Source organism: Halalkalicoccus sp. CG83, assembly GCF_037081715.1.
Taxonomy (GTDB): Archaea; Halobacteriota; Halobacteria; order Halobacteriales; family Halalkalicoccaceae; genus Halalkalicoccus; species Halalkalicoccus ordinarius.
In genome coordinates this window covers 1,104,548-1,160,712 of record NZ_JAZDDH010000001.1, presented here as the reverse complement: position 1 = coordinate 1,160,712, position 56,165 = coordinate 1,104,548, and the positions used below count along the sequence as shown (strand labels likewise).

General features: G+C 66.8%; 52 protein-coding genes (2 of these 52 running past the window's edge). 21 read left to right on the top strand and 31 right to left on the bottom strand.

Annotation, left to right across the window (positions count from 1 at the left end; genetic code table 11):
* On the top strand, positions 1-436 hold the 3' portion of the coding sequence (locus V0Z78_RS06010; protein WP_336345164.1) for a Nif3-like dinuclear metal center hexameric protein. It extends 329 nt beyond the left edge of the window; only the last 436 of its 765 coding nucleotides appear in the window; its start codon lies off the left edge, out of view; the stop codon is at positions 434-436.
* Positions 437-788: 352 nt separating this feature from the next.
* Positions 789-1,796 (top strand): deoxyhypusine synthase, encoded by a 1,008-nt coding sequence (locus tag V0Z78_RS06005; protein ID WP_336343721.1) that lies wholly within the window; start codon positions 789-791, stop codon positions 1,794-1,796.
* Here V0Z78_RS06005 and V0Z78_RS06000 read toward each other — a convergent pair.
* Complete coding sequence (locus V0Z78_RS06000) at positions 1,790-2,461, bottom strand: glycosyltransferase (RefSeq protein ID WP_336343720.1); 672 nt, start codon at positions 2,459-2,461, stop codon at positions 1,790-1,792. The two genes, V0Z78_RS06005 and V0Z78_RS06000, sit on opposite strands and share 7 nt — an antisense overlap.
* A gap of 377 nt (positions 2,462-2,838) precedes the next feature.
* A complete protein-coding gene (locus V0Z78_RS05995; RefSeq protein WP_336343719.1) occupies positions 2,839-3,498 on the bottom strand; it encodes a helix-turn-helix domain-containing protein in 660 nt (219 codons plus the stop codon).
* 504 nt (positions 3,499-4,002) lie between these two features.
* Between V0Z78_RS05995 and V0Z78_RS05990 the strand changes: the two genes are divergently transcribed.
* The gene (locus tag V0Z78_RS05990) at positions 4,003-4,353 is read left to right on the top strand and encodes a hypothetical protein (protein WP_336343718.1); all 351 of its coding nucleotides are present in this window, start codon (positions 4,003-4,005) and stop codon (positions 4,351-4,353) included.
* A 263-nt stretch (positions 4,354-4,616) separates the two neighbouring features.
* Positions 4,617-4,814, top strand: a complete 198-nt coding sequence (locus tag V0Z78_RS05985) for a DUF5786 family protein (protein ID WP_336343717.1) — start codon at positions 4,617-4,619, stop codon at positions 4,812-4,814.
* Between the two features lie 63 nt (positions 4,815-4,877).
* Here the strand turns inward: V0Z78_RS05985 and V0Z78_RS05980 are convergent, their stop codons facing one another.
* Positions 4,878-5,018: a hypothetical protein gene (locus tag V0Z78_RS05980; protein ID WP_336343716.1), complete on the bottom strand. Its 141-nt coding sequence runs from the start codon at positions 5,016-5,018 to the stop codon at positions 4,878-4,880.
* Between the two features lie 231 nt (positions 5,019-5,249).
* On the bottom strand, positions 5,250-6,026 hold the full coding sequence (locus V0Z78_RS05975; RefSeq protein WP_336343715.1) for an NAD(P)H-hydrate dehydratase: 777 nt from the start codon (positions 6,024-6,026) through the stop codon (positions 5,250-5,252).
* A gap of 362 nt (positions 6,027-6,388) precedes the next feature.
* Between V0Z78_RS05975 and V0Z78_RS05970 the strand changes: the two genes are divergently transcribed.
* Together V0Z78_RS05970 and V0Z78_RS05965 are read left to right on the top strand one after the other, a co-directional pair.
* A complete protein-coding gene (locus tag V0Z78_RS05970) occupies positions 6,389-6,574 on the top strand; it encodes a hypothetical protein (RefSeq protein ID WP_336343714.1) in 186 nt (61 codons plus the stop codon).
* A 95-nt stretch (positions 6,575-6,669) separates the two neighbouring features.
* On the top strand, positions 6,670-7,668 hold the full coding sequence (locus V0Z78_RS05965) for a patatin-like phospholipase family protein (RefSeq protein ID WP_336343713.1): 999 nt from the start codon (positions 6,670-6,672) through the stop codon (positions 7,666-7,668).
* A gap of 93 nt (positions 7,669-7,761) precedes the next feature.
* Here V0Z78_RS05965 and V0Z78_RS05960 read toward each other — a convergent pair whose 3' ends face one another.
* Together V0Z78_RS05960 and V0Z78_RS05955 are read right to left on the bottom strand one after the other, a co-directional pair.
* Positions 7,762-8,430 (bottom strand): metallophosphoesterase family protein, encoded by a 669-nt coding sequence (locus tag V0Z78_RS05960; RefSeq protein WP_336343712.1) that lies wholly within the window; start codon positions 8,428-8,430, stop codon positions 7,762-7,764.
* A 56-nt stretch (positions 8,431-8,486) separates the two neighbouring features.
* Positions 8,487-8,873 (bottom strand): pyridoxamine 5'-phosphate oxidase family protein, encoded by a 387-nt coding sequence (locus tag V0Z78_RS05955; RefSeq protein ID WP_336343711.1) that lies wholly within the window; start codon positions 8,871-8,873, stop codon positions 8,487-8,489.
* Between the two features lie 180 nt (positions 8,874-9,053).
* Between V0Z78_RS05955 and V0Z78_RS05950 the strand changes: the two genes are divergently transcribed.
* Entirely contained in the window at positions 9,054-9,797 is a 744-nt protein-coding gene (locus tag V0Z78_RS05950; protein ID WP_336343710.1) for an ATP-grasp domain-containing protein, read from the top strand.
* A gap of 58 nt (positions 9,798-9,855) precedes the next feature.
* Here the strand turns inward: V0Z78_RS05950 and V0Z78_RS05945 are convergent, their stop codons facing one another.
* Genes V0Z78_RS05945 through V0Z78_RS05935 form a run of 3 tightly spaced genes read right to left on the bottom strand, consistent with a single transcriptional unit; the run spans position 9,856 to position 11,326 of the window.
* A complete protein-coding gene (locus V0Z78_RS05945; RefSeq protein WP_336343709.1) occupies positions 9,856-10,512 on the bottom strand; it encodes a hypothetical protein in 657 nt (218 codons plus the stop codon).
* Between the two features lie 57 nt (positions 10,513-10,569).
* Positions 10,570-11,061, bottom strand: a complete 492-nt coding sequence (locus tag V0Z78_RS05940; protein ID WP_336343708.1) for a CBS domain-containing protein — start codon at positions 11,059-11,061, stop codon at positions 10,570-10,572.
* Between the two features lie 55 nt (positions 11,062-11,116).
* A complete protein-coding gene (locus tag V0Z78_RS05935) occupies positions 11,117-11,326 on the bottom strand; it encodes a hypothetical protein (protein WP_336343707.1) in 210 nt (69 codons plus the stop codon).
* Positions 11,327-11,440: 114 nt separating this feature from the next.
* On the opposite strand from V0Z78_RS05935, the gene V0Z78_RS05930 reads away from it, so the two are divergent.
* Both V0Z78_RS05930 and V0Z78_RS05925 read left to right on the top strand, forming a co-directional pair.
* A complete protein-coding gene (locus V0Z78_RS05930; protein ID WP_336343706.1) occupies positions 11,441-12,091 on the top strand; it encodes an ERCC4 domain-containing protein in 651 nt (216 codons plus the stop codon).
* Positions 12,092-12,149: 58 nt separating this feature from the next.
* On the top strand, positions 12,150-13,754 hold the full coding sequence (locus tag V0Z78_RS05925) for a hypothetical protein (RefSeq protein WP_336343705.1): 1,605 nt from the start codon (positions 12,150-12,152) through the stop codon (positions 13,752-13,754).
* Between the two features lie 12 nt (positions 13,755-13,766).
* On the opposite strand, the gene V0Z78_RS05920 is transcribed toward V0Z78_RS05925, so the two are convergent.
* Positions 13,767-14,246 carry a universal stress protein gene (locus tag V0Z78_RS05920; RefSeq protein ID WP_336343704.1) on the bottom strand — a complete coding sequence of 160 codons (480 nt, stop codon included), beginning with the start codon at positions 14,244-14,246 and terminating at the stop codon, positions 13,767-13,769.
* A 709-nt stretch (positions 14,247-14,955) separates the two neighbouring features.
* Between V0Z78_RS05920 and V0Z78_RS05915 the strand changes: the two genes are divergently transcribed.
* Positions 14,956-15,474: a gamma carbonic anhydrase family protein gene (locus tag V0Z78_RS05915; protein WP_336343703.1), complete on the top strand. Its 519-nt coding sequence runs from the start codon at positions 14,956-14,958 to the stop codon at positions 15,472-15,474.
* 46 nt (positions 15,475-15,520) lie between these two features.
* Here the strand turns inward: V0Z78_RS05915 and V0Z78_RS05910 are convergent, their stop codons facing one another.
* Positions 15,521-16,711, bottom strand: coding sequence for a redox-regulated ATPase YchF (locus tag V0Z78_RS05910; RefSeq protein WP_336343702.1), 1,191 nt, complete (start codon positions 16,709-16,711; stop codon positions 15,521-15,523).
* A 214-nt stretch (positions 16,712-16,925) separates the two neighbouring features.
* On the opposite strand from V0Z78_RS05910, the gene V0Z78_RS05905 reads away from it, so the two are divergent.
* On the top strand, positions 16,926-17,762 hold the full coding sequence (locus V0Z78_RS05905) for an alpha/beta fold hydrolase (RefSeq protein ID WP_336343701.1): 837 nt from the start codon (positions 16,926-16,928) through the stop codon (positions 17,760-17,762).
* A 340-nt stretch (positions 17,763-18,102) separates the two neighbouring features.
* On the opposite strand, the gene V0Z78_RS05900 is transcribed toward V0Z78_RS05905, so the two are convergent.
* The 3 genes from V0Z78_RS05900 to V0Z78_RS05890 are packed head-to-tail and all read right to left on the bottom strand — an operon-like array spanning position 18,103 to position 20,238.
* On the bottom strand, positions 18,103-18,816 hold the full coding sequence (locus V0Z78_RS05900; protein ID WP_336343700.1) for a fumarylacetoacetate hydrolase family protein: 714 nt from the start codon (positions 18,814-18,816) through the stop codon (positions 18,103-18,105).
* Positions 18,817-18,836: 20 nt separating this feature from the next.
* Positions 18,837-19,532, bottom strand: coding sequence for an HAD family hydrolase (locus V0Z78_RS05895; protein ID WP_336343699.1), 696 nt, complete (start codon positions 19,530-19,532; stop codon positions 18,837-18,839).
* Positions 19,525-20,238 carry an SOS response-associated peptidase gene (locus V0Z78_RS05890; protein WP_336343698.1) on the bottom strand — a complete coding sequence of 238 codons (714 nt, stop codon included), beginning with the start codon at positions 20,236-20,238 and terminating at the stop codon, positions 19,525-19,527. Before V0Z78_RS05890 ends, V0Z78_RS05895 begins: the two co-directional genes overlap by 8 nt.
* A gap of 606 nt (positions 20,239-20,844) precedes the next feature.
* On the opposite strand from V0Z78_RS05890, the gene V0Z78_RS05885 reads away from it, so the two are divergent.
* Positions 20,845-21,666, top strand: a complete 822-nt coding sequence (locus V0Z78_RS05885; RefSeq protein WP_336343697.1) for an MBL fold metallo-hydrolase — start codon at positions 20,845-20,847, stop codon at positions 21,664-21,666.
* 284 nt (positions 21,667-21,950) lie between these two features.
* On the opposite strand, the gene V0Z78_RS05880 is transcribed toward V0Z78_RS05885, so the two are convergent.
* Together V0Z78_RS05880 and V0Z78_RS05875 are read right to left on the bottom strand one after the other, a co-directional pair.
* Positions 21,951-22,145, bottom strand: coding sequence for a hypothetical protein (locus V0Z78_RS05880; RefSeq protein WP_336343696.1), 195 nt, complete (start codon positions 22,143-22,145; stop codon positions 21,951-21,953).
* Between the two features lie 244 nt (positions 22,146-22,389).
* A complete protein-coding gene (locus tag V0Z78_RS05875; RefSeq protein ID WP_336343695.1) occupies positions 22,390-23,022 on the bottom strand; it encodes a helix-turn-helix domain-containing protein in 633 nt (210 codons plus the stop codon).
* 583 nt (positions 23,023-23,605) lie between these two features.
* On the opposite strand from V0Z78_RS05875, the gene V0Z78_RS05870 reads away from it, so the two are divergent.
* The 4 genes from V0Z78_RS05870 (at position 23,606) to V0Z78_RS05855 (ending at position 27,473) form a co-directional block, all read left to right on the top strand.
* Complete coding sequence (locus V0Z78_RS05870) at positions 23,606-24,889, top strand: ornithine cyclodeaminase, nickel-pincer nucleotide-dependent (RefSeq protein ID WP_336343694.1); 1,284 nt, start codon at positions 23,606-23,608, stop codon at positions 24,887-24,889.
* A 340-nt stretch (positions 24,890-25,229) separates the two neighbouring features.
* Positions 25,230-25,376: a hypothetical protein gene (locus tag V0Z78_RS05865; protein ID WP_336343693.1), complete on the top strand. Its 147-nt coding sequence runs from the start codon at positions 25,230-25,232 to the stop codon at positions 25,374-25,376.
* Positions 25,373-26,431 (top strand): isocitrate lyase, encoded by a 1,059-nt coding sequence (gene aceA / locus V0Z78_RS05860; RefSeq protein WP_336343692.1) that lies wholly within the window; start codon positions 25,373-25,375, stop codon positions 26,429-26,431. Before V0Z78_RS05865 ends, aceA begins: the two co-directional genes overlap by 4 nt.
* A 91-nt stretch (positions 26,432-26,522) precedes the next feature.
* A complete protein-coding gene (locus V0Z78_RS05855) occupies positions 26,523-27,473 on the top strand; it encodes a phytoene/squalene synthase family protein (RefSeq protein WP_336343691.1) in 951 nt (316 codons plus the stop codon).
* Between the two features lie 13 nt (positions 27,474-27,486).
* Here V0Z78_RS05855 and cruF read toward each other — a convergent pair whose 3' ends face one another.
* Positions 27,487-28,314, bottom strand: coding sequence for a bisanhydrobacterioruberin hydratase (cruF, locus tag V0Z78_RS05850; RefSeq protein WP_336343690.1), 828 nt, complete (start codon positions 28,312-28,314; stop codon positions 27,487-27,489).
* Positions 28,315-28,568: 254 nt separating this feature from the next.
* Here cruF and V0Z78_RS05845 point away from each other — a divergent pair, with 254 nt between their 5' ends.
* Positions 28,569-29,405 (top strand): alpha/beta fold hydrolase, encoded by an 837-nt coding sequence (locus V0Z78_RS05845; RefSeq protein WP_336343689.1) that lies wholly within the window; start codon positions 28,569-28,571, stop codon positions 29,403-29,405.
* 98 nt (positions 29,406-29,503) lie between these two features.
* On the opposite strand, the gene V0Z78_RS05840 is transcribed toward V0Z78_RS05845, so the two are convergent.
* From V0Z78_RS05840 to V0Z78_RS05825, 4 genes are all read right to left on the bottom strand, one after another.
* Positions 29,504-30,337, bottom strand: a complete 834-nt coding sequence (locus tag V0Z78_RS05840; protein WP_336343688.1) for a prenyltransferase — start codon at positions 30,335-30,337, stop codon at positions 29,504-29,506.
* Positions 30,334-31,872, bottom strand: a complete 1,539-nt coding sequence (locus tag V0Z78_RS05835; RefSeq protein ID WP_336343687.1) for a phytoene desaturase family protein — start codon at positions 31,870-31,872, stop codon at positions 30,334-30,336. The genes V0Z78_RS05840 and V0Z78_RS05835 overlap by 4 nt, the downstream gene beginning before the upstream one ends.
* Before the next feature lie 429 nt (positions 31,873-32,301).
* Positions 32,302-32,799 (bottom strand): YkgJ family cysteine cluster protein, encoded by a 498-nt coding sequence (locus V0Z78_RS05830; protein WP_336343686.1) that lies wholly within the window; start codon positions 32,797-32,799, stop codon positions 32,302-32,304.
* 161 nt (positions 32,800-32,960) lie between these two features.
* Positions 32,961-36,842, bottom strand: coding sequence for a multicopper oxidase domain-containing protein (locus V0Z78_RS05825; protein ID WP_336343685.1), 3,882 nt, complete (start codon positions 36,840-36,842; stop codon positions 32,961-32,963).
* A 338-nt stretch (positions 36,843-37,180) separates the two neighbouring features.
* Here V0Z78_RS05825 and V0Z78_RS05820 point away from each other — a divergent pair, with 338 nt between their 5' ends.
* The gene (locus V0Z78_RS05820; RefSeq protein ID WP_336343684.1) at positions 37,181-37,894 is read left to right on the top strand and encodes a hypothetical protein; all 714 of its coding nucleotides are present in this window, start codon (positions 37,181-37,183) and stop codon (positions 37,892-37,894) included.
* Positions 37,895-38,055: 161 nt separating this feature from the next.
* Here V0Z78_RS05820 and ppc read toward each other — a convergent pair whose 3' ends face one another.
* Positions 38,056-40,761: a phosphoenolpyruvate carboxylase gene (gene ppc, locus V0Z78_RS05815; RefSeq protein ID WP_336343683.1), complete on the bottom strand. Its 2,706-nt coding sequence runs from the start codon at positions 40,759-40,761 to the stop codon at positions 38,056-38,058.
* Positions 40,762-41,048: 287 nt separating this feature from the next.
* On the opposite strand from ppc, the gene V0Z78_RS05810 reads away from it, so the two are divergent.
* Complete coding sequence (locus V0Z78_RS05810; protein WP_336343682.1) at positions 41,049-41,684, top strand: DedA family protein; 636 nt, start codon at positions 41,049-41,051, stop codon at positions 41,682-41,684.
* A 75-nt stretch (positions 41,685-41,759) separates the two neighbouring features.
* Here V0Z78_RS05810 and V0Z78_RS05805 read toward each other — a convergent pair whose 3' ends face one another.
* The 4 genes from V0Z78_RS05805 to V0Z78_RS05790 form a co-directional block, all read right to left on the bottom strand.
* Positions 41,760-42,338, bottom strand: coding sequence for an LURP-one-related/scramblase family protein (locus V0Z78_RS05805; protein WP_336343681.1), 579 nt, complete (start codon positions 42,336-42,338; stop codon positions 41,760-41,762).
* 92 nt (positions 42,339-42,430) lie between these two features.
* The gene (locus V0Z78_RS05800) at positions 42,431-42,754 is read right to left on the bottom strand and encodes a transcription factor S (protein WP_336343680.1); all 324 of its coding nucleotides are present in this window, start codon (positions 42,752-42,754) and stop codon (positions 42,431-42,433) included.
* 477 nt (positions 42,755-43,231) lie between these two features.
* Positions 43,232-44,206 (bottom strand): beta-ribofuranosylaminobenzene 5'-phosphate synthase family protein, encoded by a 975-nt coding sequence (locus tag V0Z78_RS05795; RefSeq protein ID WP_336343679.1) that lies wholly within the window; start codon positions 44,204-44,206, stop codon positions 43,232-43,234.
* A gap of 55 nt (positions 44,207-44,261) precedes the next feature.
* Positions 44,262-44,720 (bottom strand): universal stress protein, encoded by a 459-nt coding sequence (locus V0Z78_RS05790; protein WP_336343678.1) that lies wholly within the window; start codon positions 44,718-44,720, stop codon positions 44,262-44,264.
* Between the two features lie 113 nt (positions 44,721-44,833).
* Here V0Z78_RS05790 and V0Z78_RS05785 point away from each other — a divergent pair, with 113 nt between their 5' ends.
* Positions 44,834-46,213 carry a GntP family permease gene (locus V0Z78_RS05785; protein WP_336343677.1) on the top strand — a complete coding sequence of 460 codons (1,380 nt, stop codon included), beginning with the start codon at positions 44,834-44,836 and terminating at the stop codon, positions 46,211-46,213.
* On the opposite strand, the gene V0Z78_RS05780 is transcribed toward V0Z78_RS05785, so the two are convergent.
* From V0Z78_RS05780 to V0Z78_RS05760, 5 genes are all read right to left on the bottom strand, one after another.
* Positions 46,210-47,097: a dihydrodipicolinate synthase family protein gene (locus V0Z78_RS05780; protein WP_336343676.1), complete on the bottom strand. Its 888-nt coding sequence runs from the start codon at positions 47,095-47,097 to the stop codon at positions 46,210-46,212. The genes V0Z78_RS05785 and V0Z78_RS05780 overlap by 4 nt on opposite strands.
* Positions 47,098-47,150: 53 nt before the next feature.
* Positions 47,151-48,455, bottom strand: a complete 1,305-nt coding sequence (locus tag V0Z78_RS05775) for a nickel pincer cofactor-dependent isomerase, group 22 (RefSeq protein ID WP_336343675.1) — start codon at positions 48,453-48,455, stop codon at positions 47,151-47,153.
* Complete coding sequence (gene pdxA, locus V0Z78_RS05770) at positions 48,452-49,477, bottom strand: 4-hydroxythreonine-4-phosphate dehydrogenase PdxA (RefSeq protein ID WP_336343674.1); 1,026 nt, start codon at positions 49,475-49,477, stop codon at positions 48,452-48,454. The genes V0Z78_RS05775 and pdxA overlap by 4 nt, the downstream gene beginning before the upstream one ends.
* The gene (locus V0Z78_RS05765) at positions 49,470-50,762 is read right to left on the bottom strand and encodes a four-carbon acid sugar kinase family protein (RefSeq protein WP_336343673.1); all 1,293 of its coding nucleotides are present in this window, start codon (positions 50,760-50,762) and stop codon (positions 49,470-49,472) included. The genes pdxA and V0Z78_RS05765 overlap by 8 nt, the downstream gene beginning before the upstream one ends.
* Positions 50,763-50,833: 71 nt before the next feature.
* Positions 50,834-54,646: a glycoside hydrolase family 97 catalytic domain-containing protein gene (locus V0Z78_RS05760; RefSeq protein ID WP_336343672.1), complete on the bottom strand. Its 3,813-nt coding sequence runs from the start codon at positions 54,644-54,646 to the stop codon at positions 50,834-50,836.
* Between the two features lie 151 nt (positions 54,647-54,797).
* Between V0Z78_RS05760 and ilvD the strand changes: the two genes are divergently transcribed.
* On the top strand, positions 54,798-56,165 hold the 5' portion of the coding sequence (gene ilvD, locus V0Z78_RS05755; RefSeq protein WP_336343671.1) for a dihydroxy-acid dehydratase. 393 nt of this gene lie beyond the right edge of the window; only the first 1,368 of its 1,761 coding nucleotides appear in the window; it begins with the start codon at positions 54,798-54,800; its stop codon lies beyond the right edge, outside the window.

Sequence of the window (56,165 nt, the reverse complement as noted above, 5' to 3'; positions counted from 1 at the left end):
CGCCGCCGGCGTCGCGGACCTGCTCGGTCTCGAGGCGCGCGAGCCGTTCGGATCGCTCGACGACGAGACGATCGGGCTCCGAGGGAGAGCGGCCTCGGCGTTCGGTGCCGACGGGATCCGCGACCGACTCGCGTCGCTCGACACCGGCGGACGCGAGCCGCGGTTGCTCGAGTTCGGCCCCGAGGAGATCGAGGACGTGGCGATCGTCACCGGCAGCGGCATCGACTGGCTCGAGGAGGCGGCCGAGATCGGCGCGGATGCGCTGGTGACCGGCGAGGGCAAACAGCAGGCCTACCACGACGCGCGCGAGGCCGGCGTGACCGTCGCACTCGGGGGCCACTACGCCACCGAGACGTTCGGCGTCCGCTCGCTGCAGTCGCTCGCCGAGGACTGGGGGCTCGGGACCGCGTGGATCGACGCCCCGACCGGTCTGTAACCCGGAAGTAAACGCGACGCTAATCCCGATCGGATAGCGTTTCCGCTCGTCACCTCTAGAACGAACGGTTTTAGCTAGTGAATAGTAATGTCTCCTTCGCGAGTACCGATGAACCGTATTCCCCGACCGGTGGACGCGTTCCCCCTGATCCCCGACCGGTCGAGGAGTACGGACCGGCGGCGCGCGCCGTCGGTCCGCGCCGGGCATCGTCCGGGCACACCGTCGGGCGAGCGCGACCGCCACCATCCAACCATCCGACGACGCGGCCGCGCTCGCACCGACCGTTCCGTTTTCCTCCGACGCCGAACGACGGAACCGGGCGGTTGAAACCGCCCGCCGACCCAGCACCGCTATGAGCGACGACACCCCTCAGAGGGAGGAGTTCACACACGACCCGATCGAACACGCCCGAGCCCGCGCCGGCATGACCGTCGGCGAGCTCGCGGCGGAGTACGGGAAGGCCGGCGTCGGCGCGTCCGATCTCCACCGTGCAGTCGGGATCACGGCGTCGATGTTCGGCGAGGAGAAGACCAGCGTCCTCTTCGGGTTGGCGGGCGCGATGGTGCCGACCGGGATGCGACGTCTGGTCGTCGACCTGATCCGCGACGGCTACATCGACGCGCTGGTGACGACCGGCGCGAACCTCACCCACGACGCGATCGAGGGGATCGGCGGGAAACACCACCACGGCCGCGAACACGGCGAGGGGTCGCTTCGGGAGCACGACGAGACCCTGCGCGACGAGTGGGTCGACCGGATCTACGACGTCTATCTCCCCCAGGAGCACTTCACGCTGCTCGAGGAACACCTCCGCGCGGCGGTGTTTCCCGAGCTCGAACGGACGGTGACGATCCGTGAGCTCACCGCGGAGCTGGGCCGCGCGACGGCCGAGATCAACGCTAGCGAGGGGATCGAGGAGGACGCCGGAATCGCCGCGGCGGCGTTCGAGGAGGACGTGCCGGTCTACTGTCCGGCGATCCAGGACTCGGTGCTCGGACTGCAGGCGTGGATCTACTCCCAGACCTCGGAGTTCTCGCTCGACGCGCTGGGCGACATGACCCACCTCAACGACGTCGCCTACGAGGCCGACCGTACCGGCGCGTTCGTCGTCGGCGGCGGCGTTCCGAAGAACTACGTGCTCCAGACGATGCTGGTGACGCCCACCGCCTACGACTACGCCGTCCAACTCACGATGGACTCGCCGAACACCGGCGGGCTCTCGGGGGCGACGCTCGACGAGGCGCGCTCGTGGGGGAAGATCGAGAAGGCCGGCGAGAACGCCTCCGTCTACGCCGACGCGACGATCACGCTGCCGCTCGTGGTGGCGGCCGCACGCGAGCGCATCGAGGGCGATCAGTAGTCCGTACGGTAGCGCCCCCAGTCGAGGCGCGCGTAGTGCCAGAGGGTGCCGGTCAGCCCCGATTCGCTGATCCGCCGTGGGGAGGTCTCGACGAGGGTCGCGGGCACGTAGCCCGTCGGCTCGCTGCGCGCCAGTCGGCGGCTGAACGCGGTGTCCTCGTTCGGAACGTCGGGAAAGCCGCCGGCGGCCTCGTAGGCTTCGCGTTCGACGAAGAAGTTGAACCCCGGGAGGATCGGCCGCTTCAGCCGGGGAAAGACGTGATTGATCACGGCCTCCATCAGCGTCGCACGACCGCCGCGCATGCGACAGCGCGAACTCGCCGCCGAGAGCCCCTCCTCGTCGGCGTACTCCAGCATGGCGTCGAGATACTCGGGAACGACGATCGTGTCCGCGTCGACGAACGCGAGCCACTCCCCGCGGGCCGCGCATGCGCCGAGGTGGCGGCCGTGGCCGATGGCGCTGCCGGGACCGGAGACGAGTCGCGCGTCGAACTCGCGAGCGATCTCCGGCGTACGATCCTCGCTGTCGCCGTCGACGACGATCAGCTCGTAGGAACGGTCGGTCGTCTGGGCGCGGAGGCTCTCGAGGGTCGCGGAGAGGTACTCCGCCTCGTTACGAGCGGGGACGATGACGCTCACCGTCGGGGAGGGTTCCGTCTGGCTCACCGTGAACGTAACTCGGGAGGAGAAGGGGGTATGCGTTCTGCCGGCGGTCGCAGCCTGCGGTCGAACTCGGGGACGGTCGTGGGGGTCGAGCGGTTCGATCGGAGTGGATGAGCGAACCCCGATCGGACGCCGTCCCCGCGCCCGCCGACGTCCTCGAACGAGGGAGGGGAGGGGTGACGAGATCTCCCACGTACGGATGGTCCGATCGTACGACGCCCGATGGGGAGGACCGCTGCCCGGCAGTCCACGCCCCGTTCCGTCGGTCCGTCCGCGACGGGGGTCGCTCGTGGTCGTCTCGTCACAGATCGGTATCACGCGTCGAGGAATGGATCTGTTCGTTCAGCGCTGAATCGCCTTATATACTCGCTGCGATTTTCTCAGGCCGCGCCCTCCGAACCGTCGATCAGGCCGGTGCGCTCGAGCAGCGTCGTCTGGCCGCGGCGGAGCCGCCCGGCCACCGCGCGGGCGGAGATGCCGATCTCGCTCGCGACGTCCTCGAGGGTGGCACGCCGCGGCTCCTCGAAGAAGCCCATCCCGTAGGCGACGACGAGCGCCTCGCGCTGCTCGGGGGTGAGCCCGTAGTGGCGGTCCGGCGGTTCGGGCGAGGTGGTGACGCGAACGAGCGAGAGCGGAACGCCTCGCTCGTCACAGAGGTGCTGGAACTCGCTCGTGGCTGCCGCGTCCGCGAACCGGACCTCGAAGCGCCACTCGCCGCTGGTGGCGTGGGCGTCGAGGAGCGTGCCGTCGGTCTCCGCGATCCCGCGGAGCGTCCCCGCGGCGTCGGGGTTCCACTCCGCGGCGAACAGCGTCCCGCCGTCGACGCGGTCGACGACGGTGATGCGGTCGATCGCCGGCTCCGCCCGCGCGGCCTCCGCGAAGACCTCGGTGTCTCGCTCCCACACCCAGAAGAAGGGCATGACGCTGTCGTCGGTCGGGACGATCCGGTCGAGCTCGAGCAGCGCGTCCGGATCGTCGCCGAGCGAACGTCCCAGCGCACAGGCGTTCGTGGGAACAGTGAACTCGATGACGACGCTCATCGGCGAGGGTACGTCGCCAGTGACTATCCCCTTGTCGTGAACGGGAACCGACTTGTGGCGCCGCCGCCAACTCTTCGATGGCCGATGACGAGCGCACCCGCCCGAGCGCGGGGTGGCACCCGCGCGATGAAGAGCCCTATGAGTGCCGAGGCCAGCTTTCTATCCATACATTTTCGAAGAGAAGTGAACGAACGTCAGAGAATCGCGTCTACTACCCTCTGAGAGAGGACAGTCGCCATTTATCGACGAGGAGGAGTAGGCCACGCAGCCTCGATCTCGCTTTTTTTGGTTAGAAGACGTTGTTCGCGTACACGGAAAGCTCATAAAGAATATCTGCGCTACAATCGAATGGCGTGGAAGCTCATCAACGAGGGCCCATACGAACCCCGTCGTTCCCGGTTCAACCATCACCTCGACGTCTGCGTGAACCGTTTCGTATCAAAACGAGAGTGACAAGATGTGACGAGCGAAACGGCCATGCGCCGCGACGTCCATGGCCGAGGTATGGCCGGATCGAAACCACCCGTCGAGGCCTTCGACGAACTGGAGCGCGGAAAACGGGCGCGGCTGCTGCTCGGGGAGGTCGCCGACGAGGAGCGGCAGCCGGACGATCCATTCGAGACCGAGGTGGAGTGGGTCCACAGCCGGCGCGACGACGCGGACATGATGATCACCTACCGCGCCGAGTTCACACCCCCTGAGGGGGACGACGGCGCCGACCTGTACTACCTCGAGATGGAGGTGCCGGAGGAGGGCGATCCGACCCTCTCAGCGCTGATGGCCGAGTCGAACGACGACGGCGAGCGGACGACGCGGCGGGTTGCCGCAGTGGAGCGCCTGGAAGTGGTGGACTGATCTCCGTGACCTGTTCCCCGTCCGTCCGGTCGCTGGTCCTGACGCGTGCCCGTCGACCGACCGAACCGTAGACGGCGGGCGGTTGCGTTCGTGTCGTTCGCCTCGTAGTTCCGTCGGGAGGAGAAACGACCGGCCGGGCCGTCTCGAACGTGATGGTTCGACCGACACAACGCGTCGTTCGTCGCAGAACCGCCGGCGGTTTCGACCGCTGTGTTCTTATCCTCACGATGCCAATTACTACCACAGAGGAATTCTCGATGTCAATGGGAACGTTTGATCACCAGGAGTACGAGCGCCGCGAGAGAATGATCAGTTCGATCGACACCCGGCCGAACGATCGCCGACCGAACTACGAGGGTCGGATCGAGTACGTCAATGAGAGCTCCGTCGACGCACTCCTCGCCCGGCTGAAGGAGCTGAAAGCACTGAGGGAGAGCGGCGAGACTCGGAACCCCATCTGACTCGCCCCGGCGTAGGTGCGGCGACGGCGACGCTCTATCGGTGGATCGTATCCGACTGATCGGTCACGGATCGTCGTCATTCCTGTTACTCTCCCTGTCCTCGACGTCCGACTCCTCGTCCTCGTCGGTCTCCTCCTCCGCCGCCTCTTCTGCGTCCTTCTTGAACCGTTCGATCCGCCGTCCCGCCTCTCTGAAGAGTCCCATCCCCGTTCTGGGTGGCGAGGTCGCATAAGGATTGGTGTCGATCTCCACGGTGCCGGGACGGGAACGCCCACCGTTCGGTGTCGAACGCCCGGGACCGCCGAACGCGGCCCTACGGCTCGTGGATCGGCGGACGTCCCGGCCGGTCTCGCGGTCCGGGCCGTGGGCCGACTGCGGAGGTCCGAGGGTCGCCTACGAACATCCGAGCGAGCCGGGAGGTCGGGCGAACGGGCGTCAGTGGATCGTCTTCGGGATCCGCTCGATAACGTCGGTGGCGACGACGCCCTTGCCGTACTCGGCGCTCGCGAGCTCGCCCGACTTCCCGAGGATCCACGCCCCGAGCTCCGCCGCGTCCGCGCGGTCCATCCCCTGTCCGAGCAGCGAGGCGATGATGCCGGCCATCGTGTCGCCGGTGCCGGCGACGGTGAGCGCCGAGGTGCCGGTCTCGTTGGTCGTGCGCTCGCCGTCGGCGACGATCGTATCGACGTCGCCGGTCAGCGCCACGACTGCGTCGGTCTCCTCCGAGAGCTCCTCGATCGAGCCGTACGCCTCGGTGATCCACTCCGCCTCCTCGCTCGCCGGCGTGAACACCGTGTTCGAGAGGTCGGCCTCCATCCCGGGATCGATCGCGAGCGCGTCGACCACCACGGGAACGTCGATGCGCGTTATCGTCTCCCGAATGGCGTCGGACTCGGCGTCGACCAGTCCGGGTCCGATGACGACCGCGTCCGACCACTCGCCGAGCTCGACCGCCCGGTCGACCGCGCTCTCGTCGAACTGCACGCCGGCGAACCGATCGACGAGGAGGTTCGGCGAGTGGCTCGCGACGATCGGGTGGATCTCCTCGGAGACCAGCGCCTCGGCGTCGTCGGTCCCCGTCCGGAGCGCCGCCATCGCGCTTATCGCCGGCTGGTTGGGGTACTCGACGCTACCGCCGATCACGCCCACCTGGCCGTTGTCGCCCGTCGATACGCCGGACACGTCCGAAAGCGTCTCGAGCAGTCCTTCCATCGAGTCCGGGTTCGAAACGGAGACGGTTGAATGTTGGCGCTGCACCGGTTGGGCGAGGGTCGGCACGCGGATCCGTGTGTGCCGATCCCTCGTCGGCTCCGCCGTTCAATCCGCACCCGAAGCACGCCGGCGAACCGGGAGCGACGGCGATCGGACCGGAGACGATCGGAGGCGGTCCGTTCGGTCCTCACTGCTGGCGACGGAACCGGAACGACGCGTTCGTCCCGGCGGATTTCTTCCCGAACGTTTATTATGTACCGCCGTCTCGACCCGGGTACATGTCGGTTGTACACGTACGCGACTGAACTCCGACCCGACGGCCGTCCGGAGCACCGTTTCTCGGAAGACCACAACCGACACCAATGAGCACTCACACGCGACCCACGCCCACGCAGCCGAACAGTACCGACTCACCAACGCCGACCGACGCCACGTCCACGACGGACCGCGGTCCCGCGACGTTCGATCCGGGGTGTCGACGACGGCTTGCGAACCTGATGGACGACCACAACCAGGCGGTGCCGAGGACGGGAGGGGAAGACGACTGAAACGTCTCGAGGAGTAGAGATCCCGTTCCACTCGCACAGCAGGACGAGGAGCAGCGGTAGAAAGGGTATTATCCTCGCGAGTCGTTCATTATTTAATGTGCTATACAGAGAAGACGACGGTCGCGATCGCGTGTCAAGGCGGCGGCAGCCACACTGCGTTCACCGCGGGTGCGCTCCGAGGAATCCTCCGGAACCTTCCGGACGAGTACGAGATCGTGGCGCTGAGCGGTACCTCCGGCGGCGCGATGTGCGCGGCGCTCGCATGGGACGGGCTACGGCGGAACGACGTGGCGGGCGCGATCGATCGCCTCGAGGGGTTCTGGAACGACATGGCCGCGAGGACGCCCTGGGACCGCTTTGCGAACTACTGGACGCTGTGGGCGAGTCGCTCGGCGAGCCGATTCGGTTCGTTCGGCGCCAGCCCGTACGCCACTCCCGCGTCCGTCACGGCCCAGCGACAGCTACGCGAGACGATCGAACGACACGTCGGGTTCGACGACCCCGTCCCGACGTCGCCACCGCACCTGTTCGTCGGTGCGGTCGACGTCGAATCCGGCTCGTTCGAGGTGTTCTCCGACGGCGAGAAGGGGGCCGACGCGCTGCTTGCGTCCGCGGCGATCCCGAGCCTCTTCCGTGCCGTCGAGATCGACGGGTCGGGCCACTGGGACGGGCTGTTCTCGCAGAACCCGCCGATCCGACACTTCATGAGCGAGGTGCCGACCGAAGGGAAGCCCGACGAGATCTGGATCGTCCGGATCGACCCGATCGCGACGGGGGAGGTACCGCGATCGCTCGACGAGATCGCGGATCGGCGCAGCGATCTCTCGGGCAACCTCTCGCTCGAACAGGAGAAGCACATGATCGAGTCGATCAACGGCCTCATCGAGAAGGGCGTCATCACGGACGAGGAGTACAAGCGCATCGAGATCCGTGAGATCGAACTCGGCATGGAGCTCGACCTCCTCTCCAAGCGCGACCGCGACCCGGCGTTCCTCGCTGCGCTGATGGAGCGGGGCGAGTCGAAGGCGAGCGAGTTCTGGACCCGAGGCGGCGAAGGGGAGGCCGAAGCGGTAGAACCGCCACTCGTCGCCTGAGCGCTCACCGATCGAGGCGGTCTCGAACGGAGACTGCGCTCGCTCACACTCACGCGAGGGGAGGCCTGAACCGAGCGATTCCCTCGACGTCGGCTACGGTCCGGACCGTTCCGTCGTTTCCTCGGAGTTTCCCGCCGGCGTCGGCCGGGAGTCGAGCGACAGATCGTCGGTCTCGAGCGTGTAGACGCGCTCCCAGGCCGGCGCGAGACTCACGACGCGCGCGCCCCCGATCTCCGCCTCGCGGTGACGGTGATGGTGGCCGACGAGACAGAGGTCCGGCGAGAGCGTTTCGAGCAGCGTATTCACGTGCTCGCAGCCGGGATCGTAGCCGTAGGAGAGCAGCCCCTCGGGAGCCTCGTGGGCGAGGAGGACGTCCACGTCCGAGAGCGCCGCGGCCCGCTCGACGTCCTCGTGGGTGAAGTGTCTGCGCCGGTCGCCGGAGAGCTCGCTCCGGGGCAGGTCGTACCTCGTCGGCGCGTGGTTGCCCGAGAGTCCGGCGACGCGTACCCCCTCCACCTCGGCGACCGTGCTCGCGAGCAGGTGTGCGTTCCGCGTTCCAGGGGGTTCCTCTCCGGCTCGGAGCGCGTCGATAACGTCGAGGTCCTCGTTGTTGCCGGCGACGAACCACGTCGGCGCGGGCAGGTCGTAGCGCTGGAGGTCGCCGGCCTGGAGGACGGCCGCCGGCTCGAGTGCACGGTACGTCGAGAGGAGGGCGTCGCGCTTCTCCGGTTCGGAGGCGTGGGCGTCGCCGAGGACGAGCATCCCAGGGGGTCGGGACGCGACGAAGTTAACGTCTCGGCCAGGCCGCGCCATCGAGGTCAGTACGTCTCGTAGCTCGCCGAACCCACGTCGATCCGCACCAGGACGTTCTCGGACCAGGCGTCCTCGCTCGCGCCGTACCGCGGGTTGATGCGGGCGGCGGCCTCGCGAATCGCCGCCTCGTCCTCGATCACGGTAGCGGTCCCCCGAATCGAGACCATCCACTCCGTCCGTCCGCCCTCGTCCTTCTGGATCGAGAGCGCGGCCCGGGGATTGCGCCGGAGGTTCTCGAGCTTCCGACCGGTCGTGAGGAACTCTACGACGCCGTCGGCGTAGTGATACCAGACCGGCGCGACGTGGGGCCGGCCGTCGACGCACGTCGCGAGGTGGGCGATCACCGGCTCGCTCGTCAGCAGCCGTTCGGCCTCGGAGGGGACGTCGGACATACGAGTCGGTAGACGTCGCCGGCGGAAAAGCGCCGGGCGTCCGGTTCGATCGATGGTGCTCGACCGCACGCCGGTCGAACGGATCGAGGGCGACGTTCGAGCGAACGACGGCTTCCGACAGCTTCTACGCTCCCGACCGAGTGGAAGACGTATGACGTCGGGACGAACCGGAGGGATCGCGTGAGCGACGCCGCGCCGTCGATCGCGATCTCCCACTGGGCCGACCGCGAGAACCCGACCAAGCGCCGGCTGCTCGACGCGCTTCGGGAGTGGGCCGAGGTGACCCTGTTCGATCCACGGACCGAGCATCCCGACCTCGCGGAGCGGGGGTTCGACCTCTACCACATGGCCGGCTGGTACCCCGAGGCACTCCGAGACCTCCGGCGGGCGGATCGGACGAGCGTGCGGACGATCAACCCCTACTACGGCGCACGGGCGACCGCCGACAGGCTCGCCTGTGGACAGATCCGCCGACGTGGTGGCGTTCGCGCCCCCGAGTTCCAGTACGGACGCGCGGCCGAAATCACGCTCGAGCCGCCGGTGATCGTCAAACCCCGCTGGGAGCTCCAGGAGGGGGGCCACGAGTTCGCGATCGTCCGTTCGGGCGCGCCCTCGTTCGATGGCGAACGCCTCGTCGAGGAGTTCGTCGCCCCCCGCCGCAGCTACAAGATCCACCGGGTCGGCGAGGCGGTCCGCGCCGTCAAGGAGGTCGAGACGACCAGAGAGGTCGAGACCACGGCCCGGATACGCGGGCTCACCGACCGGATCGTCGAGCTGTTCGGCCTCTCGCTGTTCGAGATGGACGTCGTCGTCCACAAGAACTGGTACGTGATCGACGTCAACCCGGTGGTGAGCCTGCACGGGGTCGAGGACGGAGCGGTGATCTACGAGCGGCTGATCCGGTCGCGGCTGTCCGAATCGTGACCACGTGAGCAGAGACACCGCAGGAGACGGGAGGTTGCCCTCGAGCGTGATCGACGCCCTACCGATACGTCCGAACGCGCTCTCGTACCGCCGGTACCGTCGAACCCCCCGTCGCGAGGGCACCGAGGGCGACGCCGACGACGATCGCGACGACGACCAACAGCGCGTGGAGCGCGGCGAGCGTGGCGAGGGGAACCGGCAGCCACGTCCAGAGGACGCCGCTCGCCCCGAAGACGACGCCCAGGCCGGCGAGCCACCCGCCCAGCGGCTCGCCATCGGCCCACCGGACGATCCGGACCAGGGCCCCGCAGACCAACGCGCTCACGATCGCCACCGCCAGCAGGAAGCCCCCGAACTCGAGAACGGAGACGGCCGCCCCCGGCATCGAGACGGCGTCGAGCGCCTCGAGGAGCCACACGACCGCCCGCCGGGTCGCGGCGAAGACGGCGTCGAGCGCGCCGGCGACCGCGAGGAACGCGGCGGTCGACAGCCCGATCGCCGTCTCCCGAGCGCTCGCGAGGCGGGCGGGATCGAGATACGTCGTCGCGTACGCGAGAACGTGGACGCCGGCGATCAGGACGGCGGGAACGACGACGGCGAGCGGACGGCGCCACAGCACCCAGCCCGCCGCCGCGACGAGACAGAGCCCGAGCACGATCGCGCCCCACGTGACGGTTACCCCTCCTAGTTCGAACATGTCCTCTAGTACGCTCACTGATAGATCACCCAGCGTAGAGAAGGTTACGCTCCCGTGGCGTGGATCCGCCGGCGCTCACCAGTCGAGTTCGTCGCGAAGCGCCCGGAGGAGGTCCTCGCGGGTGACGATGCCGACGAGGCGCCCGCCCTCGAGGACGGGAACGCGGTTGATGTCGCGCTCCTCGCCGGCCAGGATCTCGAGCAGTTCGTCGGCGCCGTCGTCGGCATCGACGGTCACGACGTCGCGGGTCATGATCTCGCTCACGGGCTTGCCCGCGGCCTTGGCGAAGTCGATCCCCATGTCGAGGTCGTCGAACGGGAGGTCGAACGCGTAGGGGAGCGTCTCGCTGAACGGCGGGACGCCGATGGGGATCCAGACGACGCGGTCCTGCTTGCGGAACAGGCGCACGAGGTCGCCCTGCGTGACGATCCCGACGACGCGCTCGTCCTCGACGATCGGAAAGCCGTTGAAGTGGGCGCTCGCGAGGCGTTCGAGCACGTCGCCGACCTCGTCGTCGGGGCTCGCCGTCTCGACGTCCGCCGTCATGATCTCGCGGGCACGGAGCATACCGATAGGAGACCCCCGCGGATGCTATGCGTTCCGGTCCTCTCGGTACCAGCGATCAGTACGTCCGCGCCTCCCAGAAGACGGGCTTCGCCTCGTCGATCGGGCAGGCGGTCGACGTCGGCGGAGCGCCGATCGGCGGGGGTCGTCGCCGGCATTGAACGTCCTCGCGTCGTCCTAAGGGCCCCTCGCCATGCGCCACCTTCCTCGTCGATTCGCTCTCATCGACGACGTGCTCGTCCGTCGAGTGATCGGCGGGATCGGTCATGGTCCCGGTTCATGCTCACGAGGAATGTAGCTCCCAGCGGGGGGAGGATCGGGCGGGACGAGACGGGTTCCGGAAGCGACATCCCTACGCCGGTCGGCGACCTACCCCGTCCCGGTGCAGATCGACGTCACGATCGACGACCGCGAGCCCGCATCGCTGATCCGGGCGGTCCGCGAGCATCCCGACGTCGAGAGCGTCGAGGTGGCCCACCTCCCCGCGGGAGACCTCGCGATCGGGAGCGTCGGCTTCGAGCGAAAGACGCTTTCGGACTACGTAGGCTCCGCGATGGGGCGTTCAGGGTCGGATCTCGACGACCAGGTACGGCGACTGGACGAGCGCTACGCCCACGCGTACGTCCTCTTGGAGGGCAACCTCGACGATCTCGAGGAGCTTCGAACGGGCGTGCCCGCGAGCGCGATCCGGGGATCGATCGCGTCGATTACGGCACGCCTCGGCGTGGCGGTGATCCCGTGTTCCGACCGCGAGCGGCTGGTCGACATGGCAACTCGACTAGGACGGAAGCACGTCGAGGAGCCCTCGAACCGGCGACTGCCGACGGGGGCGGTCACCGCCAGGAACGAGCCGACGGCGAAACGCATGTACGCCTGCATCGACGGGATCGGCCCCCGTCTCGCCGCGGCGCTCTACGAGTCCTACCCGTCGATGGAGACGCTGCTCACGGCCTCGGTAGAGGAGCTGCGGTCGATCGACGGCATCGGCGAGGGCCGCGCCCGTCGGATCTACGGGGCGCTTCGCGAGGAGTGAACGCCGCGAGGGGAACGCAACGAAAAGCCTGATGGCCGTACCGCGAGTAGACCCGTCAATGAGCACGGCCGGCGAGAACGACCGGGGCTTCTTCACGTTCTACCGCGAGTACACCCATACCGGGATCCACGCCGCGTCGACTGCCGGACTGACCGCGTTCGGGCTGCTGACGTTCGTCCACCGGGCGTTCGTCGTCCTGGCGATCGCGGTCTACGTCCTCCCCCCGATCTACCTCTACCTGACGCGGGATGAGTCGGTCGAGACGGTGGACTCCGCCGAGTCGAACGCCACCGACGACGAGCGTGCCAGCACCGACGAAACCACCGCGACCGACGCCGCGGAGACGAGCGAGAGGGCGAGCGTGGGGACGGCCGAGTCGTCGAAGACATCGAAAGCGTCGGAACCGTCGGAGGCGGCGGGCGGGGCGGTCCTCGGCGGTGATTCGACGGCGACAACCCGACCGATCGAGACGACGGCACCCGCCGTCGGCGGCGGGGACGCCGCGGACGAGGACGATCGACCACGGACGGACGCGGCTGCCGGGAGCACCGCCGAGGACGGAACGATCGAACCGGTCGGGGACTCAGAGTCCGGAGAGAGAGGTGATGAGGGCGACGAGCCGTCGGAGTCCGACCCCCACGAGTCGCACGACCGCACCAGGGACGCCGAGCGGGAGGACGAGACGCGCGGGACGTCCGAATCGACCCAGGAGCCCGCCGCCTCCGGATCGAGGGACCACGGCACGGCCGAACCCGGCGAGCCGGAAGAGGAGGACGGCGGAGAGCCGACGAGCCTCGAGTGGGTCGAGGTCGACTCGCCGACCGACGAGATGCTCTCGGACGTCGCGGCGACCGATACGGGCGCATTCGCGGTCGGCTCCGACGGCGGCTTGCTGGCGCGCGAGGAGAGCTGGGAGACGGTGCTCGATCACGGCCCGTTGGCGGAGTCGAACGCGCTTCGCGGCGTCGACGCGACTGACGACGGGAAGACGGTGTGGTTCACGGGCGATAGCGGCGCGCTCGGGCGATACGACGCCGAAACGGGCCGGCACACGGACCACTCGGCACCCGCGGGGATCACCGATAACTGGGTGGACGTCGCCGTCGCGGGTCCCGCCGAGGAGGCGGCCGTCTACCTCGTGAACGGCTCCGGCCAGGTGCTCGCCGGCGAGTTCGACGGAAGCGAGGTCGAGTGGGGCGAGCCGGTAAAACCCGGTAGCGGATCGAGCATGAGCGCGATCGAGTTCGTCGAGGGGGCGGGCTACTGCTGTGATACGAACTCGGGGGTCTACGAGACGACCGACGGCGAGTCCTTCGAGCGGATCGGGATCGAGGGCGGCGGCTCGTTCACCGCGATCGCCGCGGCCGGCCCGGAGTCCCTCGCCGTCGCGGACACCGACGGGACCGTACAGCGCTACGACGGCAGCGTCTGGACCCCGCTGCACGCGGCGGAGGTGGCGCTCGACGCGCTCTCGACCGACGGCGAGGACTGGTTCGCCGTCGGCGACGGCGGGACGATCCGCGAGCTAGCCGGCGGTGGTTGGGAGCCACGCGAGACGCCGGTCGAAACGAACCTCCACGGCGTCGCCGTCGGCGAGCCGTCGGTGGCGGTCGGTGCGGCGGGGACGATCATCGAGCTCCGGCCGGTCGAGGACGGCGACTGAGTTCGCCGCGGATCACGCAGTCAGGCGATCCGGGCGGTTCGTCTCCTCGACCTCGCCGGCCTCGCGTACGGTCGTCACCGGCACCGACGAGCCCTGCGAGACCGCCTCGGCGACGCTTCCCAGGAGCAGCCGCGAGAGCCCCGAGCGACCGTGGGTACCCATGACGATCCCGTCGATTCCGTTCTCCTCGGCGTAGGCGACGATCCGCCGAGCGGGCCTGCCGAACGCGGTGACCATCGTGATCTCCACGCCGGAACCGTCGGCGTGCCGCCAGGCCTCCTCGAGCACTCGACCTGCGGCTTCCTCACCGATCCGGCGCTGCTCCTCGCACTCCTCCCTCAGCAGCCGCTGTCGAAGGCTGTCGTTCGGTTCGTCGGCGTCGATCACGTACAGAACGGTGATCTCCCCGTCGGCGAACCGCGCCAACGCGTGGTCCAGCGCGGCGGTGGCCGGCAGCGAGCCGTCGATCGGGACCAGGATGCTCTCTCCCATCGAATCAGCCTCGTACGTACTCGATCGGCACGACGGTGCTCCTCCCACGATCGTAGCAGAACTCCGATTCCGACCGGTAGGGCGTGCCGCAGATCCGACGGGCATAGTTGCACCGACGCGTTCGACCGGCACCGTTGACCGATTTGGTATCTTCCATGCTCTCCCTTCACCGATTATAAATCGTGTACGATAGGGGCTCCTTCCCTTGCACACGCCGGGAGTAGATATTCCACCGGTGATCAAACGCCCGGTCGCACGCCTCGAAACCGAACGACCTCACGTCCCCGCACGACCCCGTTCGGACGATCGCGTCGGCCCCGACGCTCCCCGGATCGACTCCGCGGAGGTCTACAACCGCGAGCGATCCGGAGGATACGAACGTCAACCCACCGGTTCGGCGCGTTGCGTTAAAAGTGGGAATCGAACGCGGGCGGGATCGCGTCGAAGCTTCGGCGGATGGAGTGGATCGACGGGTTCCTCGAGGAGCGAGAGGCGGAGATCCGCGCGCTCCCGCCGGTCGACTACGACGACGCGATCGAGACGTCTCGTGAACATGGCCGACGCCGATCACACCGGCGCACTCTGTGGACTAGTACCGCTGCTCGGAATGCCGATCACGACGACGCTCGTCGGCGATGGCGGGCCAGAGACGGTCGACGCGCCGACGAGGGGGGAACCCTTTTGTGAACGGTCCGCGTTATCACGTCGCATGACGGACAGCAGATCGTACGCTTTCGACGGGGAGACGCCGACGATCGACGACGGCGCGTACGTCAGCCGGGAGGCAACGCTGGTGGGCGAGGTCGTCGTCGAGTCCGACGCGAGCGTCTGGCCGGGCGTGGTGCTTCGCGGCGACGTCGACCGAGTGCGGGTGGGCGTCGAGTCCCACGTCGGCGACAACGCGACGATCCACGCCTCGACGCTCGGCGACCAGGTGATGATCGGCCACGGCGCGGTGCTCAACGAGGCGACCGTCGAGGACGCCTCGCTCGTGGGGTTCAACGCCACGCTCAACTCCCGGGTACAGGTCGGGGAGGGCAGCATCGTCGCCTCCGGCACCGTCGTCCCCGAGGACGCAACCATCCCCCCGGAGTCGTTCGTCCGCGGCGTGCCCGCGCGAATGAGTTCGATCGAGGAGGTCGACGTCGATCCCGAGGCCATCTTCGAGGAACACTCCTCAGGCGCGTACACGAACCTCGCGGCGCGCCACGACGACCTGTTCGAGTGAGGGCGGACGGGCCGCCGCGGTCGGCGACGTCGAGGACGAGCGGTCCTCAGTTCGTCGAGAGGATCTCGACGACGTCGCGGTGGGCGAGTTCGTGATCGGCACCGATCTGCCGGCCGCTGCGACAGTCGATCCCGTGGAGCAGGCCCTCGCCGATGTCGGAGTGGAGGAAGTACGCGAAGTCCTCGGTGGTCGAGCCCTCGGGGAGGACGAAACAGTCACGCATGAACTTCCCGTCCTCGGGTTCGCCGTTGGCCGATCCCGGGAACACCGCGATCGCGTCGAGCTCCTCGAACAGGGCGGCCTCGAGCGCGCGCTGGACGCCCGTGCCGTCGAACTCCTCGACGAACTCGCCGATGCGTTCGAGCCCCGCCTCCTGTTCGTCGGAGACCTCGTCCCGGATCTCGAAGCCGGCGTCGCCGGCGCGATACTCGATCGCTCCCTGTTCGTCCGCCCGCTTGAGCGCCTTCTCGGCGTGGGCGCTCGCGGGGACGATCGTCAGGTGGTCGTAGTCGGGGTCGTCGGTGATCGTCCCGTAGTTCGCCCGCGCCTCGGGGGTGTCCATCTTGTTGGCCGCGATCACCATCGGCTTGGTCTCGACGCGGATCTCGCGGGCGAGCGCCTCCCTGTCCGCCTCGTCCCACGCCGCGGGATCGAACCCGATGTCGAGCCGGAGGATCAGCCGCTTGATCTCGTCCTTGTTCGTCCGAAAGGCGCTCATCTGCTCGGCGAGTTCGACCTCGACGTCGGCCTCCTCGCCCGCGTAGCGGTTCTCGAACTTCTCGATCCCCTTCTCGAGGATCTCGAGGTACCACATGTCGAGTTCGGTCTCGAGAAAGTCGATGTCCTCGCGCGGGTCGTGACCCTCGGTGGGTTCGCCCTCGGCATCGGTCGTCCCCGAGAAGTCCACGACGTGAACCAGCACGTCGGTCTCGTTGAGGTCGGTGAGGAACTGGTTCCCCAACCCATGGCCCTCGTGAGCGCCCGGGATCAGTCCGGCGACGTCGACGAGTTTCGTCGGGACGAAGCGAACGCCTCCTCGACAGAACCCCGTCTCCGGCGTACACGACTGATCGAACTCGGGGGCGGCACACTCGACACGGACGTACGCCTCTCCGACGCTGGGGTCGATGGTCGTGAAGGGGTAGGCCCCCTCGGGAACGTCGTTCATCGTCGCGGCGTTGAAGAAGGTCGACTTGCCGACGGAGGGCTTGCCGACGAGACCGATCCGGTAGCTCATTGTCCGATTTGATCGGCCGGCGGTCGAAAGGGTTTCTACCCGCCGCGGCCGTGGTTCGTCGGACCGTATCACCCTCGATCGTTACTGGACCGTGATTCGAGACGTGAGACGCGGACGGCGTCGGGTTCGACGATCGCTCGAATCCGGCGGGTTCGGTCTCGCGTGTCGTTCGTGAACCGAGCCATTGAGGGACGTGCGTCCACTTCGGTGAACAATGGCAACGGCATCGCTTTCCGACGTGGAGGTTCACTACGACGATCAGGGAGAGGGGCCGGCGCTCGTCTTCGTTCACGGCGCGTGGTCGGACGCCGAGAGCTGGCAGCCACAGGTCGAACGGTTCAGCGAGGACCACCGAACCATCACCTACGACCTGCGTGGACACGGCAAGACCGGCTCCAGCGACCAACGCACCTACTCCATCGATCTGTTCGTCGACGACCTTGAGGCGCTGCTCGACGAGCTCGAGGTCGAGCAGGCGGTGATCTGCGGGCTCTCGCTGGGCTCGATGATCGCACAGTCGTATCTCGCGCGCTATCCCGAGCGGGTCGAGGGGATCGTCCTCGCGGGGGCGATCCAGACGTTCCCCCCGGTTCGGATGCCGAAACCGATGAAGCGGGCCCTCTCACCGGCCGCGCCCCTCGGCGCGTCGCTGGCGATGCTGGGGACCCGCCAGACGTTCCGGACGCTGCTGGGGAGCATCCGCACGGTGACGGGCGGGCCGTGGCTCTCGCTCGATCCGGAGGTCCGAAAGGAAGCTCTGCAGGCGGTCGAGGAAACCTCCGCCTCGGAGTTCAAGAAAGTGTTCAAGGCGCTGTATGCGTTCGAGCCGCCCGCACTCGACGACGTCTCGGTTCCCGCGCTGGTCGTGTACGGCGATCGGGACGCCCCGCCGGTCAAAGGGCAGAGCAAGGAGCTCGCACGTACGCTCGGGGGGAAGGGGGTCATGATTCGGAACGCAGCACACATGGTCAACCAGGACCAGCCCGAGGCGTTCAACGCGACGCTCGCGGAGTTCCTCTCGGAGATCGAACGCAAACGGATCGAGGGTTGACGCGGGGCGAACGCAGTTCGTATCGGACTCGTACAGTCGGCATGGAGCTGGCAGCCCACCTCGACGACCCCGGGCGCGCGACTGGAAGTCCCCGTCGAGGATTCGGGACGATTCGAGACGGTTCGCCGTCGTCGGCCTCGGCGGATTCGCGCTCCGGCGACCGACGCCGCGGATCACTGTCGGACGACGGTCTTCGTGAGCGGTTCGTCAGCGAAGGCGAGCCGTCTCGCCGTCCGCGTCCGAACGGGTCGCGGACCCGAACCTGACGGACGGAACGGGCTGATCGACACGCGGGCGACGGCGGCGATCTGCGAGTCGGCCGAGACCGGCCGGTCGAGCTCTAGTCGACCGTGTTGCGCAGCGTGCCGACCCCTTCGTAGGTGATCTCGATCTCGTCGCCGGGCTCGATCGTTCCCGGATTGGCCGGGCTGCCGAACGCGATCACGTCGCCCGGCGCGAACGTGAACCGTTCGGAGAGGAAGGAGACGATCTCGTAGGGATCGAACAGCATCAGCTCGGTGTTCGCCTCCTGTCGTCGTTCCCCGTTGATCTCGGTGTGCATGTCGATCCCCGAGGGGTCGAGATCGGTCTCGATCCACGGCCCCAGCGGACCCGAGCCGTCGAACGCCTTCCTCGCCGTGCGCCCGGGCTGGTCCAGCGCGTCGACGTCGTTCATGATCGTGTAACCGCGGACCACGCCGGGAACGTCCTCGGGGGCGACGTCCGTACACTCCTGGTCGATCACCGCCGCGAGCTCGCCGGCGTAGGTGACCTCCTCCGAGAAGCTCGGGTAGGGAATCGCCGTTCCGGGAGGGATCACGGAGACGGGCGGCTTGATGAAGAAGTCGGGCTCCTCGGGGCGTTCGTACTCCATCTGGTCGAGCGTCTCCGCGTAGTTGCGGCCGACGCAGTAGAGCGCCGAGGGCTCGCAGGGCGCGAGCAGTTCCTCAGAATCGATCTCGTAGCTCTCGTCGTCGGTCTCCAGGGTACTGCCGTCGGGATCGTACTCACCGGAGACGACGCCGTCGCGGGTTCGGGCGCGTGCGAGTCGCATACCGGGTGTCGGAACTCGGGCTACGTAGCTGGTTCCATGTCCGGCCGGAACGCGCCCCCGTCGCCGCGGAGGATGGCGTGGAGGTCCTCCAGGCTCTCGATCTCGTAGGCCGGCGCGGCCGGCAGCTCGTAGCCATTGCGGTGCGGCCGGCGGACGAACGCACAGTCGACGTCCGCCTCGGCGGCCGCGAGCACGTCCACGCCGCTGTCGCCGACGTACAGCGCGTTTCGCGTGTCCAGGTCGGTCAGCGCGCGCTCGAGGTAGTAGGCGCTCGGCTTCTTTCGGTCGATCCCCTCGAGCGTCGGCTCGCGGCCGTAGTGGGTCTCGAACAGCCCGTCCAGTTCGTAGAACTCGAGGATGTGCTCGATCGTCCGGTGCTGGTTGTTGCTGACGACGCCGAGATCGGCCGAGAGCTTCGAGAGCGTCGGAACGTCCTCGTACAGCGGCTTTCCGCCGTTTCGGATCAGCTCGCACTGGGCCTCGGAGGCGTTCATGTCCCGGCGGTACCAGAACTCCGCCGGATCGAGGCCGTACTCGTTGGCGATCCCCTCGAGCGTCTCGGTCGTGATTCCCATCAGCTCCTCGACCTCCTCGGCGCTGGGATCGACGTCGAACTCGGCGTAGGTCTTCCGGATCGCCTCGCGCAGCACCGCGCGATCGGTGGGCTCGACGAGGATGCCGTCGTTGTCGAAGAGTACTGCGTCGTACTCAGGCATGGGCCACCTCCTCGACGAGCTCGGGGCCGTCGTTCGCGGGGCTGTTCACCCTCGTCGAGACCGGATAGGCACGCAGTTCATCGCCGTCGATCGGCGCGGGCACCTCGGCATCCGCGAGCCACTCGCGTTCGGTCTCTCCCGGAAGGATCGCCGCCATCCGGTGGTGGAGCTCCTCGACTACTTCGTTGGGCTCGGTGGTGACGATCGCGAACGTCTCCACGGGGTCGGGAGCGGCGGGCTCGCCGGCGCCGAACGCGGAGAGGTCGGTCTGCTCGACCGTCGGCGTCCACCGACTCCAGAGGCCCGCCATCGCGAAGGGCTCGTCGTCGCGGCGGGTCACGTAGTAGGGCTGTTTTCGACCGTCCCCTTCCTCGACCCACTCGTAGAAGCCGTCCGCGAGCACCAGACACCGGCCCGCCGAGGGCACGCTGTCCCGCTCTGCGGATCGCGCGTAGGCGTCGCGAAAACTGGGCTTCTCCGCGAGGGTCTCGGCGCGGGCGTTGATGAACTCCGTCGAGTCGTCGTCGGCCCATTCGGGGACGAGTCCCCAGCGAGCGGTCGTGATCGCGTCGTCGGCATCGTCACGGATCACCGGCAACCGCTCCCGCGGAGCGGCGTTGTACGTCGGCTCCAGATCGATGGAGGTCGCGGCGAACCGCGCGCCGAGCTCGTCGGGCGGCGTGTAGATGCCGTAGCGTCCGCACATGATTTGAGAGAGGGGCCGGCGGGACATAAGCTCCGGCGTTCCAGCCGGTATCACCAGGAGCGCACGGGCTTCTCGCCCGTAACGCCCACGATTACGCCGAGAAGGCCCTGCTAGCCTCGTGGTATACCAGTAGAACAGTCGAGACGGTAGATCAGGTCTACTCGTCACGGACACGAACCGTGCTCGTTCATCGGTCGCGGTGATCGGCATCGCTGTTGTGATATCATCGGCCACGTTGTACTCCTCAGCGGCTGGGGCGCGTATTCCGCAAATTTGACTCGAACAGATCAGCATCAACTCGCTCATTGCAACGTCGCTTGTCGGAAACAGCCTGATCACCCGTGAAATACGAAACGTTAACATGGTACATGACCTATGAGAGATGAGCGTTCTTCGGTTCGGCGGGCAGGCAACGTGTACTGTGCCGACGGACTCTCCCGATAACGGAAACCAGCCATGCCAAAAGTAACTACAGCAGCCACAGACAGGGAAATGGGCCCAGTCACACCAGCCGATGGGACGCCAATTGCATTCGAACGAGCCGAGAGCGGCGAATTCGTCCGGAATCGATGGCATCAATCGCCCCGGGGAGGAGGTGAACGAGTCGTGAGAATCCCCTGGAACATAGAATCCCATCTCAGAGAAGAGCGGGTGGCCACGGAAGTGGCCGATGGTGTCTACCAGCTCTGCTCAGCCATGACCAATATGTACCTCATCGAGGACGATGATGGACTGACACTGGTCGATGCGGGATTACCTGCTCAGATGGAACTGCTGCAGTCCGGCCTCGAACGAATCGGGGCCGAGATAACCGACATTAAAGCGCTGATTCTAACGCACATAGATCCGGATCATATAGGGCTGGCTGAACCGCTTCGGAAGGAGGGGATCCCCGTTTGGATCCACGAAGATGGGTACGAGGCAGCTGTGGAAGGCCTAGGCAAGCCGCCTCTAGGATTCTTCCTCCTCATGTGGCGACCCGCTTTTGCGCGATTTATCCGCGCTCTGATGCAGGCTGGTATGGGCGACGAGGAACCGATTGCTGAGGTGAACACATTCACTGACGGTCAGGTATTGGACGTCCCCGGTCAGCCTGAAGTGATCCATACACCTGGACACAGGAAGGGGCACTGTTCGTTCTGGTTGCCGGATTCTCGAATCCTCTTCGCTGGCGACGCGCTGCTAACGTTTGATATCATGAGTGGGAAAGCCGTGGATCCCGAGCCCGTGCGGGGAGGGAACATGTTTAACTTCGATAAAGGGCAACAACAGGTCTCCGCACGAAAATTGGCCGCTCTCGGCCAAATGACCCTGCTGCCTGGACATGTTCAACCATGGGAGGGAGATCTCGGGGAGCTTTATTCTCCCGTGGAATACGTTCAACCATCGGAGGGAGATCACGGGGAGGTTCATACTCCCGCTGATTAATGACCGCGCTCTCAACAGGAGATTTGCTCGCCCACAAGCCCATATCAGATTTGGAGGAACGACGCGGTATGTCGTTACCGGATATCAAGAATCTCCCACTATGTATTAGAAATCGGGTGTTCGAATCCGCTGTATCTTCCACGCTATTTACATCAATAGTTGGTTATGTCGTTGAGTCTCTGCAGGATATACAGTGCGTATCTCGCATGGAAGCCGGCCGAGAATTTGCGTGTTAGACCCGTTCGAAGCAACGGTGAGGTACCGTGTCGCTATCGGACCGAGCCTTAGACGCCGATGACGTCCCGCCAGAGGTACGTGTTCGTGTGTTGGACGAACTGAGTGATCTGCCCGTCTTCGCCGCGTTCGAGCGCTTTGAGACGCCCTTCTACGCCGTCGAAGTCGTCGCTCGGCGATCCTACACGGACGGTCGGCGAGTCGATGGGCGACGTGTGATCAGGCGTCGCGTTCACGTTCTTCATCCGCCCGACGGAACCGTTCCAAGAAGTCGAAAGTGAACGGTACGCGCCAGTGACTTAGCGAGGCGAAAAACCGGGAAAGGAGCTCATCCATCGCCCGGTCGTGTATCGATCACCGTCAGAGGCTGGATACCGGCGGAGCCATAACGGTACACGCCAGTGCTCTCCCCGAGTATCCGGTTACGAGTTCGTGGTCCGTCCACTTTCACTCACTCCATGAATATTCCAGTGTTTACGTAAGCGTCGTTTACAGGGCCGTATCGATGAGGGTAGCGGTCCCTCGACGGAGTCGTTCCGAGAGTGCCTGCGAGGAGATTCCCAAGCGGTCCGCGACGTCTGCCAACGTCGCCCGCCGAGGAATCTCGTAGTAACCGAGCTCACGTGCGGTGGTCAGTGCTTCTCGCTGGACAGTCGTAAGCTGGGCTTCCGCCTTACTGGTGGCTTCCTTCTCCTCGTAGATCGATGTGAGGTGAAAGTGAAGGTCGTTCTCCTCACACACGTCGCGGTACCGATAGAGCGTCTCTCGATCGGGCATGCGCATTCGGGCGTTCCAGCCCTCATGCGAGATCGTCGAATCAAGGAGGCTGATGTCCAACCCGCTCCACGACGGAAAGGTGGCGACGCTTTCTCCGTAGTCAGTAAAGGTCGCTCGATACATGCGGCGGCTCAGCGTTTCAGCGAGTTGGGACACGTTCGTCACGGTGGGGTCGGCGGCCAGTCCGTCCTCGAAGGCTGCAAGATCGCCCCCCTCCGCCCAAAACAGGTAGTTGATACCCTCGGCGGTGTGGTATTGCTCCTCGTGGGTGACGATCGTTTCGGGGGCGTGATCGAGGGCGTCTCGAAGGATTGGCGAGTCCGCCCGGAACTCAACGACTAACATACGGCTACTACGGCGAGGAGGGATAAAGGGGTAGTACCTCCGTCCCGGTCGTCCGACTCCGACGAACACACGCTCGCTATTCAGCACGTCACTTCTCTCGACCGCGGAGGACGTCAGTACGACCTTCGAGTCAGTCCACGAGCGTGATCGACTGACAGATATGCCTCGAGCCGGTCGGACTCCTCCCGGTCGAACCCGACGAAAACAGGAGTTCATCGATGTCGAGCCTCGTGCAACGCACCAGGTACGAACGTACCCGAGTTTCGACAGTTCGAGGCCCTCTCGACTCCAAAACGGGCTCGATTCCGTTAGGGAAGCAACCGGACAGGTCGACCAGAGTAGGGCGGTCCGACGTGCTGGCAAGTGTGGAACACGCTGGGACGAACGCATCGGAAACGCGGTGTCCGAACGTGGTTCTGTGAACGAAAAACGGGTCAACGGCCGCGAAGCGGTACGTAGAACGCCGAGACGTCCCTCGAACGAATTCGTGCTTACTGAAACGTCGCCGATCACGAACACACTATGAACGAAGGGCGAGAAGCGGTTCGCAGGGGATTTGACGGGGGCCCTCGATGGTCCGCGTATGAGCTACTCGCGGATCGTCGAGCTCGAGGGCCACATCATCGACTCGGGGATGATGGGCCAGTGTATGGGCATCATCATGGACATGGACGGCTGGTTCTCGGTCGAGAAGTTCGACGTCGGGACGCGACGACACGAGGAGTCCTACGCGCGGATGCGCGTCTCCGCCGAATCGGAGGAGACGCTCGGCGAGATCATCCATCAGCTCAATCAGAACGGCGCGACCCTACAGGACCCGATCGACGCACAGGTCGAGCCCGCACCCGACGACAAGGTCGTCCCCGCGGGGTTCTACTCGACGACCAACCACCCGACCGAGATCCGCTATCAGGGCGAGTGGCTGTCGGTCGACCACATCGAGATGGACTGTGCGGTGATCGTCGAGCCGGATCGCACGGACGACCGTCGCCCGTCGGAGGAGGTCGAGGCCGGGGATCGAGACGGCGCCAACGGGCCACGCGCGTACACGAAGACGCTCAACGCCATCGAAAAGGGCGATCGCGTCGTGGTCGGCGAGGCCGGCATCCGGGTCCACCCGCCCGAACGCCCGCGAAGCAGCGAGGGCTCGTTCGGGTTCATGCAGGGTGGCATCAGTAGCGAGCGCCCCTCGGTGACCCAGATCGGGAACGTCGCCGACGCGATCGAGGAGACCAAGTCACGGGGCGGAAAGGTGGTCTGCGTCCCCGGTCCAGCGGTGATCCACTCGGGGGCCAGAAACGACCTCGCCCGGCTGGTGCGTGAGGGGTACATAGACGCGATCAGCGCGGGCAACGGCTTCGCGGTCCACGACCTCGAGCGTGACCTCTACGGCACCTCGCTGGGGATGGAGGTCGAGACGATGAAACACCCGCGAAAGGGCCACAAACACCACATCTACACGATCAGTGAGATCATCCGCGCCGGCGGGATCGAGGCCGCCGTCGAGGAGGGAATCGTCGACGACGGGATCATGTACGAGTGCGTCGAGAACGACGTCCCCTACGTGCTCGCCGGGTCGATCCGCGACGACGGGCCGCTTCCGGACACGATCACCGACTCCGTCGAGGCCCAGAACGCCATCCGCGAACAGGTCCGCGACGCCGACCTCGTGTTGATGCTCGCGACGCTGCTCCACTCCGTCGCCGTCGGGAACTGTCTACCCTCGACGACGCGGGTGGTCTGCGTCGACATCAACCCCGCGACGGTCACCCAGCTACTCGACCGAGGTAGCGCCCAGGCGATCGGCATGGTGACCGACATCGGCACGTTCGTCCCCCTGCTCGCCGACGGCCTGCTCGAGGAGTGACTCGGCGACCACGGGACGACTCTCTGTTCGACTTCTAGAGCGAGTTCGGACCCGCTCGAGCGCGCTGTACGGGACTCCCGACGCTCGTAGCGACGACCCCTCCACGCCTGTGTGCCGTGCTATCGGCTCCCAATAATATACATTAACGATCATTACCGTCTCGGGGAGTAGTATAATATGATTAATCGTTACATTTATGGTGGGATCGCGAGTCGACACGACTGCAGTGATCAATGATGTACGTACGCTCGCCCTCCGCGGGGAAATCAACCTCGATCGACCGCACCGCCCGCAGACCACCGATAGATCGACTCGGATAACGAACGACGAGACACCACACATGTACACCGACTCCGACAACACCGGCTGCCCGACCGTCCCGATGACCCGCACGATCGAAACCGACACCGAGACCCGACGCGAGAACCTCGAAGAGCTCGTCTGGAGCCACCGGACCGACCGACCCACGCGGGGTGAGCGCCGATGATCGACGAGATCGGCGACACCGACACCACCGTCCGCGACGTCGACAACCCCGCCGCCCGGGAGTTCCGACGGAAGCTCGAGGATCAGACGTTCACGTTCGCGCCCGGCGTCTACCACGCCCTGGACGCCCGCCTGGCGGAGATGACCGGCCACGACGCCGCCTACATGAGCGGCTACTCCACCGTTCTGGGCCAGTTCGGCTTCCCGGACCTCGAGATGGTCACGATGTCCGAGATGGTCGAGAACGCGAAGCGGATGGTCGACGCCTGTACGATCCCGATCGTCGCCGACTGTGACACCGGCTACGGCGGCATCCACAACGTCCGGCGCGCCGTCCGCGAGTACGAGAACGCCGGCGTCGCGGCGATTCACATCGAGGACCAAACCACGCCGAAGCGCTGTGGCCACATCGCTGGCAAGCAGATCGTCCCCCGTGAGAAGGCCGAAGCGCGCTTCTCGGCGGCCGTCGACGCGAAGCAGTCCGACGACACGGTGATCATCGCCCGCACCGACGCCTACGGCAGCGCGAACGGTGACTGGGAGGAACACCTCGAGCGCGGCCGACTCTACGCCGACTGTGGCGTCGACCTGGTCTGGCCCGAGATGCCCGACCCCAGCCGGGAGGACGCGGTGAACTACGCCGAGACCATCCACGAGACCCACCCCGATCTGGACCTCGCCTTCAACTACTCCTCGTCGTTCGCCTGGTCCGAACAGGAGGACCCGCTGACGTTCGAGGAGCTGGGCGACCTGGGGTATAAGTACATCTTCATCACCCTGTTCGGGCTGCACTCGGGCGCCCATGCGGCCTACGAGGACTTCAAGAACATCGCCGAGAACGACGAACAGGCGCAGTTCGACCTCGAGGACCGCTACATCGGCCACCCCACCGAGTCCCACCACGAGCTCTCGCAGGTCAGCCGCTACCAGGACGTCGAGACGCAGTTCGACCCCGAGGCCAGAGCGAGGATCGAGGGTTCGGAAGGGTTCGCCGAGGAGCGCGACACCCTCCAGACCGCCGAGGGCGAGAGCACCGAGGCCGAAAGCGACGACTGATCCCCCGGCCGTTCACCCGTCTTCGTTGTTTTTCGCGTAGGAACGACTAATAATCCGGCCTCCGTAGCGACGAGCAGTACTCGGGCCGTCCATGGTAGAACAAGACAACATCACGAAGAGCAAGGCGATCCATCGACGAACCGGACGGACGTTCTACTACGCGACGAGGCTGCTGCCGGATCGCGTTCGGAACGCGACCTACGTCCTGTACGCGTTCTTCCGCGTCGCGGACGAGGTCGTAGACGACGCCGACGGCGTGAGCTCCGAGCAACAGCGTCGTCGGCTCGAGGAGCTTCGCGCGGAGGCGCTCGGCGAGGTCGAACCGGAGAGCCCCGTCCTGGCCGCGTTCCAGGAGGTGCGGGCCGAGAACGGGATCGACGACGCGACCGTCGAGGAGTTCATCGACGCGATGGCGACCGACATCGGGAAACGTCGCTACCGGAACTACGAGGAACTCGAGGCCTACATGGGCGGTTCGGCGGTCGCCGTCGCCTCGATGATGACCGCCGTGATGGACCCCGACGACCCCGAGACCGCCCGTTCCCACGCGAAGGCGCTCGGCGAGGCGTTTCAACTGACGAACTTCCTGCGCGACGTCCGCGAGGACGTCATCGAGCGCGACCGGATCTATCTCCCGGAGACGACGCTCGCGGAACACGGCGTCACGGCCGAGCAGATCGAGCGCTTCGAGATGGACGAGAACTTCGCCGCCGTCATGCAGGCGGAGCTCGCCCGTACCGAACGGCTCTACCGCGAGGGCGTCGCCGGCATCAAGTACCTCCCCGAGGACTGCCAGCTCCCCGTGTTGCTAGCGGCGGTGCTCTACGCCGAGCACCACCGTCTGATCCGGAACTGCGGCTACGACGTGCTCAACCAGGAGCCCGAACTGGGGACGCTTCGAAAGCTCTCGCTGGTCGTCAGAACGCGCTGGCGCTGGCAGTGGAGCAACGACCCGGAGGAGGTGTTCCGCCGGGTGAGCGCCGTCGGCGGAGCGCGGAGTCCGTCACGAGCCCCGCACCACGAGAGTCTCCCGGCCCGGTGAGGGCGTCCCGTTCTCAGAGCACGTCGAAGTCGAACCAGTCGCTACGCACCAACGTGACCACGAGTCCGACCGCCAGCGCGACGGGGATCCAGTTCCCGAAGTAGGCGTTCACGAGTCCCCACAGGACGAGGAAGCTCACCAGGTCATCGAGGAAGAAGCCACAGGAGTCGAGACGTTTCAGCATCGCCCCGTGGTCGAACGAGAGCTGGAGGATCGCGATGGCGACCGATCCGCTGAGCAGCCAGCCGAGGTAGTTGATCGCGGGTACGCCGTAGTACGGACCGGGGTCGACCCACGCCCAGAAGCCGAGCGCGACCGCGCCGGGATCGAGGATCAGATCCAGCGTCAGCACGAGCGCCAGCGTGAGCCCGAAACGCCGCGGGAGGGAGCGAGTCCGGAGGAAGAGCAGCGCGAGCAGGTAGCTGTTGAGCAGGATCGGGAAGTAGAAGACGGGCAGACCGAGCGGCACGAGATCCAACAGCATCGGCCCGAGCGCGATCCCGTAGGAGAACTCGCCGTAGGGCAGTCCGGTGAGCACGCCCGCCGTCTCGATCGCCCAGGTGAACAACGCGAGGAACGCGAGCCCCGAGAGCGCACGCCGGTCGACGAGGGGGGCGATCCCCGCCACCAGCGGCGAGACCATCACGAGGTTCGCGCCGATCAACAGGTAGGGATGCATCGCGAACTCGGGAGGGAGCAACCCTTCCCGTCCGGCGATCAGCATCGCTACCCCCACGAGCGGGAAGGTGACGGCGATCGTGAACCGGTTGTTCTCGACGACCCGTTCGAGGGTGGACTCGACCCGACGACGGGTCGGGAGAGCGACGACGGTCTCACTCATACGGCTCACCGTCGGTCGTCATCGGCGGACGTTCGGGCGACGATCACTTAGCCCACCCGTTTCGCCCCGGTCGGTCCCTCTTTCGAGCGGGTCACGAGACGGGTGTCCGAGTGCGAGGTCGTGTCGTGTCCCATCGAGGATATCGCTCACCACTGGCCGACTCGTAGCCCGTCGCTCTCCGTGCAGGCCGTGCGGATCTTTCACGAGATGACTCCATGCTACCGTATCTCATAGAGGAACGACGTCGAGATCCCATGGCCAAAACGAGATCATCAGACACGAGTACGGAACTAGAGACGGTCACGTCCGCTGACGGCACGGCGATCGCGTTCGAGAGAACGGGAAGCGGGCCACCGCTCGTCCTCGTCCACGGGGGTGCCTGTGACCACAGGTTCTGGGACCTCTCGGACGTCCGTTCCACGTTCGCAGAACGGTACACGGTGTACGCGATGGATTATCGTGGCGTCGGCGGGAGCGGCGATGACGCCGCCGCGTACGAACTGGAACGGGAGTTCGAGGACGTGGCCGCGGTCGTCGAGTCGATCGACGAGCCGGTGACGCTGCTCGGACATTCCTCCGGGGCACTCTTGTCCCTGGAGGCGGCGCTGCGGACCGACGATCTACACGAACTCGTCCTGTACGAACCCCCGATTCCGGTCGGCGACCACGAACTCTACGACGAGGACGTACTCGCCGAAATGAAGCGGCTGCTGGACGACGGCGAGAACGAACGGGTCCTCGTGCTGTTTCTACGAGAGATAGCCCAATCAACGCCGGAGGAGATCGACGCGCAACGCTCGGCGCCGGACTGGCAGGACCTCGTGGACGCGGCCCACGTCTGGCCCCGCAGCGTGCAGGCGATCGGCGAGTACGAGTTCGACGCTGCACGATTCACGGAGATGACGACGCGGACCTTGTTGTTGTCCGGAAGCGAGAGTCCTCCCTTCTTGAGAGATGCGACAATGGCGGTCCACGATGCACTTCCGAACAGCCGGCTCGTCACCCTCGATGGACACGGACACGAGGCGATGCTCACCGCGCCGGAACGCTTCGTCGCCGAGGTACTCACGTTCGTCAGTGGGCCGAAGTAACGGACCGATCGCTTTTCGTGCGTCCGTTGTCCCACGTAAGCGGTCGGTTCGAATCGCGTGAACCGACCACGTCCGAGGACGTCGCTCTACGGCAGGACCTAGCCGTAGACCAGCGTCCAGAGCCCGCCCATGGTGAACAGCGCGCCGACGACGGAGTTGATCGCGGGGAACCACCAATATGCGCGCGAGACGTCGACAGTCGCGGTGGCGATCGCGGCGACGAGCGCCGGATACACCAGGAAGAGTGCGCCCAGCCGAACGTCGAGCGCGCCGAACGCGAGCGCCGCGAGCGCCCAGCACGCGAGACAGTAGGCGTAGGTCCGGCGTTCGCCGAGCACCGTGGCGGTCGTGCGGATCCCCGCCTCGCGGTCGGGCTCGATGTCGGGGATCGCGGAGAAGGTGTGCATCCCCATCGTCCAGAACCACGCGCCGACGACGGCGAGGGCCGGCGGCTGGCTCCCTGCGAGGGCGACGTAGGCCGCCGCACCCGGGGTGAAGTAGAGCCCGTTGGAGATCGAGTCGAGCACGGGAGTGGTCTTGAAGCGGGCTGGTGGGGTGCTGTAGCCGATCCCCAACGTGTAGAACGCGGCGATCCAGACCAGCGCGCCCGCCGGGAGCAACGGGACGAGCGCGAGGCCGAGCAGGCCGCTCGCGACGACCGCGACCACGACGGACCGTTGACCCGTATATCTCGCCTCGCGATCGTCCTTCTTCGGGTTCGCCCGGTCGACGTCGGCGTCGAAGACGTCGTTGACGCCATAGATCAGGACGTTCGCCGGCAGGAGGAAGAAGGCGAACAGGGCGAGGATCGGCGCCGAGAGCAGATCGAGGGGGGAGGAGGCGCCGAAGACCGCCCCGACGAGCACCGGCCCGGCCAGGTAGATCCAGAAGCGTGGACGCGAGAGCTTCAGCAGGTACGCCGCCCGGTTCATTCCTGCGGTCGGTGGTCTTGCATGACCGCCTCGGCGGTCAGTTGGCCGCTGATCAGGCACATCGGCACCCCGATCCCCGGCGTGGTGTACGAGCCGGTGAAGTAGAGCCCGTCGACCGCCTTCGAGCGGTGCGGCGGGCGGAACACGGCGGTCTGATCCAGCGTGTGAGCGAGTCCTAGCGCGCTGCCGTGCATGCTGTTGTAGCGTTCGGCGAAGTCGTCGATCGTGAAGCGTTCCTCGAAGACGATCCGATCCCTGAGTTCGACGTCCGTGTGTTCGGCGACGTCGTCGAGAACGAGGTCGCGGTAGCGCTCGCGGATCTCGGGGGTGTCCTCGAGGCCGGGTGCGACCGGGACGAGTGCGAACAGGTTGCTGTGGCCCTCGGGAGCCACCTCGTCGTCGGTCTCGCTCGGCACACACAGGTAGTAGGCGGGATCCTCGGGCCACTCGGGCTCGTCGAAGATCTGCGAGAAGTGCTCCTCCCAGTCCGGCGGGAGAACGAGCGTGTGGTGGGCGAGCGGGTCGACGTCGCCCTCGACGCCGAGGTAGAGGAGAAAGGCGGAGGGGGCGTAGGTGCGCGACTCCCAGTACTCCTCGCTGTACTGTCGTTTCTCGGACGGTAGGAGATCGAGTTCGGTGTGGGCGTAATCCGCGTCCGAGACGACCAGATCCGGAAGGAACGTATCGCGGGCCTCGACTTTGAACCCGCCCGCGCGACCCTCGATGGCCTCGACGGGCTGGTCCGTATGGTAGGTCACGCCGAGCTCCTCGCCGAGTTCGGCGATGCCGTCGACCACGCCGCCGATACCTCCTTCGGGGTAGTAGACGCCGAGGTTGAAGTCGACGTGGCTCATCAGGTTGTAGAGCGCGGGGGTGTTGTTCGGCGACCCTCCCAGGAACACCAGCGTGTACTGCATGATCTGCTGGAGCTTCGGGTGTTCGAAGTAGTCCTCGACGTGGTCCTGCATCGAGCCGATCAGTGAGAGCCCGCGGGCGTTGCGGAGCACGTCGAGGTCGACCCAGTCTCGGAACCGGGGGCGGTCCTCGTAGACGAAGTGCTCCATGCCGACCTCGTAGTTGAGTTCGCTCTTCTCCAGGTAGCGCTCGAGGGCCTCGCCGGCCCCGTCCTCGTAAGCCTCGAACGTCTCCTTCGTCGACTCGAGGTCCGACGAGACGTCGACCCGGTCGCCGTCGGGCCGCGCCTCGATGTCCTCGGTCGAACGCGAGGGTCGTGGGCCCTCGTTACCTTTGAAGAAGATCCGGTAGTGAGGATCGAGTCGTTCGGTGCCGTAGTAGTCGTCGGGCGAGCGTCCGAACTCGTCGAAGAACCGCTCGAAGACGTCGGGCATCAGATACCACGACGGCCCCATGTCGAATCTGAAGCCGTCGGACTCGAGACGAGAGGCACGGCCGCCGAGCGACTCGTTCTTCTCGAGGACGTGGACGTCCGCGCCGGCGTCCGCGAGGTAGCACGCCGTCGAGAGTCCGCCGAACCCGCTCCCGATCACCGCGACCGACTGCTCGGACAGCTTCATGGCGCTACGTTGGCCAGCGAGCGTATAAAATCGCGGTTACCGGGGGACGCAGGGGCCGTCCCTACCCCGGCCATGGACGGAACGGCGATGGTCACGGGCGCGAGCCGGCGGACGTCGCGCCGATGTTCGTCCGGGCGGCGTGGCTCGATCCTGCCGAACTCGACGGGCGAACCCTCGGTCTCGAGGAACGGTGAAGCGCGACGCGATAGCCCGGTCGTCCCGACCGGGATCAATCGATTGGCACGGCCCTCAGCCGGGAACGTGTCGGTCGGCCGAAACCAATATATGTCAATACGACATACACATGTTCGCTGGCAGCGAGCCAGACACGCGGGGTGGCGGCGTAATGCCCGACGCCGCCACCCGTGCCTCTGATGCGTTTTCCGTCAGTTCGGATCCCGAAGTGCCCGCCTCGTCGGTGGGTCGCGATCACAGCTCCCGGCGGGTGTCGGGGTCGTCGAGCTCCCAGAGCAGTTCGGGGAGGAAGGCCTCGAGGTTGTCGATCAGCCGGCGTTCGCTCACGTCGAGTCCCTCGCAGTGTTCGCGGGCGCTCTCGCGAACGTCGACGCGGAGATCGCCGTCGCGTTTCCGCACCGCGAGCGGGAAGATCGAACACCGGGTCGGTTTCCAGCCGTGTTCCGCGTGTAGTGCACAGAGTCCGTCATCGCGGAGGAAGTAGCAGGCCGCGCCGTCCTCGTCGACGTGCTCCTCCCGATCCTTCCCCTCGCGGCGGACGAACTCCTCGCCGCGAAAGGATGTGGTCGTCTCCGCGAGGTCGGCGTAGTCGGCGAGGTTCGCGAAGTCCTCCTCGTAGAGCAACACGCCGTGCTGGCAGCACCAGGTGCAGTCGTCGACGCATTCGAAGGTAAGGCCGGGATCGAACTCGACGATCGCCTCGCGACCGGGGTGGACCTCGACGCGCTTCACACCCTCGACAGACGATCAGTGGGGATAAGCGTCCGGATACGGACGAACGTGACGAGTCGATGAACGTCGCTCGACCCGTGGAATGGAGGTCGGATCGACTCGGTTATCCGTGATCGATCACTGGAAACGGGTGATCCCAGAGAGGGGCGTTCGGTCGCGAGTCAGTCGAGAGCCGCCTTCCGGTGGCCCTCCTCCTGTTCGTACTCGCTCTCTCGGTCGGGAAGCGGAAGGATCGGCTCCTCGCAGTCGGCCGGCCCGTCCCGAACCCGAAAGATTCCCCAGAGTCCCCCCTCGAGGTACTGTCCCAGCTTCCGTTCCTGATAGATGTAGTCGCCGACTCCGTCCGCACCGCCCTCCAAGGGGAGTTCGTGAGCCTTCCCTGTCGAGATGTCGGATTGCGTACCGACCAGTCGCGCCTGCGGGACGTTGTTACGTCGCCACTGGTGGCCCGCCAGGTGGAACGAGATTCCGTTACCCCGGTCTGCAGGCTGGCTCACGCGAAGCATCACCGGGTCGTCCGTGTAGGCGCGCAGCAGCGGTGTGTTCGGATCGCCGTGTACCTCCGAGCTGTAGACCTTGTGCTGGCGTTCGTCGTTCGCGAACCGGTGGGCGAACGGCTCCGAGCGGTAGTTGATCCCTTGGAACCCCTGATCCTCCTGCTCGCCGATCTGGTTGCAGGGCACGTCCGCGATGTCATCGTCTCCCTCTTCGCCGAGTCCAACACGCGGAATCGGACAAACGCCCTCGTCATCGTTGACGATGAACATGCCCTCCGTGAACATCAGCGCGAACTCCCGGAAGTCCTCACCATCATGGTTTGTGATTATCGCTCGAGTTCCGTTTCGCACTGGTTCGCCCGTCTCGGGATCGAGCCACGCCGATCCCGTCGGTTCGATGATCAGGTTGCCGAACGCGCCGTGGTGGCGGTTGCTGGGCACGTCCGCGAAGTCCGAGATTATCGCCGTTCCGAGCGAGCGCGCCTGCTGGCCGTCGTCTACCTCGCCATTGGTCGTCGGTGCGGGATCCGCGAACCACCGATAGGTCCGCGTTTCGCCGGGCGCGACCGTCGAATCGAAATTGAACCCGACCGCCGATCCGGCCGACCCCTGGTCGTCGAACAGGAGGTTCTGGGGCTTCAGCGAGATGCGCTGGGAGCGCTGCCAGTCGGCGTCGGGTTCGATGTCGAACGTCGGATGGGCGTGATCCTCATCGAGGTCGCCCAGCGCGTTAGTGAGATTGATCTCGATGCACTCGCCGGCGTTGGCCCGAATCGTCAGCGGTTCGGGGTTCTCGCCGTTCTGCACCGTCTCGACCTCCTCGTCGAGCACGAAGACGATGCCGTGGGGGTCGTGATCGCCGTAGTCGTTGTACTCGATCTCCGTTTGAATGGCGGTGACGTCGTACGTCCGTGTGGGCGTCCCCGCGGGACAGGGCTCGCCCGGTTCGACGGACTCGGGCGGACGTTCGCCGATACTGTCGTTCTGGCGTTCGTCCCTGTCCGGCGGGTAGCACCGACTGTCGTCCTCCTCGTAGAGCAGCTTGTCCTTGTGGCCCCGCTTGGTCCAGTCCGAGAACGGGGCGGGATGGCCCATCTTCTCGAGCTCCTTTCGGCTAATCGTCCCGCGGGGGGCGTTTCGATCCGGAAGCGCCTGGAGATGGTCGACCTCGCTTCCGAACAGCCGGAAGATCCCCCACATCCCCTCCCAGAGGTCCTGAACGATCTCCGAGCCATAGAGGTGATCCCAGATCGGCAGGCCATCGGGGTTCGGAAGTTCGTCGATCCTGGTGTCCGCCTCGAGGAGTTCGAAGGTGAACGCTTCCGAGGGACCGATGATCTGGGAGGTCGTTTCGGCGCGTTGAAGCCCGTCGGGCTGGCCACGGAGGCCGTGAATCCCGAAGTTGTGCTGCTCCTCGTAGGGACCCTGGAGCACCCGAAGCCGGATTGGATCACCGGAATACGCCTCCAGTAGCGGCGTGGGCGGGTCGCCGTGCAGCCGCGAGCTGTGGACGTACGCCGGATCGTTCCCCTCGTCGTTACGGCGGAAATAGGGAGCGGTCCGGTAGTTGATCGCGCCCAAGCCCGCGTTCTGGTTGTGTTCTACCTGCTGGTTGATGAACTCGCCGTCGCGGTTCCGGAGCGGCGCGAAGTCGTGATAGAGCAGCGCGAACTCGCGGAACGCGGGCTCGTCTGCGGGATCGATGATCGCTTGCGTGCCGCTTCGGATCTCCTCACCCGTGTGGGGATCGTGCCACGTCGAGTCGGCGGGTTCGATGATGATCGCCGCGAACAGCCCGTTCTGGGCTTCCGGAATTCCGGTGATGTGGTCGTGGAAGAAGATCGTCCCTTCCTCGTTGGCGAACCAACGGTACTGCATCTCCTCGCCAGGGTCGGTACCCTGATCGTAGTTGTAGCCGACGTTCGCCGAGTCCGATCCCAGCGGGTCGAAATCGACGAAGTGGGGGTGGACTCCCTTCCCGCGTTCGAGCTCGTTTTTCAGGGTGATCTCAACGCAATCGCCGACGTTGGCGCGGATCACCAACGGCTCGGGGTTCATCTCGCCGTTGCGGACCGCCTCGGCGTCCTCCTCCAATACGTACACCTTCCCCTCGGGATCGTGGTCACCAGCGTCGTTGTAGACGACGTTCGCCGGGAGCGCGACGATCGTGTACTCGCGGGTCTCGCCGAGCACCTCCGGATCGTACTCTTCGGGATCGCAGGGATCGTCGTAGGGGGCGCCGGGGACGACGTCGCCGAGCGCCTCGGCCTCCTCGGGCGTGGGATCACGACCCTCCTCCTGCGATCCCGGTGGCTTGGGCGGGAGTTCACCGTCCTCGCCGGGGATGAACTCGGGGAACCCCGCGATCTCCGAGTCGGCGTCGAGCGGCGGGTCGCTGTTGGGCAGCGTCTGGAGATCGTCGCGTTCCTTATCGAGTACGCGCATGATCGCGTTCATCCCCTCGCCGTAGTGGGGGAACATATGGCAGTGGAACAGGTAGTCTCCCGTGTCCTCGCCGTTGCCCGCCCCGACTTCGAAGGCCTCGTCGAACTCGGTATCCGGCGAGATGGAGCCGGATCCGTGCGCGATGGTGAGCCTGGCCTCCCACGCCGATGCCGGGCCGATGGTCTGGGAGTCGATGGTGTCGGACTCGGTTTCACCGGGGATCGTCTTCCAGCGGTGGCCGTGGAGGTGGTGGACGTGGTTCTCCTCGACCTGTGCGCCGACGACGACCATCTTGACGGGATCACCGGTATAGCAGGGAAAGACGGTATCGCCGCCGCCGGGATCGCCGTGGACCCACGAGCTGTAGAAGGTTTCTTCCGCCGCGTCCTGGAGACGGGCGCTGGTCGGTTCCGCGCGGTAGTTGATCGCGTGAATGTGCTGTGGGGTATCGGTTCCGGGCCACGTCGGCTCGCTACCATCGGCATTGACGACGTCGATCGAGTCGTGATAGCAGACGATGAACTCGCGGTGACTCACGCCGTCGGGCTCGATGATGTCGGCCTTCGTGCCGCTTCGCAGCTCCTCACCGGTTTCGGGATCCCGCCAGTCGGCATCGGGCGACTCGACGACGATCGCGCCGAACAGCCCGCGCGTATGGAGGTTGTTGTCGTCGAACCGTTCCTCGGGATCGCTGAAGATCGCAGGGTTCGCGTTATCGCTGAAGAAATGCGTTCCTTGGTCGTCCGCGTACCAGCGATAGGTGATCGACTCACCCGGTGGGACGGTGGTGTCATCGTTGTAGCCGACGGCCATCCCGTCGGATTCGTTGACCTCGTAGGGGAGACCGAACTGGTGCATCGACGCCTGGCGATCGAGGTCGTTGTGGAACTCGATCTCGACGATATCGCCTCGGTTGGCGCGAATGACTAGCGGTTCGATCACTGATGTGTCGACGTCGGCTTCCCCGGGCGTACACCCTGATGCACGGCATGCAGCCTCCCTGTTCTCCTCAAGGACGTACATCACGCCGTTGGGCTGGTGCTGGCCGAAGGCGTTGTAGACGATATCCACGTCGATCGCGTGCACCGTGAACTCGCGCACTCGCCCGCCTTCGTCCGGCGTATGGGGACTCTCTAGACCCTAAATCCCAGATTTCCACGATCACTACCGGCCGATTCGAAGCGGAGATTCGTGGCTTAGGGAGGGAAAACAGTAATCAAATGAGAATTATCATCTCACTACTAGATGTGGTCTAGCCTTCGGACACCGAGCGATACCGAAGCGTCTGCAGTAGGAGAGGGTCCGAGGGTCGGCCACTAGCCGATGCTCTCCGATTCGGTCCGCTTCGACGCCGAATCAGTCGAGTCGCGACCATCTTCGCGATTAATTACACACGAATGTGGTCAACTATATACCGTGGAGTTCCGTAGCGACGGGCGATGAACGACGGTAACGCCGATGCGAGCGACGGGACCCCGACGCGGAGGCGGCTGCTTCGTGGGGCCGGTCTGGTCGCCGGCGGACTCGCGGCGACCACCGCCGCGGGAACGGTCGGCGCGCTCGCCGGCGGACCGCTCGGCGGCGACGGCGATCGTCTCCCGTTCGACGGCGAGTCGAGCGGCGAGTCCCACCTGGCCTGCGAGGAGCCGAGCCAGCCGTGGGCCGACGCGAGCGACCCGAACGAACGGTATCTCCAGCTCGTCGCCCGACAGCTGGAACTCCGCCGGACCTATCGCCCGAACCTGGACGAGGAGGCGATCCGTTCGGTCCTCCGCGAGCGCCAGGACGAGTTCGACGGTCACCTCGTCTTCTTCGCGATGAGCGAGTTCGGCCAGCCCAGGGCGTTTCTGCCGGAGGCCGTCTCGGACGGTCAGACCTGTCTGGAGACGGTGCTCGATCGGGTCCACGAGGAGAAGTGGCGCGCGCGCGACTCGGACCTCCGGGACGTCCGCGATCAGACGTTCGATGAGGTCCGCGGGATCCACCAGGGACTGGCCGCCGTGTACCACGAGGAGGGCAGCGCGGGCTACGACATCGAGTTTCCCTGGAACGACGCCTACAACTTCATGACGATCCGCCAGGCCGTCGGCCTGGTCGACTGGGTGACGAACGCCACGGATCCGTGGCTCGACGGGCTTCGGCTCACCTACTGATTCTCGTCAAAACGGAGGAGCGAACCCGGACGTGGGCTACCCGCTCGCGCGATCGACGCCGAACGTCTTTCGCTCGCCGACCGCGTTCGATGTCGTTGCTCGCCGGGTCGTGAGGTGAGCCGGCGGCGGAGCGAAGCGAGGACGCGCCGGCCTCGGCCCCCTCACCCCGTGTTCTTCATCCCGGCGGCGATTCCCTTGACCGTGAGTCGGAGGGTCCGCTCCTCGGCGTCGGTCCGATGGGTCTGTCCCAGGAGGTGGGTCTGCAACAGGTTCAGCGGATCCACGTAGGGGTTTCGCCGCTCGAGGCTCTCCTCGAGCCACTCCCGGCGGACCAACCCCTCGCGGCCGGTGATCTCGGTCACGAGCTCGACCGCCCGGTCGTACTCGTCGTTGAGGCGGGGGAAGAACGTCTCGCGCAGCGAGGCCTCCGCGAGCCCGGCGTACTCGGCGGCGATCTCCATCTCCGTTCGCGCGAGCGCGAGCCCGGCGTTGTCCAGCGTGGTCCGGAAGAAGGGCCACTCGTCGTACATCTCTTGGAGCGTCTCGACGTCTCCCTCCTCGAGGTAGGCGTCGATCCCCGATGCGAGCGCGTACCAGCCCGTGATGATGCACCGTGACTGGGTCCACGAGAACACCCACGGGATCGCTCGCAAGTCCTCGACGGTCCGTTGGCCGCTGCGCGAGGCGGGTCGCGAGCCGAGGTTGAGCTCCTCGATCACCGTGATCGGCGTCGCCTGCTCGAAGTAGCGGACGAAACCCTCGCTCTCGAGCAGGTCGCGGTACTCCTCGCGGGCGGCGTCGGCCATCGTTCCCATCGCCTCGACCCACTCCTCCTCGACCGCCTCCTCGGGCTCGTGGATCGCCTTCCGACGCGAGCGGACCTGCGCGTTGACCATCTGCTCGACGTTCCGCTCGGCGATCCGGGGGTTTGCGTACTTCTCGGCGATCGCCTCGCCCTGTTCGGTGAACTTCACCTGTCCCGAGACGGACTCGTTGGGCAGCGCGAGCAGCGCCTCGTTCATCGGCCCGCCTCCCCGCGAGATCGAACCGCCGCGACCGTGAAACAGCCGCATCGTCACGTCGAAGTCGTCGGTGATCTCGGCGAGGCGGCGCTGGTTGTGATAGAGCGACCAGTTCGCCGCCAGGAAGCCGTTCTCCTTGTTCGAGTCGGAGTAGCCGAGCATGATCTCCTGGGTGTTGCCGCGGGCCTCGAGCGCCCGGCTGTAGGCGGGGTTCTCGAACAGCTCGCCCATGATTCGGCGAGCGCCCGAGAGGGCGTACTCGGTTTCGAGCAGGGGGACGACGTCGATCCCGGCGTGATCCGGCAGCGCGATGACGCCGGCCTGTTCGGCGAGGAAGAGCACCTCGAGGACGTGGCTCGGCTCCTCGGTCATCGAGATGGCGTAGGTGTCGATGGCATCGTCGCCGTACTCGGCCTGCCAGTCGGCGAGCCGGGCGAACAGTTCGAGCACCGTCCGGGCGGTCTCCGAGAGCTCCGCCTCCTCGTCGCGATACAGCGTACCGGGGTCGATCACCCGTTCGTCCTGCAGGATCGCCTCGGTGAGCGTCTCGGCGCGCTCCTCCTCCGAGAGTTCGCGGTAGTCGATCCCCTCGAGCGCGAGCGCTTCCGCGACCGCCTCGGTGTGGTTCTTCTGGTGGTCGCGCAGGTCGAGGCTCGCGAGCGAGAAGCCGAACGTGTCGACCTGTCGGCGCAACGGGTCGACGTGGGCCGAGACGACGCTCTCGGCGCCGTTGTTCCGGGCGCTTTCGGCGATGACGTCGAGGTCGGCGCGGAACTCGTCGGGGTCCTCGTAGCCGCCGGGGCGGACGTCGTCGATCCGGTTGATCCGCTCGCGCATCAGTTTCAGCTTCTGGCGGTAGGGCTCGCGCGGGTAGCGCTCCTCGGTCACGCGGGCGACCTCGGGTAGGCGTTCGCGGTCGGCGGCGAGCGACTTCTCGAAGGCCTCTCCCACGCTGATTCGGCTGCCGTCCTGGCTGAGCACGCCCGAGAGGCGCTTGAGCGCGTCCCGGTAGCGATCGAGGACGACGCGACGCTGGCGCTCGAGCGTCTCCGCGGTGACCTCGGGGGTGACGTAGGGGTTGCCGTCGCGGTCCGAGCCGGCCCACGAGCGGAACTCGAACAGCTTGGGGACGTCGATCGAGTGGCCCGCCTCCTCGAGCGCGGTCTCGAACTCGTCGTAGACCTCGCCGACGACGTCGAAGATAGTGTTCTCGAGGTACCACTGAACGTTTCGCGCCTCATCGGACGGCCCGGGTCGGCGATACCTGACCTGTGGCGTCTGCCAGAGGCTGACGACCTCGCTCTCGATGTTTCGCTCGATGTGGCCGGTCTCCTTTCTCGTGAGCGTCCGCTCGTCGAGCGTCTCCAGGTCGAGCGCGACCGAGCGAAGCTTCGACTTGACGGTCTTTCGGCGGGCCTCGGTGGGGTGGGCGGTGAACGTCGGCTCGATGAGAACGTCCTCGAGGATCCGCTCCGCGGTGTGGCGGTCCTCCTCGGCGAGCGCTTCCGCAGCGACCTCGAGGCTGTCGCCGAGGGTCCGTTCCTGGGAGGCGCTTCGGATCGATCGTACCCGTTCTCGCTCCTCGGCGAGGTTGATCAGCTCGAAGTAGGTGGTGAACCCGCGGGCGACGATGCTCTCGCGCTCGGGGGTGAGTCGATCGAGGATCTGGTGCAGTCCCTCCCTGGAGTCCGCCTCGCCGTCGCGGTAGGCGATCGACGCGGTTCGCAGGGTCTCTACTGTCTCGAAGTCGTTCCGGGAGGCCTGGGCGTGGATCGTATCGCCGACCATCGCCCCCAACTCCCGGACGTCCTGATTGACGCTGCGGTTGTGCAGCTCGTCATCCATGTGTGCTGGCTACACGGCCCGGGGGTAAAGCCTACTGTTATCGATAAGCGTCGACACGGAAACGAGTAAAGCGCGACCCGCGGCGGCCACGCCCCTCGTCAGCGAACTCGACGGGTAGAGCGGCGGCCGAACGAGGGAAGGGACCGACGACGTCGTCGAGTCGGCCGTTCGAAGCTTCGCCGGTTCGAGACCGAAGCGCGATCGACACGGACCCAACGTCGATGATCCGTCGGTGTCGCGGCGTCCTGGAGCGAAGGATACTGGCTTCTCGGCGAGCGAAGACGCGTATGGTCGACCTCGGGACGACGGCGCTTCGGTTCGTACAGCTCTACGGCCCGCTCGCGCTGCTCGTCTTCACGTTCCTCGAGGCCTCGATGCTCTTTCCGTTCCTCCCGAGCGAGGTCGTCGTCCCTGCCGCCGCCGCGGTGTTGGTCCAGGATGCCGCGTCGTTCGTCGTCTTCGTCGGGGCCGCGGGCGTCGGCGGGACGGTCGGCGCGTTCGTCCCCTACTACGTCTTTCGCGGGCCCGGATCGCGAGGGGTCGGACGGCTCGGCGAGTACCTCCACGTCTCCGAGAGGTCCAAAGAACGCGCCCGGCGCTGGTTCCTCGAGTGGGGCGTCTCGTCCGTTCTATGGGGGCGCTTTCTCCCCGGGCTTCGATCCGTCATCTCGATCCCGGCCGGTCTCGTCGGGATGAGCGCCGTCTGGTTTGGCGTCCTCACGGCAATCGGGACCGTCGCGTTCTACGCCAGCGTCGGGGCGCTCGTCTACTACGCCCAGGAGTCGTCGGTCGCTCGGGCACTTCGTGTCGTGGCCGCGGACCGGCCGTGGCTCGTCGCGCTGCTCGTGCTCGGTGTGCTGGCGGCGACGATGCTGCTCACCCGTCGGTATCGTCGCACGAGGTCGCGGCGGTCGAGTCGATGATTGTGCTCGTGAGAAACGCGATCAGTCGTCCCCCGCCACCGCTATCCGCACCTCTCGCACTCGTTCTACCGGCTTCTAGTGGCCTTGGATCGCGTCGATGACGATCGCGGCGGCGACGATCGGCTCCTTCGGGGCCGTGCTCGCGTCGTCGATGGTGATCTCGTATCGGTCCCGCAGCGAGAACTGGCCGCGGATGGTGCCGACGTGAGCACCGTCGGCATCGGTGATCTCGTATTTGGGTGGGATCCACTCGCCGAACGGGAGCTTCTCGCGAAGCAGTATCATCAGCGCCCCGCGGGACTTGATCTCGGCGAGTTTGGATCTCGTATCGGCGTCACGTATCGTCCAGGTGTCCCGGAAGAGGGAGTAGTCGTTGTCGAGCACGACCAGGTCCTCACCCGTCCGCGAATCGGTGAGGAGGTAATCGCCCGCGACGTCGATGATATTGGCGGCCTTCACGCTGAAGACCTCGTTCCCGTCGGCGTCGACGAAGGGGAACTGCTCCTTCATCCGGAAGCGTTTCTGTTTCCCGTTGAGCACGGTGTTGCCGTCGGCGTCGAGGACGTCGTACTTGCTCCGGATCAGGCTCTGTACGACGGTGTAGCGATCGTCTGAGAGGTCGATGCCGGCGATGTCGTAGTCCTTCGAGGCCATCGTGTATCGAGTACTGGTCGACTGGGGCTTGAAACCACTAGACTCCCCCTCTTCGCTTCTATTCCTCAACTACGGCTGGTCAAGCCAGTATCTCAGTTATATTCTCTCCACCGGTATCCGCACTCCTTACACTTGAAGAAGCGCGTCGGCGGCTCGTCGGCGGCGCCGGTCTGCTTGATCGTGTACCACGCCTCGGTGTTCCCACACTCCTCGCAGGCGACGTCCGTCGCCGTCGGTTTGCCCTCGAACTCCGCGCCCTCCTCGGTCTCGATCAGTTCGTCGCCGGTCTGGGCCTCGGTGGAGACGAACCCCGACTCCTCCTCGCGGTCGCGCGGCATCGTCTCTCCGCAGGCGCCACAGACCCACTCCTCGCCCTCGGCCTTCATCATCGAGCCGCAGTCCTCGCAGAACTTCATCGGTCTTGCCGACCTACGCCCGCGGGGACTAACAACGCTTCGAACGGCGAGCCGGCGTCGGAGCCGCCTCGCTCGCGGCGTCGACGACCGAGGTGGAAAATCGGACCGGGTGAGACGGGGAGAGGAGATCGGGGAGAAGAGTGCGAGCCGCTTCAGTACCGGCGCTGGTCGCCGTTGATCTTCTTCGAGGCCCACTTCTTTGCGTCCTGTGCGAATCGTCGGTAGTTCTGTGTCTTACTCATACACGAGTTAATACTGGCCGGACGGGTAAAAGTCTCTCGGTCCGGTGACATTTCTGTCAGGGTTCTTCACAGGCATATCCGTGTTGGAATGAAGATCCGGGGAGGACGATGAAGGGTCGTGAAGGATCGAACAAGGAGGGATCGGAGCCATGGGAAAATCGCCCTCCAGCGACGCCGAACGCGGGACTGACGCGCCTCTACCGAAGGAACGCACCACACCGAACGTAGCGCTCGATCACCGCTCGTGATCGATCGAGGCGCCGACGTTGCGTCCGCGGGCGATCCGAACGTCGCCGTCGACGTCGGCGGCCTCGAGCGCCCCCTTTGCGGCCTCCCGAGCCGTCTCGGTGCGGTCGCGGTCGGTGAGGCCGTACACCGCGGGTCCCCACGAGGACTGGCCCGCGCCGTCGATCGCCGACGAGGACTCCAGCGAGCGGACGACCTCGCCGACCGGCGGGCGGTACACCCCGCCCTGGCTGTCGGCGTACCACGCGCCGTTGAGCCGGCCGACCTCCGCGACCGCGTCGGCGAACGTCGGGAGGTCACCCTCGGCGATCGACGGGAGGACACGCCGGGCGCAGATCGTCGCGACCTCGTCCGCGATCGAGGGACTGGCACGCTCGACCACGGATCGCATGCTCGCGTCCTCCTGCTCGCCGCTGCGCCCCGGTTCGACGTCGGGGAGGACGAGGACGAAACGCCACGCCTCGGGGATCGGGTGACGTGCGGTCACGGCGGGGACCGTCCACGCGCCGTCGCGCGGCCGTTCGGCGGTGAAGCGGGTCGTCGGGTGGCCCGCATCGAGGACGAACCCGCCCGCCTCGAAGGCGGCGATGCCGACCCCGCTCCGCCCGCCGCGACCCAACGCCGGCGCCCGTTCGCGTATCCGGGAGTCGCAGCCGTACGCCCGGGCGATCCCCGCGAGGGTCGCGAGCGCGAACCCCGTGCCGCTGCCGAGGCCGACGTGGCGGGGAAGCGCCTCGCTCACTCGCACGCGTGCGCCGGGGAGGTCGAGCAGGTCGACGACCCGACGGGCGTAGCGCTCGACGTCGGGGTGGTCGGCCACGACTCGCTCGGCGCGCTCGCACTCGAGGACCAGTCGGGGAGCGTCGAGCGCGAGGCCCAGGCTACCGTAGAGGCGCTCGTGGGCCAGCGAGAGGTTCTGGAAGCCGAAGTGGAGCCGGCTTCCGGTCTTGACGCGAACTGCCATCTGCGGTGGTTCGTGGGGGCGAGGAAAGGGAGTTTCGACGGTGGCAATCCGCCGCTTACTGGTCGGGTCTGACCAGCATCACTGGCGTCGAAGCGTGTCTCGAGACCTTGCCGGCGACGCTTCCGAGCAGGAACTTCCCGACCGCGCTCCGCCCGCGTGCACCGATCACGATGAGGTCCACGTCGTTCGTTCGGGCGTACTCCGTGATCTCGTCGGCCGGCTCGCCGTGTATGACCTCGCCGTGGGTGTCGAGGCCGGCCTCGCGGGCGCGTTCGGTGATGGCGGCCGTCAGTTCGTTGCCCGCCTCCTTGCGGCGTTCGTCCATCGCCTGCCGCTCGGGGGAGTTCGGCGAGAGATCGCTCACCGCCTCCGCGGCGCGGCCCGCGCCCCGATCGTCGACGACGTGGATCGCGTGAACGGCGCTTCCGAACTGTCGGGCGATCTCGAGGGCGTGATCCGTCGCGCGCGCGGACTGTTCGCTGCCGTCGGTCGGAACGAGGATTCGGTCGTACACGTCGGATACGTCGACCAACACCCACATAACTGCTGGGACGGCGAGCGACCGATACCGAGACGGGACGACACATCAAGCGTTAATACGGCCGACTCTGAACGGCGATCCATAGCATGGTACTCGATACCCCGCTCGTACCGTTCGCGATCGGCGTAGTCACGGTCGTCGCGCTGCTCGTCCTGCTGAAGCTGCCCGCGTTCGTCGGGCTGATCATCGCCGCGATGGCGATCGGGATCGCCACGCCGGAGGTCCCGTTCGCCGAGGTGCCGGCGGAGATCGCCGAGTCGTTCGGCGACGTGATGGTCGCGATCGGGATCCCCATCCTGATGGCCGCGATCATCGGCAAGACGCTGATGGACAGCGGGGCCGCCGATCGGATCGTTCGAGCCTTCCTCTCGCTGACCGGCGAGGACCGTTCGGAGTACGCGCTGTTCGGCTCGAGCTTCGTGCTGTCGATCCCGGTGTTCTTCGACAACGTCTTCTACCTGCTCGCGCCGCTGGGCCGCTCGATGAAGGCCCGTACGGGCGTGAAGTTCTCGCTGTACATCTCGGTACTGGCGGCGGGCGCGCTCGCGACGCACATGCTCGTCCCCCCGACGCCCGGCCCGCTCGCGATGGCCGCCGAGCTGGGCGTCGATCTGGGTCTGGCGATCGTCGTCGGCGCGGTCGTCGCGCTGCCGGCGGCGCTTCTGGGCGGGGTGGTCTACGGGCGATTCCTCCATAGCCGCGAGGACTTCCCGCTCCGGGAGGCGATGGGCTCCTCGCCGGAGGACCTCCAGGAGAAGACCCAGCGGCCCACGAGCGAGCTGCCCGGATTGCTGGAGTCGTCGCTGCCGATCGCCGTTCCAGTAGTCCTCATCGCCTCGAACACGATCGGGGACGTGCTCGCCGACGCGGGCGCCGTCGCCGAGGACGGTGTCGTCGTCCCGCTGACCTCGTTTCTCGGCGACGCGAACTTCGCGCTGACGGCGGCCGCGATGCTCTCTGCGTACACCTTCTTCCGCATGGAGATGGCCGGCGACCGTGACCGCTTCGGCGACGAACTGACCGAGGCGATCAAGAGCGGCGGTAACATCATCGCGATCACCGCCGCCGGCGGCACCTTCGGCGCGATGCTCGCGGCGGCGGGCGTCGGCGAGTACATCGCCGGCGGGCTCCAAGAGCTCGGCTTCGGCCTGCTCTTCGCGGGGTGGCTCATCGCCGCCGTGATCCGCGTCGCCCAGGGTTCGGGCACGGTCGCGATCCTCACCGGCGCGGCGATCATGGCGCCGCTCGCGGGCGGGCTCGCCGCCAACCCGGTCTATCTGATGATGGCGATCGGCTTCGGCGGAATGATCGCACCGTGGTACAACGACAGCGGCTTCTGGATCATCAGCGAGGTCGCAGGCATCACCCAGATGGAGACGTTCAAGACCTACTCAGCGACCTCGACGATCATGTCGGTCTCGGGGCTGTTGATCGTCCTCGCCCTCTCGACGCTCGTTCCCCTCTAGATCGACAGCGCCCGATCGACCGCGTCGGCGATCGCCTCCTTCGCCTCGTCGTCGAGTTCGACCAGCGGCGGCCTGACCTCGTCGCTCGGAATGACGTCGCGGTGGACGAGCGCGGCCTTCGTCGCGGGCGCGAAGCCGTGTTCGACGCAGAGTTCGAACAGCGGCGCGATCGCCTCGCGCTGAAGCTCGGATCCCCGCTCCTCGTCGGCCGAGTCGAGCAGTTCGGCGAACACCTCGGGAATCACGTTCCCGAGCGCGTGGACCCCGCCGTTCGAGCCCATCCGGAGGGCGGGAACCAGGAGCGTGTCGAACCCCTGCATCAGTACGAACTCCTCCGGCGTGTGGCGGTCGACCGAGAGGAAGTAGGAGAGATCGCCGCTGGTGTCCTTCATGCCCCGTACCGACTCGTGCTCCGCGAGCGTCCCCACGGTTTCGGCGTCGATGCCGTCACCGACGTACATCGGGATGTTGTAGAGATACAGCGGCAGCGCGCTCTCCTCGGCGACCGCCTCGAAGAAGCGCCGCGTCCCATCGGGGCCGTTCGCCGTGTGGAAGTACGGGCCGACGATCGCCGCGGCGTCGGCCCCCGCCGCCTCTGCCTCCTCGATCCGGCTCAGGGTTTCGGGAACGCTCGTTCCCGCCGCACCGGCGATCACGGGCGCGTCGCCGGCGGCTTCGGCGACGGTACCGATCACCCGCGCTCGTTCCTCGGGCGAGAGGCTCGCGAACTCGCCGGTGGTGCCACAGGGAAACAGTCCGTCGACCCCGCCGTCGAGGATGAACTCCGTGAGCGAGGCGAGCGCCTCCTCGTCGACCTCGCCATCGTCGAGGGGGGTGACGATCGGACACAGTACGCCGTTGAACGAACCGTCGAGCGCCGTCATACGCTACGTTCCGGGTACCACGGCCAAAGAGGTTGGCGTCCCGGTAACCCGGATCACTCGAGCGGGGGCAACGTCCCGTCCTCGAGGGCGAGCGGCCGTGGCTCGCCGACCGAGACGTCCTCACGACCCTCGAGTTCGCGGACGACCGGCTCGGAAACCAGCAGGTCGTCGGGCTCCATCGTGCTCTCGATCCGGGCGACCCGCAGTTCGGACGGGTCAGCGACGCCGGTCGTCGAGCAGGCCAGGACCAGCGCGGTCAGGTCGTCGGGAACGGTGAAGGGGATCCGCGCCCGCGATGGCTCGCCGCTTGTGGCGATGTTGACGTACATGTCCGAGAGTTCGAGGTCCTCGACGACGTCCCGGTGGACGAAGTCCGCGAGTCCCAGTCCGAGGCCGTTGCCGTGGGAGGCCGGCGTGAGCGAGCGGGCATAGATCCGGGTGATCGCGGGCGAATCGGGTTCGCGCTCCCCGTGGAACAGCACCCGCCCGATCACGTTGGTGTCCATGCCCGTCCCCGAGATCTCCTTTCCGAGCTCGTCGACGATCAGCAGGTCGAGGTCGTCGACCGGGAGCGTGGGGAGTTCCTCGCGCGCGCGATCGAGCAGTTCGGGTTCGCGATCGAGGATCGCGTCGGCGGGGATCCCCTTGACGTGGGTCGCGCGGTCCGCGGCGTTCTCGATCAGGCCGATCCCGCCGACGACCGGACTCTCCTCGATTATCAGTGCAGCGCGTTCCTCGATGACCTCGCTGAAATCGGCGGCGAGCCCGGCGTTGTGTAGCGACTCCGCCCCGCGGTGTTTCCCGAGGCCGATCACCGCCATCTTACAGAGGCCGCTCTCGACGGGGCCGTGGAAGTCGGTGTGGGGCTTGATCCGGTTCGCGAGGATCACGGCGTCGGCTGCGAGGGCGTCCTCGGCGACGAGCACCTCCCTGCCCAGCGAGTCCTCGCCGACCGCCTCGACGGCCATCGAGGTCCGGATCGGACAGCCCATTCGATCTTCGGTGATGTCGAGCGCCTCGAGGGTCTCGCGCTGGCCCTCGCTCGTCGCCCCGCCGTGCGAGCCCATCGCCGCGATCACCGACGGCTCGAACCCCCGCTCTCGAAGCTCGTCGACCGCGCCCTCCAGCAGCACGGGCATGTCGTGGATCCCCCGACTGCCGGCGGTGATCGCCACCTCCGCGCCGGGTGCGAGCGAGTCGAGCGGCAGTTCCGAAACGGCCTTCCGGGCCGCACCCTCGACGTCCTCGATCGAGTCGAGGTCGCGCTCGCGGCTGACGCTCGCGAATCGCGGGAGGTCCTCGCGTTCGACGTCGTTCGCCCCTCGAAGCGTCTCGGCGTCCGGAAACTCGACGTTCATGGCTCACCACCGTCCGCTTCGGCCCGCGTCCGCCGGCGAGCCATCTCGCTCGCGACCTCGACGGCGTCGAGTAGGCTTCGCTCGCTCGCGACCCCCTCGCCGGCGATGTCGAAGGCGGTGCCGTGGTCGACGCTCGTTCTGATGATCGGCAGTCCGATCGTGACGTTCACGCCCGAAACGGCGCCGCCCTCGGCGAAGCCGAGCGTCTTGATCGGGATGTGGCCCTGGTCGTGGTACATCGAGACGACGCAGTCGGCCGCGCCACGGGCCGCCTGGACGTACACCGTGTCGGGTGACTCCGGTCCGAGAGCGTCGATCCCCTCCTCGCGAGCGTCTTCGACCGCGGGTTCGATCTCCCGACCGTCCTCCTCGCCGAGCAGGCCCCCGTCACTGGCGTGGGGGTTGAGCCCCGCAACCGCCACCGTCGGCTCCTCGATCCCCAACTCGCGGAGCGCCTCGTCGGTCACTCGGATCGTCTCGAGCACGTTCTCGCGGGTCACGAGGTCGCAGGCCTCGCGCAGGGGAACGTGCGTACTGACGTGACTCACGCGCAGTGGCTCCTCGATCAGCATCATCGAGTAGCTTTCTGTACCTGTGTAGTCCGCGAGCATCCCCGTGTGGCCCGCGTACTCGCTGCCCGCCAGCTTCGTCGACTGCTTGTTGATCGGCGCCGTGGTGATGGCGTCGATCCGTTCGTCGAGGGCGAGTTCGATCGCCCGCTCGACGTACTCCAGGCTCGCCGCGCCGTAGGCCTCGCGGACGACGCCTCGCTCCAGATCGTCGACGTTCTCGAGGTCGAGCACCGGGATTTCGTCCGAGTCGAACGAGGCGTCGGCGGGAGCCGAGATCCGCTGGATCCCGAGGTCCGACCCGCAGATCCCGCAAGCGGCCTCCACGGTGCCGGCGTCGCCGATCACCAGCGGGTTCGCGACCTCGAGGAGCTCGCGATATCCCTTCACGACGATCTCCGGGCCGATCCCCGCGGGATCGCCCATCGTGATCCCGATCGTGGGTTTACTCATGGTCGCCACCGAGGTACCGGAGGCAGTTAACCGCTGTCTCCTTCCCCCCGAACCCGCCGGCCTTCGTGACGACCGGCGTGCCGTCAGCCGGCCCGCCCTCGAGACGGCTGACGGGGATCCCCGCCTCGATCGCCTCGCCCGAGAGCGACAGCGCGCTGACGCCGAGCGCGTCGAAGGCCGCCATCGCCACGTCGCCGCCGGTGACGAACAGGCCCGCGGGATCGGCAGCGCGGAGCGGTGCTCCGCTGGCGGTCGGACGCTGTCCGACAACGTCGAACCCCGCCCGTGTCGCGCTCGCGAGCGCGCTGGCGACTCGATCCCGGATCGGTCCCTCATCGAGCCCCGCCTCCCGACCGACGGCGAGCGTCCGATCGACCGTCTCCCGATCCGGTGCCGCCGTGACGACGGCGTGCTCGCCCGCCGCGAGGCGCTCTGCGGCTCGCCGGCCCGCCTCCTGACCCGCGGACTCCGGGTCGGAGAGCAGCTCCTCCGGTTCGAGGGCGATCACCCAGTCCCCCGGGAGCGCCGCGAGCTGCTCCAGCGATCGTTCGCTGACGCTGCCGACGATCCCCAGCGCGCCGCCGTCGCCGACGATTTCGAGAGGTTCGCGATCGGGTTCGCCCGGAACGATCACGTGTTCCGCGAGACCGGCGCTGCCGACGTAGAGTACCCGTCGGTCGATGTCGCTGCCTGCCCGTGCGATCGCCTCGAGGTGCCGGTCGTGGGTCACGTCGCAGGTGAAAAGCGTTCCCGAGGGGGTGCCGACGACCGCCTCGCGGACGGCCCCGGGGCCGGCGGCGACCGTTCCCGCGTCGAGGTGGCGGACGGACCGATCCGCCCCCTCGAACAGCGTCGGGAGACGCGAGGAACGGGGGCCGTTCGGGTCGTCCGCGTACTCGGTGTCCGAGAGCAGTCGACCGTCGACGAGGTGGTAGCCGCTCGCGGTGATCCGGCCGACCGCGGGCGAGGCGGGCGCGACCAACCCGAGGTCGAACCCGCGGTCCATCGCGGCCCCGACCTCGCTCGCGACGTTCCCCCGCAGCGTCGAGTCGACCTTCCCGTAGACGACGCGGGCGTCGCTCGCCTCGATCGCTCGGCCGACCCGATCGGCGGCCGTCTCGGGATCGACGTACCGCGAGTCGGTGTTCACGGCCAGAACCGTCGCATCGGGCGGCGCTCCGTCGGGATCGACCTGTACCGCCGTGCGATAGCCGCGCTTCGCGAACGCGTGGGCGGTGTCGGTCGCGCCGGTGAGGTCGTCGGCGGCGACCAGCGCGCGTGGCATGCGGACGCTTCGATCGCCCGGCTGAAAACGATCCCGTCACGGAACCGGATCGCCGGCGGATCGGGAGCGACCTACAGCGGCGTGAACGGCACCGAGGCGAGCGACCCTTCGTCGTAGTCGAGCGCGTCGGTCTGGTCGACGCCCTCCGGCGTCAGGAGATCGACGATTCGCGGGGCATTCTCGACCGCGCCCTCGCGTGCGCCGCCGAAAGTGAACGGTCCGGCCTCGATATCGACCCCGCGGAGCGTTCCCCGGTCCTCGCTTCCGACGACCGGCGCGACCTCGGCATCGGCGAGGTCCAGATCGGAGAGTAGGTCCTTCTCGACCGTGACGATCGCCGTACCGCTCTCGAAGTCGGCGAGCGTTTCCGGCGTCCCGAGGTCGGTCCCCTCGGCATCGACGACGCCCCGTCCGAAGCCGCTGGCGTCGATCCGGTAGTGCCACGCCTCGTCGAACTCGGCGGTGAGTTCGAGGTCGCCGAGGTCGCTCGTCCGCCCGTCCGACCGCGAGGGATCGCGCAGGTAGAGGACGAAGTAGTGGGGCGAGAACTCGCCGCCGAAGGCGTCGTAGAGGTTCTCGACCTCGAAGGCGAACAGGAACTCCTCCTCCGACTCGTAGACGTCGAGCGACAGCAGGTCGAACGCGCCGTCCTCGAACGCGTCGTCGGTCGGGTAGACGTACTCGCCGGGGCCGTCGTCATCGCCGCCCGGATCGTCGAGCTCGGCGATCAGCTCGCCGGGTTCGACGGTGACGGTGCCCGACGCGAGCTCGCTTCCGTCCTCGGGATCGCGCACGACGACGTCGTAGCTCCCGATCGAGCTGATCCGATAGCCCAGCTCGACCGTTTCGTCCGATGCGCCCGGCGGGAGCCGGACGTTGTCGACGGTCGCGAGCTCCCCGTCGACTTCGATCTCGACGGTCGTCCCGCCGACGAACGCCGCGTCGTTCGAGCCGGTCGCGGTGATGGCTGGCTCGTTCAGCTCGACCTCCGACGCGATCGAGTAGGTGAGCTCCTGTTGGGGACGCTCGTAGTCGGGAAGATCCTTGCTCTCTCTGCCGCGCGCGCGTCGGAGCCGGATCGCGGTCCCGCCGCTCGGCGCCATCGAGGCCAGCATCGTGGAATCCGGGTTCACGATCGCCTCGTCGATCCGCACGCTGGTGGGATCGGCGTCGACCCCGCCGCCGATCCCGTCGGAGTAGATCTCGGCGACGTAGTTCGGCCCCTGTCGATTGCCCTGACCAGCCCCGCCGGACTCGCCGGGCGCGAGGAAGTCCAAGGGAACGTCGAGTGCGCGCCCGCCCTCGTCGGTCATCGCGCCGACGTACCACTCCTCGCCCTTCCGTCGGGCGGTGACGACGTAATCACCGATCTCCGCGTCGACGACCCGGGTTTCGTCCCAACCGGCAGCGGGGACCTCCTCGATGAACTCGAACTCCGGCTCCGCGTCGAAGTTCTCGTTCTCGGGGGTGTAACCCTCGTACGCTGCGGGGACCGGCGAGGGTTCGCCGGCCTCGGTGACCGCGACCGTGTTCAGGTTGAACCCGCCGACGTCGTCCTCGAAGGTCTCGCCGTCGTCGTACTCCAGCTCGATCGCGACCTCGTTGTCGCCCGCCTCGAGTTCTACCTCGGTCGTGAACACCTCCCACTCGTCCCAGTACTCCGTGAACGAGGGCTCGATCGTCTCGGTCGAGTCGTTGACCCGGAGGGTCGCCCGCGGCGCACCGGCCTCGACGACTCGCCCCGCGTTGTCCTCCGGCGCGCTCGCGTAGCGGAGGTGGAGGTCGTACGTACCGGCGGCGTCGACGTCCCTGACGGTGAAGGCGACCGACGACCCGCTCGGAACCCGGTTGGGGTCGACCGCGACGTAGTTCGTCCCGAAGGCGTTTCGCCACTCGTCGAGCGTGATCATGCCCTCGAGCTCACCCGAGGCCGCCTGGACGAGCTCGCCGACCTCGAACCCGCCGTCGACGTACGCCTCGAGCCGGTCGGCGGCCATCTGCAGCCCGCTGAGGTAGTTCGGGTACATCGCGAGCTGTTTCGCCCGCGTCGTCTGGATCTGGCCGCCCCGATCGTCGTTGAACGTGAGGTCGAAGATGCCGGGCTGGAAGCTGGTCGGACCCGCCAACATCCGCGTAAAGGGCAGCGTGACGTGGTGTTCCCGGCCAACGTCCGATCCCAGTTGGCCGAACCCGTCGAACTCCTGGGCTCGGACCACCTCGCGGTTCGCCACGTTGGGGTACGTCCGGATCTCCCCCGTCGGCGGGATGGCCTCGTGGATCTCGAGCATCTGGCGGTCGCTCGCCGCCTCCTGGATGACCAGTCGATGGTGGTTGACCGCCAGCTGGTTGTGCTGGTTATGAGTCGGCTCGGAGCCGTCGCCGTCGATCCCCAGCCCCGCGTCCGAGACGTAGCCGTTCTTGATCGAGCGGATCCCCACGTCCTCGTACTGCTCGAAGACGTCGTCATCGAGGATCTGCTCCTCGTAGTTCGGGAGGTTCCCCGCCGTCTCGTTGTGGATCGTCATCTCCACCCCGCCGTCGAGCCCCTGCCCGAACTCCGTCACCTCCCGCACGTCGAAGTCGGGATACGAGTCGTCGACGCCGAACTCGAGTCCGGAACCGTCGCCGGGGTAGGTGTCCCAGCCCTCGTTCCAGCCCTCGACGAGCACGCTGTCGATGCCGTTCTCGCCCGCGAACGCCATGTAGCGCTTCATCCGCTCGGTCCGCGCACCGTGGACGTAGCCCGCCGCCTCCTCGGGGCTCTCGAAGGAGTCGTCGTCTCGGTACTCCCAGTTGGCGGAGCCCGCGATCATCGTCCACCAGATGCCGACGTACTTTCGCGGGGTGATCCAGTCCGTATCGGGCTCGCCGCCGGCGGTCGGCAGCGCCGACTCGTCGAGCGGGTCAGCTAGGAGAGGAATCAGCTGTGACTCGATCAGGTCGCCCGGGCTCTCGCCGATCTGGACCGTTCGCCAGGGCGTCATCGCCGGCAGAGAGAGCGACGCCTTCGTCCCGTCGGGTAGCGGCGTGAGCTCGGTCGTGAACGCCGTCCCGCTCCCCTCGGGCGCCGCGAGCGTCGCCGAGGCGTAGTCCTCGAGGTTCGCCTCGTGGACGCTCAGATAGACGTCGGCCGCCTCGACGGTCAGCGGCGTGTGCGCGCCGTTTCGAAGCGGGGTGTCGGTGGGCCGCGTCTCGCGCGTCCCGCCGGGGATCTCGGAGAGCCGCGTCTCCTCGTACTCCTGTTCGTACCGGGGGTTGGTGACCTCGTTGCGGATCCACCACGCGGTGTAGTCGGCTGCGAACTCGACGGCGGTGTTCTCGCTCGTGACGACCGCTCTCTCCGAGTTGCTCGCGAACCCCTCGTCGAGGACGACCCGGAATCCGAACCCGTCGTCGAAGACGCGGAGTTCGAGGTTGGCCGAGCGGCCCGGCCCCTCGACCTCCTCCAGGCCGACGACCAGCGACTCGTACTCGGCCGAGACGTCACCGAACTCGCCCCAGACGGGCTCCCACTCCTCGGTTTGCGACTCGCGTTCGCTGCCCGTGACCTCGATCCCGGCGCCGGCGCCCCCGTCGGCCGACGCGCCGAACGTCGGCTGGTTCCGGAAGTCGAAACCCAGCGTCGAGGGCTCGATGTAGGTGTCGTCGCCATGGGCGACCTCGTAGCTCGGAACGCCCTCAGAGACGTCGACGGTCACGGTGATCGACCCGTCGGGCGACTCGACGCGCTGGATCGCGTCGTCTTCCTCGTTCGTCACCCGAGCGGCCACCGCCGCGGGAACGTCCCGGGTGTACGCCGCCGCGGCGATGAGCGCCCCGACGCCGCCGAGAAAGCCCCGACGACTCGACTCGGCGCCCCTCTCTTGTGATGGGTTCTCATTCATTCGCGAGTGAACGTCACTCAGTACCGGTGATAAATTTAGCTCTATTCATATTTTAGAATATGAATGTGGCCGGGTTCGGAGACGCCGGAACCGGGAGCCTCGGAGTCGGGCTATCGGCAGGTATTAATTCCTCCGAACCGGCCGATCGAGTATGAGTAACACGCCACAGCAGGAACGCCGGGAGCGCGAGAAACCGGAGGAGCTGCCGAGTCGCGAGGTGACGGAGGGGACCGAGCGCGCACCCCACCGCGCGATGTTCCGCGCGATGGGCTACGACGACGAGGACCTCGCCTCGCCGATGGTCGGCGTCGCCAACCCGGCGGCGGACGTCACGCCGTGTAACGTCCACCTGGGCGAGGTCGCGGACAGCGCGATCGAGGGAATCGACGACGCCGAGGGGATGCCGATCGAGTTCGGCACGATCACCATCAGCGACGCGATCTCGATGGGGACCGAGGGGATGAAGGCCAGCCTGATCTCGCGGGAGGTGATCGCCGACAGCGTCGAACTCGTCGCCTTCGGCGAGCGGATGGACGCCCTCGTGACGGTCGCGGGCTGTGATAAGAACCTCCCCGGGATGATGATGGCCGCGATCCGAACGGACCTCCCGTCGGTGTTCCTCTACGGCGGCTCGATCATGCCCGGCGAGCACCAAGGGAGGGAAGTGACGATCCAGAACGTCTTCGAGGGCGTCGGGGCGGTCTCGAGCGGCGAGATGAGCGAGGACGAACTCGACGAACTCGAGCGCGAGGCCTGCCCCGGCGCAGGCTCCTGCGGCGGGATGTTCACCGCGAACACGATGGCCTCGATCAGCGAGGCGATCGGGCTCGCGCCGCTGGGAAGCGCCGGTCCGCCCGCCGAGAGCGACGAGCGCCACGAGGTCGCCCGCGAGGCCGGCGAGATCGCCCTCGACTGCGTCGAGAACGACCGTACCCCCTCGGAGATCCTCTCGAAGGAGAGCTTCGAGAACGCCATCGCGGTCCAGGTGGCGATGGGCGGCTCGACCAACGCCGTGCTCCACCTGCTCGCGATGGCCGCCGAGGCGGGGGTCGACCTCGGGATCGAGGAGTTCGACGAAATTTCGAGGAGAACGCCGAAGATCGCGAACCTCCAGCCCGGCGGCACGCGGGTGATGAAGGACCTCAACGACCAGGGCGGCGTCCCCGTCGTAATCCGACGGCTGCTCGAGGCCGGCCACGTCCACGGCGACGCGATGACCGTCACCGGACGGACGATTGCCGAGGAGCTCTCGCACCTGGAGGAGGAGGGCGCGATCCCGGACGACGAGGCGGTCGACGCCGACTTCATCTACACCACCCAGGAGCCCTACCAGGAGGAGGGCGCGATCAAGATCCTCACCGGGAACCTCGCGCCCGACGGCGCGGTCCTGAAGGTCACCGGCGACGACAAGTTCCACCACGAGGGGCCCGCCCGCGTCTTCGAGGGCGAGGAGGCGGCGATGAAGTACGTCCAGGAGGGCTACATCGAGTCGGGCGACGTGATCGTCATCAGAAACGAG

What these genes read in the sequence shown, in the direction of transcription:
- V0Z78_RS05940 (WP_336343708.1), bottom strand. Translation starts at nt 11,061, where the DNA reads ATGCTCCGTGCCCGCGAGATCATGACGGCGGACGTCGAGACGGCGAGC.
- V0Z78_RS05870 (WP_336343694.1), top strand. Translation starts at nt 23,606, where the DNA reads ATGAGCTACTCGCGGATCGTCGAGCTCGAGGGCCACATCATCGACTCG.
- V0Z78_RS05905 (WP_336343701.1), top strand. Translation starts at nt 16,926, where the DNA reads ATGGCAACGGCATCGCTTTCCGACGTGGAGGTTCACTACGACGATCAG.
- V0Z78_RS05995 (WP_336343719.1), bottom strand. Translation starts at nt 3,498, where the DNA reads ATGAGCGTCGTCATCGAGTTCACTGTTCCCACGAACGCCTGTGCGCTG.
- V0Z78_RS05955 (WP_336343711.1), bottom strand. Translation starts at nt 8,873, where the DNA reads ATGTCCGACGTCCCCTCCGAGGCCGAACGGCTGCTGACGAGCGAGCCG.
- V0Z78_RS05925 (WP_336343705.1), top strand. Translation starts at nt 12,150, where the DNA reads ATGAGCACGGCCGGCGAGAACGACCGGGGCTTCTTCACGTTCTACCGC.
- V0Z78_RS05965 (WP_336343713.1), top strand. Translation starts at nt 6,670, where the DNA reads ATGTGCTATACAGAGAAGACGACGGTCGCGATCGCGTGTCAAGGCGGC.
- V0Z78_RS05915 (WP_336343703.1), top strand. Translation starts at nt 14,956, where the DNA reads ATGACGGACAGCAGATCGTACGCTTTCGACGGGGAGACGCCGACGATC.
- V0Z78_RS05880 (WP_336343696.1), bottom strand. Translation starts at nt 22,145, where the DNA reads ATGAAGAACGTGAACGCGACGCCTGATCACACGTCGCCCATCGACTCG.
- V0Z78_RS05895 (WP_336343699.1), bottom strand. Translation starts at nt 19,532, where the DNA reads ATGCCTGAGTACGACGCAGTACTCTTCGACAACGACGGCATCCTCGTC.
- V0Z78_RS05810 (WP_336343682.1), top strand. Translation starts at nt 41,049, where the DNA reads ATGGTCGACCTCGGGACGACGGCGCTTCGGTTCGTACAGCTCTACGGC.
- ppc (WP_336343683.1), bottom strand. Translation starts at nt 40,761, where the DNA reads ATGGATGACGAGCTGCACAACCGCAGCGTCAATCAGGACGTCCGGGAG.
- V0Z78_RS06005 (WP_336343721.1), top strand. Translation starts at nt 789, where the DNA reads ATGAGCGACGACACCCCTCAGAGGGAGGAGTTCACACACGACCCGATC.
- V0Z78_RS05795 (WP_336343679.1), bottom strand. Translation starts at nt 44,206, where the DNA reads ATGGCAGTTCGCGTCAAGACCGGAAGCCGGCTCCACTTCGGCTTCCAG.
- pdxA (WP_336343674.1), bottom strand. Translation starts at nt 49,477, where the DNA reads ATGAGTAAACCCACGATCGGGATCACGATGGGCGATCCCGCGGGGATC.
- V0Z78_RS05980 (WP_336343716.1), bottom strand. Translation starts at nt 5,018, where the DNA reads ATGGGACTCTTCAGAGAGGCGGGACGGCGGATCGAACGGTTCAAGAAG.
- V0Z78_RS05990 (WP_336343718.1), top strand. Translation starts at nt 4,003, where the DNA reads ATGGCCGGATCGAAACCACCCGTCGAGGCCTTCGACGAACTGGAGCGC.
- V0Z78_RS05760 (WP_336343672.1), bottom strand. Translation starts at nt 54,646, where the DNA reads ATGAATGAGAACCCATCACAAGAGAGGGGCGCCGAGTCGAGTCGTCGG.
- V0Z78_RS05800 (WP_336343680.1), bottom strand. Translation starts at nt 42,754, where the DNA reads ATGAAGTTCTGCGAGGACTGCGGCTCGATGATGAAGGCCGAGGGCGAG.
- V0Z78_RS05985 (WP_336343717.1), top strand. Translation starts at nt 4,617, where the DNA reads ATGGGAACGTTTGATCACCAGGAGTACGAGCGCCGCGAGAGAATGATC.
- V0Z78_RS05865 (WP_336343693.1), top strand. Translation starts at nt 25,230, where the DNA reads ATGTACACCGACTCCGACAACACCGGCTGCCCGACCGTCCCGATGACC.
- V0Z78_RS05765 (WP_336343673.1), bottom strand. Translation starts at nt 50,762, where the DNA reads ATGCCACGCGCGCTGGTCGCCGCCGACGACCTCACCGGCGCGACCGAC.
- V0Z78_RS05835 (WP_336343687.1), bottom strand. Translation starts at nt 31,872, where the DNA reads ATGAAGCTGTCCGAGCAGTCGGTCGCGGTGATCGGGAGCGGGTTCGGC.
- V0Z78_RS05820 (WP_336343684.1), top strand. Translation starts at nt 37,181, where the DNA reads ATGAACGACGGTAACGCCGATGCGAGCGACGGGACCCCGACGCGGAGG.
- V0Z78_RS05960 (WP_336343712.1), bottom strand. Translation starts at nt 8,430, where the DNA reads ATGCTCGTCCTCGGCGACGCCCACGCCTCCGAACCGGAGAAGCGCGAC.
- V0Z78_RS05890 (WP_336343698.1), bottom strand. Translation starts at nt 20,238, where the DNA reads ATGTGCGGACGCTACGGCATCTACACGCCGCCCGACGAGCTCGGCGCG.
- V0Z78_RS05775 (WP_336343675.1), bottom strand. Translation starts at nt 48,455, where the DNA reads ATGAACGTCGAGTTTCCGGACGCCGAGACGCTTCGAGGGGCGAACGAC.
- V0Z78_RS05785 (WP_336343677.1), top strand. Translation starts at nt 44,834, where the DNA reads ATGGTACTCGATACCCCGCTCGTACCGTTCGCGATCGGCGTAGTCACG.
- V0Z78_RS05910 (WP_336343702.1), bottom strand. Translation starts at nt 16,711, where the DNA reads ATGAGCTACCGGATCGGTCTCGTCGGCAAGCCCTCCGTCGGCAAGTCG.
- V0Z78_RS05840 (WP_336343688.1), bottom strand. Translation starts at nt 30,337, where the DNA reads ATGAACCGGGCGGCGTACCTGCTGAAGCTCTCGCGTCCACGCTTCTGG.
- cruF (WP_336343690.1), bottom strand. Translation starts at nt 28,314, where the DNA reads ATGAGTGAGACCGTCGTCGCTCTCCCGACCCGTCGTCGGGTCGAGTCC.
- V0Z78_RS05935 (WP_336343707.1), bottom strand. Translation starts at nt 11,326, where the DNA reads ATGACCGATCCCGCCGATCACTCGACGGACGAGCACGTCGTCGATGAG.
- V0Z78_RS05875 (WP_336343695.1), bottom strand. Translation starts at nt 23,022, where the DNA reads ATGTTAGTCGTTGAGTTCCGGGCGGACTCGCCAATCCTTCGAGACGCC.
- V0Z78_RS05805 (WP_336343681.1), bottom strand. Translation starts at nt 42,338, where the DNA reads ATGGCCTCGAAGGACTACGACATCGCCGGCATCGACCTCTCAGACGAT.
- V0Z78_RS05975 (WP_336343715.1), bottom strand. Translation starts at nt 6,026, where the DNA reads ATGGAAGGACTGCTCGAGACGCTTTCGGACGTGTCCGGCGTATCGACG.
- V0Z78_RS05845 (WP_336343689.1), top strand. Translation starts at nt 28,569, where the DNA reads ATGGCCAAAACGAGATCATCAGACACGAGTACGGAACTAGAGACGGTC.
- aceA (WP_336343692.1), top strand. Translation starts at nt 25,373, where the DNA reads ATGATCGACGAGATCGGCGACACCGACACCACCGTCCGCGACGTCGAC.
- V0Z78_RS05900 (WP_336343700.1), bottom strand. Translation starts at nt 18,816, where the DNA reads ATGCGACTCGCACGCGCCCGAACCCGCGACGGCGTCGTCTCCGGTGAG.
- V0Z78_RS05855 (WP_336343691.1), top strand. Translation starts at nt 26,523, where the DNA reads ATGGTAGAACAAGACAACATCACGAAGAGCAAGGCGATCCATCGACGA.
- V0Z78_RS05920 (WP_336343704.1), bottom strand. Translation starts at nt 14,246, where the DNA reads ATGGGAGAGAGCATCCTGGTCCCGATCGACGGCTCGCTGCCGGCCACC.
- V0Z78_RS05970 (WP_336343714.1), top strand. Translation starts at nt 6,389, where the DNA reads ATGAGCACTCACACGCGACCCACGCCCACGCAGCCGAACAGTACCGAC.
- V0Z78_RS05780 (WP_336343676.1), bottom strand. Translation starts at nt 47,097, where the DNA reads ATGACGGCGCTCGACGGTTCGTTCAACGGCGTACTGTGTCCGATCGTC.